The sequence below is a fragment of the Pseudomonas sp. yb_9 genome, from assembly GCF_043103635.1.
GTDB classification, from domain to species: domain Bacteria; phylum Pseudomonadota; class Gammaproteobacteria; order Pseudomonadales; family Pseudomonadaceae; genus Aquipseudomonas; species Aquipseudomonas monteilii.
The window spans coordinates 1-57,671 of the sequence record NZ_JBICKA010000071.1 but is presented as its reverse complement, the minus strand read 5'-3'; the positions used below and the strand labels follow the sequence as shown (position 1 = coordinate 57,671).

Below are 57,671 nucleotides of genomic sequence, written 5' to 3'. Positions count from 1 at the left end.
GGCGGCGATGCCCAGCACCGCCAGGGCGATGATCTTCAACGGCGCCAGGAAGCGGCCCACGGTATCGAGCAACTTGCCTGGGTACATGGACACGGCCAGCACCACGAGGAAGTACACCAGGCTGTAGATGAACAGCGCCAGCGGGCTTTCGCCGGTCAGCGGCGCAACACCCACTTCGAACGATACGGTCGCTGTGCGCGGGGTGGCGAACAGCGGGCCGACCGACAGGTAGCACACGGCCGCCAGCAGGCCACCGAAGAATTTGCCAATCGGGCTGCTCAGGGCATCCATGCCGCCGCCGACCTTGGCCAGGGCGACCACGGTGATGACCGGCAGGCCCACGGCGGTCACCAGGAAGCCCAGGGCCGCCATCCATACGTGCGGGCCAGACTGCAGACCGACGATAGGCGGGAAGATGATATTGCCTGCACCTACGAAAAGCGCAAACGTCATAAAGCCAAGCGCCAGGATATCCTGGCCTTTGAGAACTTTCATTTAAGGTAGTACCACACTGCTGAAATCGGGATTCGAGAGGGGATTTCCCTATGGGTGAGGGAAATGCTGCCCGGCTTTATAGGCCAGACCCGTTTAGCGTGTCGTTCCCTTTTGGGGAGCGGGCACAGAGTGAACGCGTAGACTAACCGTTTTACCCAACAAACGCACTGTTACAGTGCTGCTTGTCCGATGTGCGTACATGTTTGTCGTCTGGATATCTGTGTCGGGCGATAATTTATTGCCAATTAGTGCGAATGTCTGGTGGAAAAACCTGATGAGGGCTATCGAATTTTCCACCTTTACAAAAATGCCCAACGCTAAAACGACAAAGGCCACCCGAAGGTGGCCTCTGTGCGCGTGGGGGGTGTAGCAGTATTACTTCTTGGCTTCCCAGCCAGTCAGCTCGGCCAGGGCCTTGCCGATGTCAGCCAGGGAACGCACGGTCTTCACACCCGCGTCCTGCAGGGCGGCGAACTTCTCGTCCGCAGTGCCCTTGCCGCCGGAGATGATGGCGCCGGCGTGGCCCATGCGCTTGCCCGCAGGTGCGGTAACACCGGCGATGTAGGAAACAACAGGCTTGGTCACGTGGGCCTTGATGTAGGCCGCAGCTTCTTCTTCAGCCGAACCGCCGATCTCACCGATCATGACGATCGCTTCGGTCTTCGGGTCTTCCTGGAACAGCTTCAGGATGTCGATGAAGTTGGAGCCCGGGATCGGGTCACCGCCGATGCCGACGCAGGTCGACTGGCCGAAGCCGGCGTCGGTGGTCTGCTTCACAGCTTCGTAGGTCAGGGTGCCGGAGCGCGAAACGATACCGACCTTGCCTGGCAGGTGGATGTGACCTGGCATGATGCCGATCTTGCACTCGCCCGGGGTGATGACACCTGGGCAGTTAGGGCCGATCAGGGTAACGCCCAGCTCGTCGCACTTGACCTTGGCATCCAGCATGTCCAGGGTAGGAATGCCTTCGGTGATGCACACGATCAGCTTGATGCCACCGAAGGCCGCTTCCAGGATCGAGTCTTTGCAGAACGGAGCCGGTACGTAGATAACCGAAGCGTCAGCGCCGGTAGCTTCCACGGCTTCCTTGACGGTGTTGAACACCGGCAGGCCCAGGTGGGTGGTGCCACCCTTGCCTGGGGTTACGCCGCCGACCATCTTGGTGCCGTAGGCGATGGCTTGTTCGGAGTGGAAAGTACCCTGCGAGCCGGTGAAGCCCTGGCAGATGACTTTGGTGTCTTTATTGATCAGGACGCTCATTACTTGCCCTCCGCAGCTTTGACAACTTGTTGAGCAGCGTCGGTCAGGCTGGTTGCCGCAATGATGTTCAAACCGCTTTCTGCCAGTACTTTAGCGCCCAGTTCGGCGTTGTTACCTTCAAGGCGAACAACAACCGGAACTTTAACGCCGACTTCTTTCACTGCACCGATGATGCCTTCGGCAATCATGTCGCAGCGAACGATGCCGCCGAAGATGTTGACCAGAACGGCCGCGACATTGCTGTCGGACAGAATGATCTTGAACGCTTCGGTAACGCGCTCTTTGGTAGCACCGCCGCCAACGTCGAGGAAGTTGGCTGGTTTGCCGCCGTGCAGGTTGACGATGTCCATGGTACCCATGGCCAGGCCGGCACCGTTGACCATGCAGCCGATGTTGCCTTCGAGGGCAACGTAGTTCAGTTCGAACTTGGCAGCGTGGGCTTCACGGGCGTCGTCCTGCGACGGGTCGTGGAAGGTTTTCAGCTTAGGCTGACGGTACATGGCGTTGGCGTCGATGTTGATCTTGGCATCGAGGCAGTGCAGGTCGCCGTCGGCCTTGATCACCAGCGGGTTCACTTCCAGCAGCGCCAGGTCGTGATCCTTGAACAGCTTGGCCAGGCCCACGAAGATCTTGGCGAACTGTTGAACTTGCTTGCCTTCCAGACCCAGCTGGAATGCCAGCTCGCGACCCTGGAACGGCTGAGCGCCGACCAGTGGGTCGATGGTGGCCTTGAGGATTTTCTCAGGCGTTTCGTGAGCGACTTTCTCGATGTCCACGCCACCTTCGGTGGAAGCCATGAACACGATACGGCGGCTCGAACGATCGACTACAGCGCCCAGGTACAGCTCTTTGGCGATGTCAGTGCAGGATTCGACCAGAATCTTGGAGACGGGTTGACCGTTGGCATCAGTCTGGTAGGTAACCAGATTCTTGCCCAACCACTGTGCAGCGAACGCCTTGGCGTCTTCCTTGCTGCGAACCAGCTTGACGCCGCCCGCTTTACCGCGACCACCCGCGTGAACTTGGGCTTTTACCACCCACTCGTTCCCGCCGATCTTGTCGCAGGCTTCTGCAGCTTGCTCAGGGGTATCGACTGCGAAACCCTTGGAAACTGGCAGGCCGTATTCAGCGAACAGCTGCTTACCCTGATACTCGTGAAGATTCATGCTTTTTACCGTCTTCGTTAGGTACTGCGCTTCGGCGCTGCGCCATTACTGGCGCCGCACCACCTGTGACCGTTGACCCCGGGTTTTCCCGTGTGATCCGGTCCGGCGGACGTTCCGCGGTGAGTCATGCACGCAAGACTCACGACGGGCTGCCCGCCGTGGTTTCTTATAATTAACGCTTCTTACGGTTGGCCACGTGAATGGCGCCGCCATTCACTGCCAGCGCTGCTTCATGCAACGCTTCGGACAGGGTTGGATGGCTGAAGACCATCATGCCCAGATCCTCGGCACTGGTGCCGAATTCCATTGCGATTGCACCCTGCTGCACCAGTTCGGCAGCCGATGGGCCAATCACGTGTACACCCAGGACGCGGTCGGTCTTGGCATCGGCGATGACCTTGACGAAACCACCGGTGTCGTTGGCTGCCATCGCACGGCCGCTGGCCGCGAACGGGAAGGTGCCCACGTTAACCTCAACGCCTTCGGCCTTCAAGGCCTGTTCGGTCTTGCCGACCCACGCAATTTCCGGGTGGGTGTAGATAACCGAAGGGATCAGGTCGTAGTTCATCTGGGCCTTGTGGCCTTTGATGCGCTCGACAACCATGATGCCCTCTTCCGAAGCCTTGTGGGCCAGCATCATGCCGCGTACCACGTCACCGATGGCGTAGACGCCCGGCACGCTGGTAGCGCAGTAGTCGTCGACGAAGATGTAGCCACGCTCGTCGATGGTCACGCCGCTGTCGGCCGCCAGCAGGTCGGTGGTTACAGGGCGACGGCCGACCGCAACGATCAGCTTGTCGAAGGTGATCTTCTGCTCGCCTTCGGCGTTGGTGTAGGTCACTTCAACTTCGTTGCCGTTGACTTTCGAGCCGGTGACGCGAGCGCCCAGCTTGATGTCCAGGCCTTGCTTGGTCAGGGTCTTCTGGGCTTCTTTCGACACGGCGGTGTCGGCAGCCATCAGGAAGGTGTCCAGGGCTTCCAGAACGGTGACTTCAGCACCCAGGCGAGCCCAGACCGAGCCCAGCTCCAGGCCGATCACGCCGGCACCGATAACGCCCAGGCGCTTCGGTACGGCCTGGAATTCCAGGGCGCCGGTGGAGTCGACGATGACGTTCTGGTCGACTGGAGCCGGCGGAATGTCGATCGGGCGCGAGCCGGAAGCCAGGATCACGTTCTCGGCTTCGATGACTTCGGTGGTGCCGTCAGCCTTGGTGACTTCGACTTTCTTGCCAGCCAGCAGCTTGCCGTGGCCCTGGATCGAAGTAACGCCGTTGGCCTTGAACAGCGTGGCAACGCCACCGGTCAGGTTCTTGACGATGCCAGCCTTGCGGCCAACCATCGCGGCGACGTCCATCTTCACTTCGCCCGTGGAGATACCGTGGACATTGAAGCTCTCTTTGGCTTCCTTGTATTTCCAGGAGCTGTCCAGCAGCGCCTTGGAAGGAATGCAACCTACGTTCAGGCAGGTACCGCCCAGGGCCAGCTTGCCCTCGGCGTCGGTGTACTTCTCGATACAGGCAGTCTTCAGACCAAGTTGGGCAGCCTTGATGGCAGCCACATAGCCGCCAGGACCTGCACCAATCACCACTACGTCGAATTTCTGGGTCATAAAAGATTCCTTATCAGCTACAAGCTACAAGCCGCGAACCGCGCGGCATGGCTTCTTGCGAAGCCAGGGCCGGCACGGTACGCAGCCAGAGGGTTAGATGTCCAGCAGCAGGCGAGACGGATCTTCCAGCAGGTTCTTGATGGTGACCAGGAAGGTTACCGCTTCCTTGCCGTCGATCAGGCGGTGATCGTACGACAGCGCCAGGTACATCATCGGGCGAATCACGACCTGGCCATTGATGGCCATCGGACGCTGGATGATGTTGTGCATGCCGAGGATGGCGGCCTGCGGCGGGTTGACGATCGGGGTCGACATCATCGAACCGAAGGTACCACCGTTGGTGATGGTGAAGGTGCCGCCGGTCATCTCTTCGATGGCCAGCTTGCCGTCACGGGCCTTCTTGCCGAAGGTGGCGATGCCGTTCTCGATTTCAGCCAGGCTCATCGACTCGGCGTTACGCAGTACCGGTACTACCAGGCCACGGTCGCTGGACACGGCAACACCGACGTCGGCGTAGCCGTGGTAGACGATGTCGTTGCCGTCGATCGAGGCGTTGACAGCCGGGAAGCGCTTCAGGGCTTCGGTGGCGGCCTTGACGAAGAACGACATGAAGCCCAGGCGTACGCCGTTGTGGGTCTTCTCGAACAGGTCCTTGTACTTCGAACGCAGGGCCATGACTTCGGTCATGTCCACTTCGTTGAAGGTGGTCAGCATGGCCATGCTCGACTGGGCTTCGACCAGACGCTCGGCGATCTTGGCACGCAGGCGGGTCATCGGCACGCGCTTCTCGGTGCGGTCGCCAGCAGCGACGACAACCGGGGCAGCAGCAGCGGCAGCAGGCTTGGCAGCCGGGGCAGCGGCAGGCGCCGACTTCTTGTTGGCGACGGCAGCTACGACGTCTTCCTTGGTGATGCGGCCACCTTTGCCAGTGCCTGCAACGGCAGCCAGGTCGATGCCGTTTTCTTCAGCCAGCTTGCGCGCGGCCGGGGCAGCGATCGGGTCGTCTTCGCCAGCATCGGCAGCAGCGGCAGCCGGAGCAGCAGCGGCCGGGGCAGCAGCAGGTGCAGCGGCGGCAGCGCCGCCTTCAACGATCGAACCCAGTACTTCGTCGGACAGGACGGTGTCGCCCTCGCCCTTGACGATGGCGCCCAGCACGCCGTCGGCGGTGGCCAGTACTTCCAGGACGACCTTGTCGGTCTCGATGTCGACGATCAGCTCGTCACGCTTGACGGCTTCGCCCGGCTGCTTGTGCCAGGTGGCAACGGTGCCATCGGCAACCGATTCCGGGAAGGTTGGGGCTTTGATCTCGATAGCCATTATCAGTGTTTCCTTAAATTCGGTTTCAGGTGCGCGAAGGCGTTAGACAGTGAAGGCGTCTTGCAGCAGTTTTTCCTGCTGTTCGGCGTGCTTCGAAGCGTAACCACAGGCTGGCGCGGCAGAAGCGTCGCGGCCGGCGTATTCCAGGACCAGCGCCTTGTTGTGGCGGCCCAGGATACGGCGCATGTGGTGCTGGCTGCTGTACCAGGCGCCCTGGTTCATCGGCTCTTCCTGACACCAGACCGCATGCTTGAGGTTGGTGTACGGCGCCAGGATTTCGACCAGGTCGTCCTCCGGGAACGGATACAGCTGCTCGATACGCACGATGGCGATGTCTTCGCGGCCTTCGGCACGGCGTTTTTCCAGCAGGTCGTAGTAAACCTTGCCACCGCACAGGACCAGACGTTCGACCTTGGCCGGATCAAGGGTGTCGATTTCCGGGATCACGGTTTGGAACGAGCCTTCGGCCAGGTCTTCCAGGGTCGAGATGGCCAGCTTGTGGCGCAGCAGCGACTTTGGCGTCAGCACGATCAGCGGCTTGCGCAGCGGACGGATGACCTGACGACGCAGCAGGTGGTAGATCTGAGCCGGGGTGGTCGGTACGCACACCTGGATGTTGTGCTCGGCGCACAGCTGCAGGTAACGCTCCAGACGCGCGGAGGAGTGCTCCGGGCCCTGCCCTTCATAACCGTGTGGCAGCAGCATGGTCAGGCCACACAGACGGCCCCACTTGTGCTCGCCGCTGGTGATGAACTGGTCGATCACCACTTGCGCACCGTTGGCGAAGTCGCCGAACTGGGCTTCCCAGATCACCAGCGCGTTCGGCGTGGTGGTCGAGTAGCCGTATTCGAAGGCCAGTACCGCTTCTTCCGACAGGAAGGAGTCGTACAGCTCGAACATTGGCTGGCCCGGGAACAGGTTCTTCAGCGGTACGTAGGTGCTGGCGTCCTTCTGGTTGTGCAGCACCGCGTGACGGTGCGAGAAGGTGCCACGGCCGATGTCCTGGCCGGTCATGCGGATCGGGTGACCTTCGAACTGCAGGGTGGCGTAAGCCATGGTCTCTGCATAACCCCAGTTGATCGGCAAGCCACCGGCCTGCATCTTCTGGCGGTCTTCGTAGATCTTTGACACCTGGCGCTGAACGACGAAGCCTTCCGGAATTTCCAGCAGCTTGGCCGACAGGTCTTGCAGGGTCTTGAGGTCGAAACGGGTGTCGTGACGTGCGGTCCAGGCATGGCCCAGGTACGGGCGCCAGTCAACGAACAGCTCGCGGTTCGGCTCCTTGACCAGGCTCTTCACAACGTGCAGGCCGTTGTCCAGCGCGTTGCGGTACTCGTCGATCTTGGCCTGGGCGCGCTCGGCATCAATGCGGCCGGCCTGGATCAGTGCCTCGGCGTACAGCTCACGGGTAGTACGCTGCTTGCTGATTTGCTGATACATCAGCGGCTGGGTACCGTTTGGCTCGTCGGCCTCGTTGTGGCCGCGACGACGGTAGCAGACCAGGTCGATCACCACGTCACGCTTGAACTGCATGCGGTAGTCGATCGCCAGCTGGGTGACGAACAGCACCGCTTCAGGGTCATCGCCGTTCACGTGCAGGATCGGCGCCTGGATCATCTTGGCAACGTCGGTGGCGTACTCGGTAGAGCGCGCGTCCAGCGGGTTGCTGATGGTGAAACCCACCTGGTTGTTGATCACGATGTGCACGGTGCCACCGGTCTTGAAACCGCGGGTCTGCGACATCTGGAAGGTTTCCATGACCACGCCCTGGCCGGCGAACGCTGCGTCGCCGTGGATCGAGATCGGCAGTACCTTGTCACCAACGGTGTCGTTGCGGCGGTCCTGACGGGCGCGCACCGAACCTTCGACCACTGGCGATACGATTTCCAGGTGGGACGGGTTGAACGCCATGGCCAGGTGCACTTCGCCACCGGCGGTCATCACGTTCGACGAGAAGCCCTGGTGATACTTCACGTCACCGGAGCCCAGCTCGTTCATCTTCTTGCCTTCGAACTCGTCGAACAGCTCGCGCGGGTTCTTGCCGAAGGTGTTCACCAAGACGTTCAGACGGCCACGGTGGGCCATGCCGATCACGACTTCCTTGGTGCCGTAGGAGCCGGAGCGCTGGATCATCTCGTCCAGCATCGGGATCAGGCTTTCGCCGCCCTCAAGGCCGAAACGCTTGGTGCCTGGGTACTTGGTGCCCAGGTATTTTTCAAGGCCTTCACCGGCAGTCACGCGCTCGAGCAGGTGAGCCTGCACGTCAGCGGAAAACTCCGGACGGCCGCGCACGCTTTCCAGGCGCTGCTGGAACCAGCTGCGCTGCTCGGAATCGACGATGTGGGTGAACTCGGCGCCAATGGTGCGACAATATGTCTTCTGGAGCGCCTCGAAGATCTCGCGTAGGCTCGCCTCCTCTTTGCCGATGAACAGGTCGCCGGCACGGAAGGTCGTATCAAGATCGGCATTGGTCAAGCCGTAGTGATTGATCGACAGGTCTACGGGCGCAGGACGCTGCCACAACCCCAACGGGTCGAGCTTGGCAGCCTGATGGCCGCGCATACGATAGGCCTGGATCAGTCGCAGAACTTCAACCTGCTTCTTCTCGTGTTCACTGCTCACGCTCCCGGCGGATACCGGTTGGGCGCGGCGCTGGTTCTTTGCCAGCAGTACGAAATGGTCGCGGATTGTCGAGTGCGATACATCGGTAGCGGTGCTGCCGTCGGCGGGCAACTTCTGGAAGTAGGTGCGCCACTCTTCTGGCACAGCGTTAGGGTCGTGCAGGTAGAGCTCGTAGAGCTCTTCCACATATGCAGCGTTACCACCTGAAAGGTGGGCGCTTTCCCACATGCGCTGCATCACGCTTTCTTGCATGCTTGGTCACCCTCGATTAGGGGACTGATCGGCGAGAGCCACAGCAAACCTGGAAAAGTCCGAATACAGCGACTGAACCACGCCACTAGGATCCTGCTGATTTTCCGGGTACCAGCCCGGAAAGCCCCTGCTGGTCTCATATCTTCATAGGTAATGAACGCAGGCTTTGTGGGCCCTTGTTCGGGTTTTACCTCAGTGCGGGCTCACCACCCGCACCTCGGCTTACTGCAGGTACAACACGTTGTATCAGGTGCCGCTTTGCAGCAGCATGTTACGTACGTGACCGATTGCCTTGGTCGGGTTCAGACCTTTCGGGCAAACGTTTACGCAGTTCATGATCCCGCGGCAGCGGAATACGCTGAACGGGTCATCCAGGGACGCCAGGCGCTCCTGAGTCTTGGTGTCGCGGCTGTCAGCCAGGAAGCGGTAGGCTTGCAGCAGTGCAGCCGGGCCCAGGAACTTGTCCGGGTTCCACCAGAACGACGGGCAGGACGTCGAGCAGCACGCGCACAGGATGCACTCGTACAGGCCGTCCAGCTTGTCACGGTCTTCCGGCGACTGCAGGCGCTCGATGGCCGGTGCCGGGGTATCGTTCTGCAGGAACGGCTTCACCTTCTCGTACTGCTTGTAGAAGATGCTCATGTCGACCACCAGGTCACGAATGACCGGCAGGCCTGGCAGTGGGCGCAGAACCAGCTTGTTGCCCTTGACCACACCCGACAGCGGGGTGATGCAGGCCAGGCCGTTCTTGCCGTTCATGTTCATGCCGTCAGAACCGCACACGCCTTCACGGCAGGAGCGACGGTACGAGAAACCTTCGTCCTTTTCCTTGATCAGCGCCAATACATCGAGAACCATCAGGTCCTTGCCGCCGGTATCGACGTCGAACGACTCCATCTTGGGCGCCGAGTCGGTGTCCGGGTTGTAACGATAAACTTCGACTTTCAACATAGCAGCCACCCTTAGTAAGTCCGGACTTTTGGTTCGAAGGCTGGAACAGTCTTCGGCGCAAAGTTGACGCCGCGCTTGGCAACGCGCTTCTCACCCGGGTAGTACAGGGTGTGGCACAGCCAGTTTTCGTCGTCACGGTCTTCGAAGTCTTCACGGGCGTGAGCGCCGCGGGACTCTTTACGGGCTTCGGCCGCGATGGCAGTCGCTTCGGCGACTTCCAGCAGGTTCTGCAGCTCCAGCGCTTCGATACGCGCGGTGTTGAAGGCCTGGGACTTGTCGTTGATCTTGACGTTGGCGATACGCTCGCGCAGGCCAGCCAGCTGCTCGATACCCTTCAGCATGTATTCGCCAGTACGGAATACACCGAAGTAGTTCTGCATGCAGCTCTGCAGCTCGCGCTTCAGGCTCGCAACGTCTTCACCCGTGGTACGCCCGTTGAGGTTGTTCAGGCGGCTCAGGGCAACATCGATGTCGGTGTCGCTGGCGTCGAGATGCTCGATGCCGTCGCTCAGCGCCTTCTCCAGGTGCAGGCCGGCAGCACGGCCGAATACCACCAGGTCGAGCAGCGAGTTGCCGCCCAGGCGGTTGGCACCGTGAACCGACACGCACGCCACTTCACCTACGGCGAACAGGCCCGGGATGATGTGATCCTGGCCTTCGGCGTCCATGGTGATGGCCTGGCCATGAATGTTGGTGGCAACGCCGCCCATCATGTAGTGGCAGGTCGGCACGACCGGAACCGGCGCGACCACTGGGTCGACGTGGGCGAAGGTCTTGGACAGTTCGCAGATACCTGGCAGGCGGCTGTGCAGCACTTCCTCGCCCAGGTGGTCCAGCTTCAGCAGTACGTGGTCCTTGTTCGGGCCCACGCCGTTGCCGGCGATGATTTCCTTGACCATGGAACGGGCAACCACGTCGCGGCCGGCCAGGTCTTTCGCGTTCGGCGCGTAACGCTCCATGAAGCGCTCGCCGTGGGCGTTGATCAGGTAGCCACCTTCACCACGGCAACCCTCGGTTACCAGTACACCGGCGCCGGCGATACCGGTCGGGTGGAACTGCCACATCTCGATGTCCTGCACCGGTACGCCTGCACGCAGGGCCATGCCGATACCGTCACCGGTGTTGATCAGGGCGTTGGTGGTGGAAGCGTAGATACGACCGGCACCGCCAGTGGCCAGAACAGTGGCCTTGGACTTGATGTACATGGTTTCGCCGGTTTCGATGCAGATTGCGATCACACCGACGAACGCACCTTCCTGGTTCTTCACCAGGTCAACCGCGTAGTACTCGTTGAGGAAGGTAGTGCCTGCCTTCAGGTTGCCCTGGTACAGGGTGTGCAGCAGCGCGTGACCGGTACGGTCGGAAGCGGCACAGGTACGGGCGGCCTGGCCACCTTTACCGAAGTCCTTGGACTGGCCACCGAACGGACGCTGGTAGATACGACCGGTTTCGGTACGCGAGAACGGCAGGCCCATGTGGTCCAGCTCGAAGACCGCAGCCGGGCCTTCCTGACACATGTACTCGATAGCGTCCTGGTCACCGATGTAGTCGGAACCCTTGACGGTATCGTACATGTGCCAGCGCCAGTCGTCGTTCGGGTCGGCCGAAGCGATGGCGCAGGTGATGCCGCCCTGGGCGGATACAGTGTGCGAACGGGTCGGGAAGACCTTGGTGACTACGGCAGTCTTGTGGCCGCCTTGAGCCAGTTGCAGCGCGGCGCGCATGCCGGCGCCGCCGCCACCGATGATGATGGCGTCGAAGGAAATGGTTGGAATGCTAGCCATGGATCAGATACCCCAGAGAATCTGCACACCCCAGACGAAGTAAGCGAACATCGCAACGCCGCATACCGCCTGGAACAGGAAACGAATAGCAGTTGCCGACTTGCCGAACGACATAGGCGTCAGGTAGTCGGTTGCAATGGTCCACATGCCGACCCAGGCGTGAGCGCCCAGGGCAACGAGGGCCAGCAGACTGAAGATCCGCATCGCGTTGTTGGAGAACAGACCATGCCACTGGGTGTAGTCGATGCCTGGGTGGGCGACCACGTAGCCGATCAGGAAGAGGAAGTAAGCCGCGAGAACGACCGCAGAAACGCGCTGCGCCATCCAGTCATAGAGGCCCGAACGCGACAGGTTCGTGACATTGGTTACCATACCCAAACTCCCACCAGAACGATCAGCACCACGGAGATGACGATCACGATTTTCGAGCCCAGCTTGCCGCCTTCCAGCGTCTCACCGATACCCATGTCCATGATCAGGTGACGAACACCTGCCACAAGGTGATAAAGCAGGGCAGACAGCAGGCCCCAGGTCACGAATTTGGCCAGCGGGCTGGTCAGACACGCCTTCACCTCACCGAAGCCTTCCTCGGAACCCAGCGACTTGCCCAGTGCATAAAGCATGATGGCAAGGCCGAGGAACAGGATGACGCCGGAGATACGGTGCAGGATGGACGTGTATGCAGTGACGGGGAGCTTGATGGTCCTTAGGTCTAGGTTTACAGGTCGTTGGCTTTTCACGGCTTTTTTCACACTGAAGAGCCCCTAGCGAATCAGGGCAAAGTTGTTGGTAAGTGTACTGGTCAGGTACCCACCACCCAGGGAACGGCGACCCCCAGTAGTTCGGGCTTGCAAGCCCCTGGCGGTCGGGTGCCGAGTATAGACAGTTAGGCTGCTTATGACAACGTGACGGGGTAGCCCAAATAGCGCATTGCCTTTAGCGAACAAAAGGCGTAAATGGGCGAGAATTTCGGGAAAAATCAGGCTTGAATGCTTGATTCAACAAGCCTTTAGGCAAATTGACATCTGAATTTATCCCTCTATAGTGGTGCGGGCCCTGCGTGGGGGGTCTGTCTGATGATTTCTAGCATTAATAGGAGGCCACATGGCTGACAAAAAAGCGCAGTTGGTCATCGAGGGCGCTGCCCCCGTCGAGCTGCCCATTTTAACCGGCACCGTTGGTCCTGATGTAATCGACGTCCGCGGGTTGGGGGCCACTGGTCACTTCACCTTCGACCCTGGTTTCATGGCGACTGCCTCGTGCGAGTCGAAGATCACCTACATTGACGGCGACAAAGGGATCCTGCTGCACCGCGGCTACCCGATCGAACAACTCGCCGAACAATCCGACTACCTCGAAACCTGCTACCTGCTGCTCAACGGCGAACTGCCGAATGCCGAGCAGAAGGCCCAGTTCGTCAGCACCGTCAAGAACCACACCATGGTTCACGAGCAGCTGAAGTCCTTCTTCAACGGTTTCCGTCGCGACGCTCACCCGATGGCGGTGATGTGCGGCGTGGTCGGCGCCCTGTCGGCGTTCTATCACGACTCCCTGGACATCAATAACCCGCAACACCGCGAAATTTCCGCGGTGCGCCTGGTCGCCAAGATGCCGACCCTGGCCGCGATGGTTTACAAGTACTCCATGGGCCAGCCGATGATGTACCCGCGCAACGACCTGTCGTACGCGGAAAACTTCCTGCACATGATGTTCAACACCCCGTGCGAGATCAAACCGATCAGCCCGGTGCTGGCCAAGGCAATGGACCGGATCTTCATCCTCCATGCCGACCACGAGCAGAATGCCTCCACCTCCACCGTTCGTCTGGCCGGCTCGTCGGGTGCCAACCCGTTCGCCTGTATCGCCGCCGGTATCGCCGCACTGTGGGGCCCGGCCCACGGCGGTGCGAACGAAGCCGTACTGACCATGCTCGATGAAATCGGCGATGTTTCGAACATCGACAAGTTCATCGCCAAGGCCAAGGACAAGAACGACCCGTTCAAGCTGATGGGCTTCGGTCACCGCGTGTACAAGAACCGCGACCCGCGCGCCACCGTGATGAAGCAGACCTGCGACGAAGTCCTGCGCGAGCTGGGCATCAAGAACGACCCGCAGCTGGAGCTGGCCATGCGCCTGGAAGAGATCGCCCTCACCGATCCTTACTTCATCGAGCGCTCGCTGTACCCGAACGTCGACTTCTACTCGGGGATCATCCTCAAGGCGATCGGCATTCCGACCAGCATGTTCACCGTGATCTTCGCCCTGGCACGTACCGTGGGCTGGATCTCGCACTGGAAAGAAATGCTCTCCAGCCCGTACAAGATCGGCCGCCCTCGCCAGCTGTACACCGGCGAGCAGAAGCGCGACATCGTTGCACTGCAGGACCGCAAGTAAGCTTTACTGGCCGAACGCAAAAAGGCTGCCCTTGGGCTAATGCCAGTCAGTTAAGACTGATGCTTTGAGCTTTAGCCCGTAGGCCGCAAAATCCGATGCTTGGAAACGAGCATCGGATTTTTTATGCGTCTAGCAAAAGCACTGTCCCTCACTCACGAAATGGCATCAAGGCCAAATGCCCTTGAAGGGTTAGGGGCTTTGCTTGATCCGGACATCGTGAAGCAGGCTTTTGAAACAGCGGGTGTCTCGACCATTCGCAAACGCCGCCTTCCGCTTGAAAGCCTGGTGTGGTGCATCATCGGAATGGCGTTGTTTCGTCGAATGTCAGCCTGGGATGTCGTGAATCACATGGACATCATGTTGCCCGACAAGCGGCCACTCGTGGCGCCCAGCGCCGTTGTGCAAGGACGGCAGCGGTTGGGTAGCGAGGCGGTGCGCGAAGTTTTCACACCTACTCAGCAACGATGGCACGAAAAGACCCTGCACCCGCAATGGCTAGGATTGACGCTACTTGGCGTGGATGGCGTCGTTTGGAACACGCCTGACACGGCGGAAAACCGCGCGTACTACGGTGGCGCGACCAACCAGCATGGAGACGGCGGTTTTCCTCAGGTACGGATGGTCTGTCAGATGGAGCTGACTAGCCACCTGCTGATAAGCAGCACTTTCGAGAGCTACCACAGCAGTGAAATGAAGCTGGCAGAACAGCTAATCGCCACCACGCCGAACCATTCGCTAACCCTGTTCGACAAAGGTTTCTACTCGCTGGGCTTGCTGCATCACTGGCAATCTCAAGGCGAGCAGCGCCACTGGTTGGTCCCCTTGAAAAAGGGCATTCAGTATGAGGTCGAACGCAAGCTTGGGCGTAACGATGCCTTAGTCGTTTTGCGCACGTCGCCTCAGGCTCGCAAGCAGTGGCCAGGCTTACCGCTTGACGCTCAGGCGCGGCTGCTGAGCAAAACGATCAAAGGAAAGGTTGTGAGTGTCTTGACCTCGATGACCGATCCGCTGCGCTTCCCGGGTGATGAGATCGTCGATCTTTACAGCCAGCGCTGGGAAATCGAACTGGGCTACCGGGAGATCGAGCAAGGACTGCTAGGCGGCGAATACACGCTGAGAAGCAAAACGCCGGAGATGATTGCGCAAGAGTTGTGGGGCGTATTGCTGGGTTACAACCTGTTGCGCTATCAGATGGTACAGATGTCGAGGCAGTGCCCAGGGGTGTATCCATGTGAAATGAGCTTTACCGCCTGCAGTTGGGCAATCTTGGGGTTACTGCATGGCACATCACTGAATCATCCCGGTAACCTGCCAGGTTTTCTGGCGGATTTGCAGGCATCGGCTGCGCAGTACGTTCTGCCCCACCGGCGCCCTGATAGATGGTTCCCGCGAGTAGTAAAGCAGAGGCCGGCAAAATACCCGACCCGAAAATGAAAAATGCCAGTCAGCTTAACTGACTGGCATTAGCCCTTGGGCAGCCTTTTTTATGGTCTTTTTCCTGCGCTGGCCTCAGTTCTTCTCAGCCCGCTCCCGCAGCCCTTTCAGGGTATTGAACGGCGCATCCACCACGAACTTGTTGGCCACCATCGCCGGCACGCTCCCCCCCGGCTCGGTGTGCACCTGGTAGGTCACTTCGGTGCTGTCCCCCTTGGGCACCAGCTTCCAGAAGCCTTCGACCTTGGCCACCCGCACAAAGCCCTTCTCTTCCGGAACATAGGTCGGCTCTTCGACCAGATTACGGGTCAAGCTGCCATCAGCCCCCTTGACCGTGGTGATGTGCAACACCGAATCACGCGGCGTCACCGGCCACGGCGTGTTGAACTGGGTGTAGGTCCAGCTCTGGTCACCTTCATGCTTGAGCAGCTTTTGCGACTTGCACTCGTGAATCCATGCACAAGCGCCGACCACGTCTTCCTGCAACGCTTGCACCTTGGCCAGCGGCGCCTTGATCACTGTCACGCCTTGATAGGCCTTGTACTTGGAACCGGCTACTTCACTGAGGGAAACCTTGATCCCCTCCTCGTCCTTGGCCACTTGCCAGTTCTCGGCCCAGGCCACCGGCGACAGCAAAACACCCATGCCACACAGCAGTGCAATACGCTTGAACGATCTCATCATGTTTATCCTTGTTGTCGAAGATCCAGCCTCTCACGCCGCCGTCATCTGCTCCCACCAACCCAGAATCCTGATTGCCTCGTCACGGTCGCTGCCGCACACCTCGACATCCGCCTTGAAGCCACCACACACCGCCGGCCGCTCGGGCTTGCCAAACAGGTCGCAGAGGTTGGCAGCCGTCAGGTGCAGGCAGCGCTCGCCCGCCGGCTTGCCATTGGGCATGCGCGGCATCGCAGAAGTGATGGACGGGGCGATGCAGCAGGCACCACAGCCCTCACGGCAATTCATGGCTATTCACCAAAGTCAGGACTCCCTGGAACAAAACGGGACGAGCGTCCCTGGATAGTAACCGCTCAAACAGGCGTTTGAAATTACTGGCACGATGAAATGTGCAGTGACCCGGCAGTCAGTTTTACTGCTACTGCCGGTACTCGAAATCGATGGCCGCCCCGTCAACGTCATGACGGCTGTCGTTGCGCAATTGCAACTGCATTTCGTTGTTGATCAGCCGGCCATTGAGCTGGAACGGGCTGTCGTTGGTTTCTGGTTTCTCGGTGAACATGGGCGGCAGCAAGGGTTTGCGTCGCTGAATCGGCGACGGGGTGCCAACGTTCGGCTCAAGTGAGTTGACCATATCGACCGGCAGGCTGAGGTCAAGCTTTGCCTTGGGCAGTGGCTTGGCCACCGCCTTGCTGACCGGCTTTTGCGCCTTGGCCTTGCTGTTGGCGGCTTTTTTTACCGCCTGCTTCTGCGCAGGCTTGGCTGTCGCCTTTTTCTGCACTGGCTTGCCCTGGGTTACCGGCGCCTGGCTGGCCGGCTGCGCAGCCATGGCTGGCACACAGCAGAACGGTGCAAGGCACAAGATCAGGGCAAAACGGCGTAGAACATTCATGGCAAATGGACAGACTGGCAGGAAAGGTGCCTATGCTCCCTGTTCCACAGGCAGCTGGCAAGCCTTACAAAAGTGTGAGCGCAGGCTCCCGGCACAACTGCTGAGCCAGCAAGCCGAGGGTAATCACGGCACGCTCGGCCTCCTTGTTCCACGGAATACCGCAATTAAGGCGGATGCAGTGGTTGAACTGCTCTGTATTACTGAATATCAGCCCTGGCGCAATGCTGATGCCCTGCTCCAGCGCCCGCACATGCAGCTCCTGGGTGTTGACCCGCCCGGGCAGGCTCACCCACAGAATGAAACCGCCCGTGGGCCGGGTCATCTGGGTGCCTTCGGGGAAGTGCTGCTGCACTGCCAACTGGTAGGCGCTGAGGTTCTTGCGATACTCCTGGCGGATGTAGCGCAGGTGCCGGTCGTAGCCACCATTCTCCAGATAGGCCGCCACCCCCATCTGCGTGACGCTGCACGCGGAGTGGGTAGTGAAGGTTTGCAGACGCTGGATCTCGTCCTGGTAGCGCCCGGCAATCATCCAGCCAACACGTACGCCGGGGGACAGCGTCTTGGAGAAGCTGGAGCAATAGATTACCCGGTCCAGCCGGTCGAACGCCTTCAGCGCCTTGGTCTTGCCCTGCTCGAACATCAGCTCGCCATAGATATCGTCTTCGATGATCTGGATATCGAAGTCCGATGCCAGGCGCAGCAGTTGTTTCTGCCGCTCTTCCGGGACGGTGCCACCCAACGGGTTGCTCAGCCGCGCGGTGAGCACCAGGGCCTTGATCGACCACTGGTTAGCCGCCAGCTGCAAAGCTTCAAGGCTGATGCCTGTGGACGGGTCGCTGGGGATCTCGATCACCTTCAGGCCCAGCAGGTCCGCCAGTTGCAGCAAGCCGTAATACGTCGGCGACTCGGCGGCGATCAAGTCACCCGGACGCGTCAGCACACGCAATGACATTTGCAGCGCATCGACGCATCCGTGGGTCACGATCACTTCACGCGGGTCGACCAGTACACCGGCATCGCGCATGCGAATGGCAATCTGCCGGCGCAACGGCTCGAAACCCGGGCTGAACATGTAACTGAACGCGCGCGGGCTGTGAAAGCGGGTGACCTTGGCAATTTGCTGGTGCAGGGCACGCACCGGCAGGTAGTCAACATGCGGCACCGCAGCGCCGAACGGAAACACACCATCACGGCGCGCTTCGGTGAGCACTTGCTGGATGATGCTGGCACGGGTCACCAGACCAGGGCGCTCCACCCGCGCGATGTCGGGGGTTTGCGCAGTCAGGGCCGGCGTCTGGTGCACATAGTAGCCAGACTGCGGCCGCGCACGGATCAGCCCTTGATCTTCTAGGTTGGCATAGGCCTGCAGCACCGTGGCATGGCTGACATTGAGCTGGGCGCTCATCTTGCGCACGGAGGGTACCCGCTCGCCTGGCTGGTAGACACCACGGCGGATGTCATCGGCCAGTTGCTGGGCGATACGCTGGTACAGCAGCAGGTTGGTCATGGCGGCAGGCTCGTTGTTCTTGTGCGGCTCGATGACGATAAAGGATACCGTAACAGTTGCAAAGTGTACTGGGACAGAATGCAACATAGTCGACAATACAACAGCGTGATAACTATCGAAACGATTAAACCGACAAAAAGAAGGGCCGCATGGCGGCCCCTCTATGGGTCGAACTCAGCGCACAGGCGCGAGCCTGCCCTTGTCGTCGGAGAACACGATCTCCACCCGACGGTTCTGCGCCCTGCCCCGCTCAGAGGCGTTGGCCTCGATCGGGTACTGGTCCCCATAGCCCTCGACCTGCAAACGCTTTTCGTCGATGCCCAGGTCCACCAGCATGTCAGCCACGGCCTGCGCCCGGTCGCGAGACAGTTTCAGGTTGTCCTCTGCCGCGCCGGTGCTGTCGGTATAGCCTTCGATACGTACTACCCGACGCGGGTTAAGCTGAAGGAACTGCACCAGCTTGAGCACAGTGCGGCTGGCCGAGTTCTTCAGGTCGGCACGGCCGGTATCGAACAGCACGTCGCCCAAGGTCATCACCAGACCACGGTCGGTCTGCTCCGAGGCCAGTGCCGCAATTTGCGACTCGACCCATTTGCCCTGTTGCTGCACGCTGGCCAGTTTGGCCTCGCGCAAGGCCAGCTGCAGGCGCTGGCGCTCAAGGTCGAGCTTGGTCTGGCGCTCCTGGTTCAGCGCCAGCTTGGCATGCTCACGGGCAATTTCGCTGTAGCGCTGGCTGAGGTAAGCGTAATGGCGCACATCGGAACCGGTGCCGATGTAGCTGGACAAACGCTCGGCACGGGCCAGCGACTCGCCCGCTCGGATCACATCACGCGGCGCACTGCGCAGCACATCGGAATCATCCTTGACCTTCGCGAAGGCGGCACTGGCCTCATCCAGCGCTGCAGAACTGCGCTGGCTGGCACAGCCTTGCAAGCCTGCGGCCAGCGCCAGCACTACCAGCGCGGCCAACGGCGTACGGCGGATCATGGCTGCACCTCCAGTTGCTTGCGCAGGCGCTTGACCCGCGACTGCAGCAGCTGCAACTGCTCTTCGCTCTTCTGGTTCAGCACCTGGGCCTCGGCCAGGCGTGCATCCAGCTCGGCCTGCTCGGCACGCATGCGCGCATCGCGGTAGTCTTCGGTCAGCATGTTGGCCTTGGCCCGGGCCAGCTTGTCTTCAGCCAGCTTCAGTGTTTCGACCTGCTCGATGGCACCTACGGCCTTGGCCTGCTCCAGGGCCTGTTCGGAAATGCGCATCTGCTCGTCAGGGGCCGGATCATTGGCGCAGCCAGCCAGGCCAAGCATGGCCAAGGCAAGGATTAGTGGTTGGGTTCTCACGCAATCTTCCTAGTGTTTGGGGGCGTCCGCCGGCACCTGCAACTGCGCTTTCCAGCGCTCGACATTTCGTTGCAGGACCGCCTCGGACGCACCGGAGATCGGCAATTCTGTCAGTTTTTTCGCCAATTGCCCACGCAACCAGCTGTCATTGCAGGCCGAGTTGTGCGAAAGGGCCAGATACAGGCCTGGCCGGTCCACCGGCAGGCCACGGGCGATCAGGTCATTGCTCATACCCAGGCTCTGGGCCATGGCCATGCCTGAATAGCGGCCAGCCAGCACATAGTCCACTTGGCCGAGCACCAGTTTCTGGAAGGCCTGGGTAAGGTTCTGCGCCGGCACCAGCTTGAGCTGGGCCTTGGCGAAGGCGGTGAAAGCCGGGGTTAGCCGTGCGCGCTCGGACAAGCTGCCCTGATACCTGGCCAGGTCCGCCGGACCATCGAAGGTCAGCTGGGCATCATGACGCGTCCACACCAGGTACTCGTTGAGCTGCAACGGCGGGTGGATGTAGTCCAGCGCGGTCAATTGCTCCACCTGCATGGGGGTGTCGAGCAACAAATCCATGCGCCCACTGCGCACTTCCTCCAGTGCCTGGTCGCGGCGACCTGCGCTCAGTACTTCGACTTTTACACCCAGCTCGCCAGCCACCTGACGCAACAGGTCGACGTTGGCGCCAATCAGGTGTTTAGGGTCTTGCGGGTCTTGCCACGAATAGGGCGGTGCATCAGGGCTGCCGGTTGCCACCAGGCGCTCGCACTTGCCTGCCGCCATGACCAGCGGTGAGAACAGCGCCGCCATGCATGCCAGCGCCCTGCCCGTTTCACGCAACGTCATCCCTCACTCCTCAGCCCATAAAAAAACCCGACCCTCGAAACGAGGGCCGGGTTCTTTATAAGTGAAGCAGGCGGATCAGACCAGCTTTTCCAGCTCCGGTACCGCTTCGAACAGGTCAGCCACCAGGCCGTAGTCGGCTACCTGGAAGATCGGCGCTTCTTCGTCCTTGTTGATCGCAACGATCACTTTGGAGTCTTTCATGCCGGCCAGGTGCTGGATCGCGCCAGAGATACCGACGGCGATGTACAGCTGTGGCGCAACGATCTTGCCGGTCTGGCCGACCTGCATGTCGTTCGGCACGAAGCCGGCGTCGACTGCAGCGCGCGAGGCACCGACGGCAGCACCGAGCTTGTCGGCCAGGCTGTACAGGTGCTTGAAGTTGTCACCGTTGCCCATGCCACGGCCGCCGGACACGACGATCTTGGCAGCGGTCAGCTCTGGGCGGTCGGACTTGGCCAGCTCTTCGCCAACGAAGGCCGAAATGCCAGCGTTGTGCGCAGCACCAACAGCTTCAACAGCGGCCGAGCCACCTTCGGCGGCGACAGGGTCGAAGCCGGTGGTACGCACGGTGATGACCTTGACCGAAGCGCTCGACTGCACGGTGGCAATGGCGTTACCGGCGTAGATCGGGCGCTTGAAGGTGTCGGCAGACTCGACCGAGATGATCTCGGAAATCTGGTCCACGTCCAGCAGCGCGGCAACGCGCGGCAGGATGTTCTTGCCGTTGGTGGTGGCCGGAGCCAGCACGTGGCTGTAGCCGCTCGCCAGCTCTTTGATCAGCGGCGCGACGTTCTCTGGCAGCACATGGGCGTAGGCAGCGTTATCGGCAACCAGCACCTTGGCCACACCCGCGATCTTGGCAGCAGATTCAGCAACGCCACCGACGTTCTGGCCAGCGACCAGCACGTGCACATCGCCACCGATCTTGGCGGCAGCAGCAACAGTGTTCAAGGTAGCCGGGGCTACGGCACCGTTTTCGTATTCAGCGACAACCAGGATAGTCATTTAGATTACCTTCGCTTCGTTCTTCAGCTTCTCGACCAGTTCGGCCACCGATTTGACCTTGATGCCAGCGCTGCGGGCAGCCGGGGCTTCAACCTTCAGGGTCTTGTTGGTGGAGGCGAGGGAAACGCCCAGCGCGTCCGGAGTAACAGTCTCCAGCGGCTTCTTCTTGGCCTTCATGATGTTCGGCAGCGACGCGTAGCGCGGCTCGTTCAGGCGCAGGTCGGTGGTGACGATGGCTGGCAGGTTCAGCGCAACGGTTTGCAGGCCGCCATCGATTTCACGGGTGACATTCAGCTTGTCGCCAGCCACTTCAACCTTGGAGGCGAAGGTGCCTTGGGCAAAGCCGGTCAGCGCAGCCAGCATCTGGCCAGTCTGGTTGTTGTCGCTGTCGATGGCCTGCTTGCCGAGGATGACCAGCTGTGGCTGCTCCTTGTCGACAACGGCTTTCAGCGCCTTGGCCACGGCCAGGGAGTTCAGTTCGTCAGCGGCTTCTACCAGGATGGCGCGGTCTGCACCCAGGGCCAGGGCGGTACGCAGTTGCTCCTGGGCAGTGGTCGGGCCGACGGAAACGACGACGATCTCGGTCGCAACGCCCTTTTCCTTCAAGCGGACAGCCTCTTCCACGGCGATTTCGCAGAAGGGGTTCATGGACATCTTGACGTTAGCAAGGTCGACGCCGGAGTTGTCCGCCTTGACGCGAACCTTGACGTTGTAGTCGACCACTCGTTTGACAGCTACAAGAACCTTCATGGATTCCTCGTTACTCTCCGGTGAATAGATAGTCGCCTGGGACTGAGCCCTGCGATGCGCGTGGGTACAAGGGCACCTCTAAAAACGTATCGGGAGGCAATAACTTCACAGTGACCGAACAGTCTTGTTCGGACCATTGCGACGAATACTCACGGGTCATTTTCTGTCGTGGCGTGTAAACTCCACTACAAACCGGCCAAAGGCCGCAAAACCCTGCTCCACACCTGGTCTTTAGAGGTGTACCTGCGCCCGGCTGCAAGCCTACGGCGAACGTAAAACCGCTCGTATCTTGACCGTAACACCCCATCCGGTCAATACGGCAAATCGGTCACCCTCCAGCCGCGCTCCTGTGATTTTACTGGCCTGCGGCAAATTCAAACAAACGTTTGTATTGGACCCGCCAAGTGGTGTAGATATAATGCGCGGCCAAGACAAAACGGTGTAGTCCGTCATTTGCGCAGCTACAGTTCCGCTCCCGTGATGAGCCACTGCGCGCAAGCCCCCATAAGACAAAGCAACAGCACGAGCCTTGATGAGTAGGAGAGAACCAGTGGAACGCGAATACATGGAATTCGACGTGGTCATCGTCGGCGCCGGCCCGGCGGGCCTGTCCGCCGCCTGCCGCCTGAAGCAGAAGGCCGCCGAAGCCGGTAGCGAAATCAGCGTCTGCGTGGTGGAAAAAGGCTCTGAAGTGGGCGCCCACATCCTCTCCGGCGCAGTGTTCGAGCCCCGCGCCCTGAACGAGCTGTTCCCCGACTGGAAGGAACTCGGCGCGCCGCTGAACACCGAAGTGAAGCGTGACGACATCTACGTACTCAAGGATGCCGGCAGCGCCACCAAGGTGCCTGACCTGTTCGTGCCCAAGACCATGCACAACGAAGGCAACTACATCATCTCGCTGGGCAACCTGTGCCGCTGGCTGGCCCAGCAGGCCGAGAACCTGGGCGTGGAAGTCTACCCGGGCTTCGCCGCCCAGGAAGCGCTGTTCGATGAAAACGGCGTGGTGCGCGGCATCGTCACCGGTGACATGGGTGTGGACCGTGAAGGCAACCCGAAAGACGGCATGTACACCCCTGGCATGGAGCTGCGTGGCAAGTACACCCTGTTCGCCGAAGGTTGCCGTGGCCACATCGGCAAGCAGCTGATCAAGCGCTTCAACCTGGACAGCGAGTCCGATGTGCAGCACTACGGCATCGGCCTGAAGGAAATCTGGGAAATCGACCCGGCCAGGCACGAGCAGGGCCTGGTGGTGCACACCGCTGGCTGGCCGCTGGACGTGATGGCCAAGGACAACACCGGTGGTTCGTTCCTTTATCACCTGGAAAACAATCAGGTGGTGGTCGGCCTGATCGTCGACCTGTCCTACGCCAACCCTTACCTATCGCCATTCGATGAGTTCCAGCGCCTGAAGCACCATCCGGTGATCAGCCAGTACCTCGAGGGCGGCAAACGCATCAGCTACGGCGCCCGCGCCCTGGCCAAGGGCGGCATCAACTCGCTGCCGAAAATGGTCTTCAATGGTGGCGCGCTGATCGGTTGTGACCTGGGCACCATGAACGTGGCCAAGATCAAAGGCAGCCACACGGCGATGAAGTCCGGCATGCTCGCCGCTGAGGCGGTGGCCGACGCACTGCTCGCCGGCAGCGAGGGCGGTGACCAGCTGAACGGCTACGTCAGCGCCTTCAAGGAGAGCTGGCTGTACGAAGAACTGTTCGCCAGCCGTAACTTCGGCCCGGCCATGCACAAGTTCGGCCCGCTGCTGGGCGCCGCGTTCAACTATGTGGACCAGAACTGGTTCGGCGGCAAGCTGCCGTTCACCCTGCACGACACCAAGCCGGACTACGCCTGCCTCAAGCTCGCGGCCGACTCGAAAAAGATCGACTACCCGAAACCGGACGGCAAGCTCAGCTTCGACAAGCTCAGCTCGGTATTCCTCTCCAGCACCAACCACGAAGAGGAACAACCCTGCCACCTGAAGCTGACCGACCCGAACGTGCCGATCGCCAGCAACCTGCCGCTGTACGACGAGCCGGCACAACGCTACTGCCCGGCAGGCGTGTACGAAGTAGTCACCCAGGAAGACGGCAACAAGCGCTTCCAGATCAACGCGCAGAACTGCGTGCACTGCAAGACCTGCGACATCAAGGACCCGGCCCAGAACATCACCTGGGTTACCCCTGAGGGCGCGGGTGGGCCGAACTACCCGAACATGTAAGGCCCCTGCCCTGCCGTAACAAAAAGCCCCCGGCGCTCACGAGCCGGGGGCTTTTTGTTGTGAATTGCGTCTGGGCTGCGAGGTGTTCGCCGTGAGAGGCTCAGCGCTTATCAGATCGAGCGCCGCCTACGCGGCGCATCGCGAGCTACGCTCGCTCCTACGTTTGTTTCGGGCCAATTATTCTTGGGGAATTTGCGCGCGTGCGCCTTGGTATATGTCTCGCTATCGCGTCGTACAAACAAGACGGTCGCGCGCACCTGTCACAGGCGTTACTGGCCGAAAAGAAACGTAGGAGCGAGCGTAGCTCGCGATGCGCCGCGCGGGCGGCGCTCGGTTTATGCCCTGCTGCACAACCCAAGACATGCACCGGCTCATTTGTCACCACACATGATCGGCATCGGCTCCGCCGCGAACGCCAATGGCTCCCGATGCCCGAAATACAAGGCTGTCAGCAGCCCCGCCGTGCCCATGACCAGACAAAAACCGACACACACCCACGGGCTCCACGGCATCAGCGCAATCAGCGCCAGCGGCGTGGTACTGGCCCACAGCGCGTAGGCCACGTTGTAGGTGAAGGAAATGCCCGACACGCGAATCTCGGCCGGGAACAGTCCAACCATCACCGACGGCACCACACCGACCACGCCGCAGGACAGCCCCGCCAGCGCATAAGCCAGCCAGGTCATCTCCCACTGCCCCACCAGGCTGGCGTACAGCGCACCGATACCCAGCGGCAGCAACAGGCTGTAGAGCATCAGCGCACGCCAGGCACCCACGCGGTCAACCAGCAGCCCGGCCAGCACACAGCCGATGTTGAGGAAAACAATACCCACGCTGCTCAGGGCGAAGGTGTGCCCGGCGCTCATGCCAAAGCGTTGCTGCATTACCGTGGGGGTGATCACCACCAGCACCACCACGGCCGAGGTCAGCACACAGGTCAGCAATGCCGCCGGAATCAACGCCCGGCGGTGCTCGCCCAGCACCCGCCGCAGCGGGAATTTCACCGGCTGTTCCTGGCGCGCACGCAGGGCAAGGAACACCGGTGTTTCGCTGAGCCAGCGGCGCAGCCACACGCCAATCACACCAAACACGCCACCCAGCAGGAACGGGTAGCGCCAGGCGTAATCGAGGATTTCCTGCGACGTGAACACTTGCGCCAGCAACGTCGCGGTCAGTGCCCCCAGCAGGTAGCCGAAGGTCAGCCCGGCCTGCAAGAAGCCCAAGGCATACCCACGCCGCCCGGCAGGCGCGTGCTCAGCGACGAAGGTCCAGGCACTTGGCACCTCGCCCCCCACGGCCGCGCCCTGGAGGATGCGCAGCGCCAGCAGGATCAACGGCGCGGCATAGCCGATGTCGGCGTAGGTCGGCATTACCCCGATCAGCAGGCATGGCAGTGCCATCATCAGGATGCTCAGGCTGAACACCCGCTTGCGCCCCAGGTGGTCGGCGAAGTGCGCCATCAGGATGCCGCCCAGCGGCCGCGCCAGGTAGCCGGTGACGAAGATCCCGAAGCTTTGCAGCAGGCGCAGCCACTCTGGCATCTCGGGCGGGAAGAACAGCTGGCTGAGGGTCAGCGCAAAAAATACGAAAATGATGAAGTCGTAGATTTCCAGCGCGCCACCCAGTGCCGCCAGTCCCAGGGTCCGATGGTCGCCGCGGCTGAACCGGGGCGGGCGAGCGGTATCGATGGCAGTCATGGCAGGGTCCGCAAATCGGCAAAGGGCAAGAGGATAGCAAATAGCTGCCCCGTTGCCCCGCCTGCTGCGCCGCTAGCGGTTGAACACCGTGTGCGCGAAGTTGGCCCGCGGCCGTGGCCTGGCCGTAGCCGTCGGCATGGCGCCCGGCAGCGGCAACTTGCCGACCAGCATCGGTCCGTCGATGATCGCCATGAATGACTCCAGCGCCTCGTTGTCGGGCACCTGCGGCAGGCTCAGGCTGACCGCCTGGCGCTCGGCCTGCGGTACCGCAGGCACTTTCAACTGGCTGGAATGGTAAAGCAGGGCGTGCTGGATCTGGGTACTGACGCGACAAAAACGCTCCAGGTCTACCCCGGCATGGCTGGCCAGTTCGATATTGCCCAGCAGCAAGTGAAAAGGCTGCAAGGCGCACTGCACCAAACGCTGCAGCTCCTCGAAGCTGTCAACGGGGGCGATCCGGTAGTAGCCCAGGCCATTGAGCAGCCGCTCCAGCTGCAACCGCTGGCAGGGGTGGGTATCGGCAATGAGAATGCGCAGGGTCTTGTTTGCCATGGTCGGGCCTGGGCAGCTGGGTAATGGGTACATTCCATGACCTTACTGCGCCCGTTAAGGCTCATGCCAAGGCCATGCCTGGCAGCGGTCTACTTTGATAGAAGTCGGGAACGCCGCATAAATCAAGTGATTGACTGACGGAATTTGCATTTGCCTTTAGCCCGGTACTCCGGTATGCCACTTGCGCTCACCCCATCAAGCCGTGCAGGTAACCGCGCGCCTAAACCCAGACGCTCGCACTTCGTTTAAAGGAGGCTCATGCCCCAAGGCATCGCCTCTTACATTCGCGGAGAACCCAGATGTTTCGCCCGGCCCTAGCCTTTTTCGCCCTGACCCTGTCCAGCGTCGCATGGTCCGCCGAGCCCTGTTCGGTAGACATTCACAGTACCGACCAGATGACCTACGACCTGAAAACGATCACCGTACCGCAGACCTGCCAACGCTTTACCGTTAACTTGCTGCACACCGGCACACTGCCCAGGAATATCATGGGCCACAACTGGGTGCTGGCCAAAAAGGACGACATCAAAGGCGTGACCACCGATGGCGCAGCGGCAGGTGAGGCCGATAACTACCTCCAGCCGGGCGACAAGCGCGTGCTCGCCCATACCCGACTGATCGGTGGTGGCGAAAAAGATTCGGTCACTTTCGACACCGGCATGCTGCAGGCAGGCCAGGCGTACGCGTTCTTCTGCTCCTACCCTTTCCACTCCACCATGATGAAGGGCACCCTCACATTCGGTACCTCGTCAGGCAGCTGACGCTATCGAAAAGTGGGCCGACAAGCCGAACGTGCGCTCAGGCCTCGGCCCACTCACGCATACGCAGCCGGCAATGCTTCATGGCGTTGACGATGTGCTTCTCCACCATGGCCTTGGACAGGCCCAGACGCGTGGCAATCTCCGCATGTGACAGGCCTTCGAGCTTGCGCAGCAAGAAGCACGCCCGGCAGGTTTCGCTCAGCTGCGCCACTGCACGCTGCAGCAACTCCAGGCGTTCTTCCTGGCGACAGGCGCCGTGCACGGGGGCGACGAAGAACCGCTCATCGGTTTCCAGAACCTCCAGAGGCTCGGCGCGACGAAGCTGGTTGCGCCGATGTCCATCGGTGACCAGGTTAAGGGCGGTGCGGTAAAGGAAAGCGCGGGGATGGGAGATCTGCGTGTCGTCACACCGCTCGAGTACCCGCAGATACGCCTCCTGCGCGATATCTTCAGCAGCATGGTGGCTACCCAGACGCGAACGAAGGAACCCGACCAGTTCACGGTAGTAATGCTCGAGCAGTACACCCGAAGACGGCATCGAAGCGCTTTCCCTGTTGTCCGATGATGATAGAAGACCGCTGCAGGCCAAGTAATGGCACCGCTGGCGCATAAAATATAATAATTCTCATCAAGCTTAAAGACGTTGTTACATTTCCACGCCCGCAACGCGCGTTCCCCGCTAAATCCGCGCTGATCGCTTTCGTTTAATCGGCAGCCTCCCTAGCTGATCCTTGGTGACAGCGGCCCTCTCATGGTCGGAAATCCTGCATGATCCCTCAACGCCTTACCCGTCGTGCCGTAACGCTCGCGCTGTGCCTTATTCCGGTGGCCGCATTCGCCACCTGGCAACTGTTGCCCGGAGAGGCCGAGCAGCGGCCGTTCGTCAGCGTCAGCCGTGGCAACATCGAATCCAGTGTCACCGCGCTGGGCACCCTGCAGCCCCGTCAGTACGTCGACGTGGGCGCGCAGGCCTCCGGGCAGATCCGCACGTTGCACGTAGAAGTCGGTGACACCGTCAAGCAGGGGCAACTGCTGGTGGAGATCGACCCTGCCACGCAACAGGCCCAGCTGGATGCCGAGCGCTATGCCATCCAGACCCTGAAAGCGCAGGTCAAGGAGCAGCGTGCCGAGCATCTCCTGGCCGAACAACAGTTGCGTCGCCAGCAGCGGATGGCCAGCGACGGCGCCACGCGCGAAGAGGATGTGCAGACGGCCCAGGCCAAGGTGCTGACAACCCAGGCGCGCATCGACATGTATGAGGCGCAGATTCTCCAGGCGCAGGCCACGTTGCGCAGCGCGCAGGCTCAGCTCGGCTACACCCGCATCTACGCCCCGATCGGCGGTACCGTGGTCGCTGTCGATGCCCGAGAAGGGCAAACCCTGAACGCGCAACAGCGCACCCCGCTGATCCTGCGGATCGCCAAGCTGTCGCCGATGACGGTATGGGCCGAGGTCTCTGAAGCCGACATCGGCCAGGTCAAGACCGGCATGCAAGCCTACTTCACCACCCTGGGCAGCGGCGGCAGGCGCTGGACCAGCACCGTCAGGCAGATTCTGCCGATCCCGCCCAAACCGCTGGATCAGCTCAGCCAGGGCGGCGGCAGCCCGGTTGCCGCCGGTACGGCAAGCGGCAGCGGGACCGGCCGCGTGGTGCTCTACACCGTGCTGCTGGATGTCGACAACGATGACAACGCGCTGATGGCCGACATGACTGCCCAAGTGTTCTTCGTCGCCGGATCTGCCAAGGATGTGTTGACCGTGCCCATCGCGGCGCTTCAGGGACGCGGCCAGGGCGAGGGGCTGCAGACTGCCCATGTTCTGACCGGCAAAGGCGACGTACAGACGCGCCAGGTACGTACCGGGCTCAGCGACCGCCTGCGCGTGCAGATACTCGATGGGCTTGCCGAAGGTGACAAACTGCTGATCGGCCCTGTCGGCGGTGAGGGTTGACATGAGCACTCCGCTGATAGAGCTGGTCGGCATCCGCAAATCCTACGGGGGCGGCGACAGCCCCAAGGTCGATGTGTTGCGCGGCATCGACCTGAAAGTCCATGCCGGCGAATTCATCGCCATCGTCGGCACCTCAGGCTCTGGCAAGTCGACCCTGATGAACATCCTGGGTTGCCTCGACCGCCCAAGCGCCGGGCAGTATCGCTTCGCCGGCCAGGATGTTGCCGGCCTGAGCAATGACGAACTGGCCTGGTTGCGCCGCGAAGCGTTCGGGTTCGTGTTTCAGGGTTATCACCTGATCCCCTCCGCCTCGGCGCAGGAGAACGTGGAGATGCCGGCGATCTACGCCGGAACCACGGCGGCCCCGCGCGCCGAAAGGGCCAAGGCCCTGCTGCAACGCCTGGGCCTGGGCGAGCGCACCGGCAATCGCCCGCGCCAGCTTTCAGGCGGCCAGCAACAACGGGTGTCCATCGCCCGGGCATTGATGAACGGCGGCCACATCATCCTGGCGGACGAGCCCACCGGTGCGCTGGACAGCCACAGTGGCACCGAGGTCATGCGCCTGCTGGATGAACTGGCCGAGCAAGGCCATGTGGTGATCCTGATCACCCACGACCGCGATGTGGCCGCTCGGGCGCAGCGCATCATCGAGATCCGCGACGGCGAAGTGATCAGTGACAGCGGCGCCGACCAGGCGCCGCCACCGCGTCGCCCAGGTGCGCTGCAAGCCGTCGATCTGGCCGGGCGCCTGGTGCGTGCCGACAGCCAGGGCAGCCCATGGCTGGGCGAAACCTGGGACGCCCTGCAAGCCGCCTGGCGGGTCATGTGGAGCAACCGCACACGCACCGCGCTGACCCTGTTGGGAATCATCATCGGCGTCGCGTCGGTGGTCGTCATGCTGGCGGTGGGTGAAGGCAGCAAGCGCCAGGTCATGGCCCAGATGGGCGCGTTCGGCTCGAACATCATCTTCATGAACGGTGCCCCTCCAACACCGCGCGCTCCGCCCGGCAACGTTCGCCTCAGCGACGTGCAGGCGCTGGCCGAGCTACCGCAAGTGAAGTCCATCATGCCGGCCATGACAGTGGAGGCGCAGGTGCGCTTTGGCAATCGTGACCTGGAGTCGACCATCGGTGGCTATTCGCCTGTGTTCCCGACGCTGATGAGCTGGCCCGTCAGCGAAGGCAGCTTCTTTACCGACAACGACCTGGCCACGGCTGCGACCGTGGCGGTGATCGGCTCGGAGGTGCGCAAGAAGCTGTTCGTCGACGGCCAGGACCCGATCGGCCAGTACATCCTCATCGAGAACGTGCCGTTTCAGGTGATCGGCGTGCTCGCCAGCAAAGGCTCCAGTGGCGCCAACCAGCGAAACGACCTGCGCATCGCCGTGCCGTACTCAGCGGTTTCCATACGTCTTTCCGGCACGCAACACCCGGAATACGTGATCATCGGTGCCGCCGACAGCACCCAGGTGCATGACACCGAACGCGCAATACGCCAACTGATGCTGAGCCTGCACGGTGGCATTGAAGACTTCGAGATCGACAACAGCGCGGCGATGATCCAGGCCGAGGCGGCGACACGCAACGGGTTGTCCCTGATGCTTGGCGCCATTGCCGCCATTTCGCTGCTGGTCGGCGGGATCGGCGTCATGAACGTGATGCTCATGACCGTCCGCGAACGCACCCGCGAAATCGGCATCCGCATTGCCACCGGCGCCCGACAGCGCGACATCCTGCGCCAGTTCCTGACTGAAGCCGTGGTGCTTTCGCTGACCGGCGGCCTGATCGGCGTCTGCCTGGCGTTGCTGATCGGCGTGGTTCTCAGCCTGGCCAAGGTGGCCGTGGCGTTTTCTGCCCTGGCGATAGTGGGTGCCTTCGCCTGCTCGGTAGCCACGGGCGTCATCTTCGGTTTCATGCCCGCGCGCAAAGCCGCCGCCCTCGACCCTGTCGCCGCCCTGACCAGTGAATGACCATGACCAGAACCCCGTTTTTACTGCTACCGCTGCTGACCATCCTGAGTGCTTGCAGCCACACCCCCGCGCCACTGGACAGCGGTATCGCTGCACCTGCCAGCTGGCAAAGTCCGGCTGGCGGCACGGCGGCCTCCGCGCAGTGGTGGACAACGTTCAATAGCGCTCAACTGAGCCAACTGATCGAGCAGGCTCGCCAGGGCAGCCATGACCTGCGCGCCGCCATGGCCAGGGTCAGGCAGGCACAGGCCGACCTGCGTATTGCCGGCGCCCCCCTGCTACCGCGCCTCGACGCCAGCGCCGACGCCTATCACCAGCGCTTGCTACGAGGCCAAGGGTACAGCGAGCAGGACACGTCGAACCGCGAGCGGACCTACCGCTACTTCAACACGGCCCTGACGACCCGCTACGAGCTGGACTTCTGGGGTAAAAATGCCGCTGCGCGTGACAGTGCCCGCCTTGGCCTGCAAGCCACTGCACGTGACCGAGACACGCTCGAACTGAGCCTGACGAGCAGCGTTGCCGATACTTACCTGAGCGCCCTCGCCGCTCGTGAGCAGGCACGCATCGCCGCGCTTAACCTGGAAAACGCCGAGAAGGTCCTGAGCCTTGTGCGCACACGATTCCAGGCCGGGTCGTCGACTGCCCTGGAACTGGCACAGCAAGAGAGCCTTGTGGCCAACCAGCGACAACAGTTACCGCTCTACCAACAAGAGGCCCGCGATGCGCAGATCACCCTGGCAACCCTGCTTGGCGCGCCGGTGCAGGCGCTGGAACTGGCCGATCAGCCTTTCGATCAACTGAGCGGCCCGAGCATTGCCGCCGGCATTCCCAGCCAACTGCTGACGCGCCGCCCGGATATCGCTGGCGCAGAGGCGCGCCTGGCGGCGGCTCAGGCGGATGTCAGCGTTGCGCGGGCAGCACTGTTCCCCACGGTGAGCTTGACGGCCAGCCTGGCCACTGGCGACAGAAAAGCCATCGACCTGCTGCGCAATCCGGCGCTCAACCTCGGTGCCGGTCTGACGGCGCCCATTTTCAATAATGGCGCCTTGCGCGCCGAGCGTGATCGCGCCATCGCTCGCCAGGACGAGCTGCTCGAGGCCTATCGCAACGTGCTGATCACCAGTTTCGGCGAAGTCGAGAAGGCCTTGAACAGCGTCGACGGCCTGGACCGCCAGACACACTGGCAGCATGAAGCGCTCACCCAAGCGCAACGCGCGTTCGATCTGGCCGAGAACCGCTACCGGGCCGGGGCCGAAGACCTGCTCAGCGTGCTGGAAGCGCAACGCAGCCTGTTTACAGCACAGGCCGAACGGGTACGGCTGCGCAAGGCGCGTTTGCAGGCCAGTGTTGCGCTTTACAAGGCGTTGGGCGGCGGCTGGACAGCGTCGGACACACTGATGACAGCGAGGTAGGCAAGCCCCCCGACGGGAGCCCTACCTGCTGCAACACCGGCCCAAAATCGTCACCACTACAAACCGTCACGTCGCGGGCCGGGTGCCAGATGGCGGGCATACCAAGGCCGCTGAGGCACCCTGCCGGCCAGGCGATCGCCGTCTTCTTCAGGGCTGAAAATGACTTGCAAGGCCAGCTTCATGGTCTCGATGTCCAGTTTCCCGGTGCCGCCGCCATTGCCCAGCCCCCAGGCACCGCAACCTTCACGCGTAGGCCCCAGCCAAGGCTCGGCCACACGCACCCAGCGCCCTGGCGCAAACCACGGAATGCCATCGATCATCTTCGGCTTCACTTCCCCCGGGTGCGCCTGCTGGTGGGCCAGGTACCAATCGTTCAGGCGGTCGTCGATCCAGCCATGAAAGGCCCAGAACACCGGGTTGACGTGGGAGGAAAACGGATCGCCTAGGAAGTCGTTCTCGGCGCGGAACCAGCGTTCGGAAAAATCGTAGTTGCGACGCCCGTAAGGCATCGGGTAATCCGAGTTCGGGTCACGCCCCAGGGATGCCCAACGCATGTGCAGCCAATCATGGATGCCCAATTCGATGCGTGAACCCAACTCTCCCAGACACAGGGTGCTGAGGTATTGCGGATCATGCAGCTGGGCTTCCCACAGCTGGAAGTTGGCGTGCAGCCCCTGGCTGCTCTTGACGTAGTACAGCCACTGGCTGAAGGCTTCATCGCCGGCCGCCTGCCAGTTGGGCGGGACGCTGTAGCCGTCGCGGTTGTCGAGGTAATCGAAAAACGCCTGAACGCCCTGCCCGATCGATGGGCGTGCCGCAGGCAGGCTTGCCCAGGAACGCAGGTCCTGGACCTCGCGCACGCCATGCAGCATGTGCCGATGCATGAACAGAAAATCCTCGCCGGAGCCGTTGCGATGGCGATCATGCCCGCGTGCGTTGCGCTCCTTGCCCAACGGGCCGACCTGCCAACCCAGCGCACGCACCATCTGCCGCCGGGATTCATCGATGCGGTGCCAGCGATCGCGGCTGGCGTGCCAGAGCTGGTGATAGTAGCGACGCTGCGGTGAAATCAGGTCCTCGTGCAGCGCCGCCACGTACGGCAGCCGCTCACGTGCCAGCACGAACGGTCGGCGGACGGCGACAAAGCTCGCCTGCGCCCCGGAATGCCCTGCCTGCGCCCCTGCCAGGCGCACGTGCCCACTCAGGGTCGCGCTGCCTCCCCCCTCGCTCCAGTCGCCCCATATCTCATCCAGCACGGCATCGCAGTCATAGGCCTCGCCAGAACCCGCCATCATCTTCAGTTGCACCTTCGGCAGCCGGTCGGCAGCCAACGGGCCGTATACCTGCAAACCCTGACCGCCATAGGGCGCAGTACCCAGGTAGCCGCGCAAGGCACGGGCACCCTGCCCTACGTCGAGCAGCAGCTGCTGCGGTCGGGCCAGCCCGGCCAGCGCCGGGTGATCGCTCGTCATGCGCCAGTCCCAGATCCCGACCAGCCGTTCACCCAACAGCGCATTGGGCAGGTCATCGACCGGCACCGCAGGCTCGTCACTGCTCAGCTCCGCTTCCTCGGCCCGCTGCCACGCCTGCCGTGCGTAATACCCGGCAGGCAGTGCTACACCGGCGGCCACCAGGCCCGCCAGGATCTTACGACGTGACACTTTCATCCACTGTACTCATGACGTGACTCCTGCTGCGAAAACGAATGGTTGAGGAAGCGATTTAGAGGGTTGCTAAATTCTCTTGGGCTCGGCTCGTTTCACCCAGCAAGTTCGAACGGCATGGGGCCGTCGTGCAGGCGGTCGAGTACGCAATGAAGAAACAGGCTTTTTTTTCGCGCAGATGGCCATGGGCTTTGGCCCTTCTGCTCTTGCTCCTAGCGGCCGCAGGCGCCTGGTGGTATTGGGTCTACCTTGCCAAACACCCCTACGGCCGGGAAATCGAACAGCGGGCCAACGCCCTGCAGGCGCGCATCCCGGCCCTGGATGCGCACCTTGACGTGCCGCTGAGCTATGGCACCGATGGCGAGGAAGCAAACCGTGATGGCCCGACCCAGTTCGACCTGGTGAAAGCCGCCAAAGGCCGTCTGAGCGGCGCCTCGATCGCAATCTGGTCATGGCCGGAGTTCTGGAGTGGGCCCAATTGGCCGCACCGCCCCACACCCGGGTTCGAGGCGGCGATGGCCAACGAACTGGAAGTTCGCTATCGGATCATCACCAGCATCGCCAAGGACTACCCTGCGCAGGCCGGCATCGCCTACACCCCTGCCGACTTCCGCCGGCTGGTCAGTGAAGGCAAGTTCGCCATCATCATCAGCCTGCTCAACGCCGCCCCCCTTGGCGACGACATCGACAAGCTGGACCACTGGGCCGCACGCGGCATGCGGGTGTTCGGGCCAGGCTACGTTGGCAACAACAGCTGGGTCGACTCGGCGCGCCCACTGCCCTTCCTGGGCGATTCGGTCGACCCGCTGGGCGGTCTTTCCGACATCGGTCGTCGCGCCATCACCCGGCTCAACGACCTTGGCGTGGTCATCGACGTCTCGCAGATGTCCAGCCAGGCCCTGACCCAGGTCACCCAGCTGAGCCGCGCACCGGTCATGGCCTCGCACACGGGGGTGCAAGGCATGATGGACATTCGCCGCAACCTCAGCGACGCGGACCTGGCACACATCAAGGCCACCGACGGGCTGGTCAACATCGTGGCCTACTCCCACTACCTCAAGCCGTTCTCGCGCCCGACCATCGAAAAGATGAACGCGTTACGCGCCAAGTATGGCCTGCCGGACGTACAGAACCAGACCCAGATGGGCACCACCACCGACCCGGTGTTCTCGATCTGGTCGGAGAAAAAGTTCGGTGAATACCTCACGCCGTTCTACGACATCCTCGGCGCCGAGCCCGAAGCGACCCTGGCCGACTACGTCGACTCGATCGACTACGCGGTGAAGAAGATCGGTATCGACCATGTCGGCATCAGTTCCGACTTCAACGACGGCGGCGGTGTGGTTGGCTGGGAAAATGTCAGCCAGAGCCGCAACGTCACTGCCGAACTGATGCAGCGCGGCTATTCCGACGAAGACATCGCCAAGCTCTGGGGCGCCAACTTCCTGCGTGTGTGGGAAGCCGCCCAGAAGGCCGCCAGGCCGGCCCCTCCTCCCGTTGCCCACTACCCGTAAGGAAACCCATGAAACGGCTGACCTCACTGATTGCCCTCGGTTGTCTCTCGCTGTCGCTCGAAGCCCTCGCTGCCGACCCGGCTGCACCGGGCAAGGTTTTCAAAGACTGCAAGGATTGCCCGGAAATGGTCGTGCTGCCTGCCGGCAGCTACGTGATGGGCACCCCCGATGACGAACTGGGCAAACAGGACGATGAAGGTCCGTTGCACACCGTGACCTTCGCCAAGGCCTTCGCCATGAGTCGCTTCCATGTGACTGCCGGGCAATGGCAGGCCTATGCCAAGGAGACCCACACGGTGCTGCCCGACGGCGACGACCGCCCGGGGCGGCTGTGCAAGAACGGCAAGCCCAGCTACCCGCAAGGCCCGACGCAGCCTGCGGTCTGCATGACCTGGGATGAGGCGCGCGGCTACATCGCCTGGCTCGCCAAGAAGACCGGCAAGCCCTACCGCATGGTCAGCGAGGCCGAACGCGAGTACGCCGGCCGCGCCGGCTCCACCGGCCCCTTCCCGTTCCCCTTCGACCAGGAAGGGGACTATCAGATCAGCAAGCATGCCAACACCTACGGGCCGCGTGATGGCTTCACCTACACGGCACCGGTCGGCAGCTTCCCTGCCAATGCATTCGGCATGTACGACATGCATGGCAACGTCTACGAGTGGGTCGAGGACTGCTGGCATACCGATTATGTTGGCGCGCCCACCGACGGCAGCGCCTGGACCACCGGTGGTACCTGCACACACCGGCAGATTCGCGGCAACGACTACCTGGAACCGCCCATCTTCTCCCGCTCGGGCAACCGCAACGAGCGCGAACCCGACGTGCGCGGCGACTGGCTGGGCTTTCGGGTAGCCCGCGCCCTTCAGGACGGTGAACCCAACTGACAATCCACAGGGAGAGTGACCATGCCCACCTTGAGCAGACGCCGTTTCGTCGCCGCCGCTACCTTGACCGGCCTTGCCCCCGCCATGCCCGTCTGGGCGGCGGGCGCAGCGAGCGATCCACCGGCGGACGACGCCATCATCCGCCTGGATTACAACGAGAGCCCGTATGGCCCCTGCCCTTCGGCACTCGAAGCAATGCACCAGGGCGCTCGCCAGAGTGGGCACTACTTTCCGGAACACGAATACCGCCTGGCTGAGCTGTTCGCCCGGCAAAACCAGGTACCCGAAGACCATGTGGCGGTCTTCTGCGGCTCCCGCTCGCCGTTGCAATACGCCTTGGCTCGCCACGCCGACAAGCGCACCGTGGTCACCGCCGCGCCGACCTATGACTCGGTGGCCAATGGCGCCAGGGCTGTCGGCGCAACCGTGCATGAGGTGCAGCTCGATGCTCGTCACGCCCATGACGTACGCGGCATGCTCGCCGCCACCCGGCAACCCGGGGTGCTGTACCTGTGCAACCCGAACAATCCCACGGGCACGCTGACCCCACGCGCCGACATCGAGCACCTGATCACCCACAAGCCGGCAGGCAGCCTGGCGATCATCGATGAGGCCTATATCCACTTTACCGACGCGCCATCCTGCCTGGACCTGGCGGTCAGCCATGACAACGTCATGGTCCTGAGAACGTTCTCCAAGCTCTATGGCATGGCCGGTGCCCGCCTGGGGCTGGTGGTCGGGAAACCGGCATTGCTCGCCGACCTGCAACGCCTGAACGGCTACAACTTCGTGCCACTTGCCGCTGCCATGGGCGGCATCGCCAGCCTGCAACAAGAAGACCTGGTCAGCGAACGAAAACACATCAATCGAGGCATTCTGCGAAACACGATCGACGCCCTGCAAAAGGCCGGCTACCGCTGCACCGACGCCCAGGCCAACTGCTTCATGGTGGCCCTCGGCCGCCCCGCCAAACCTGTGATCGAGGCGCTCGCGCAACGCAACATCCGGGTCGGGCGGGTATTCGAGGCGTGGCCGCAATGGATGCGTGTCAGTGTCGGCACACCGGCGCAGATGCAGACCTTCCTGAAGGCGTTTCTTGACGTCATGCACGGCTGAAGGCAGCCGCCTAAATCCACCCTCCGCGGCTTCGTTTAACACCTACCCAACAGCAGCGCACGCAAGGCGCTGCTCCCCCCGCCAGCGTCGGCTGATCTACTCAGGAGCACATCATGTCCCAGCCCACCCGCGGCGCCGTGCAGGACCTCTTCGCCCTGCTCAAGCCGTTTAAATACACCGTCGCGCTTTCCGTCATCCTGGGCATGGTCGGCGGCGTCAGCATCACCTTTCTGCTGGCCACCATCAACCGGGCCCTGCACGACGATTCCGGCCTGACCCAAGGCGTGGTCTGGGGCTTCGCCGGGCTTTGCCTGGTGGCCCTCGCCAGCTCGGTGTTTTCCGACATCGGTAGCAACCGAGTGGGCCAGCACATCATTGCCGCCTTGCGCAAAACGCTGGGCGAGAAGGTGCTGTCGGCCCCCATCGAACAAATCGAGCGCTATCGCAGCCATCGGCTGATCCCGGTGTTGACGCACGACGTAGACACCATCAGCGATTTCGCCTTCGCCTTCGCGCCCCTGGCGATCGCCCTGACCGTCACCCTGGGCTGCCTGGGCTACCTGGCCATGCTGTCCTTGCCCATGTTCCTGCTGATCCTGACCGCTATCGCCCTCGGCACCGTCGTCCAGTACATCGCACGGGCCCGGGGCATGCAGGGGTTCGTCGCGGCGCGTGATGCCGAGGATGAGCTGCAACGACACTACAATGCGATCGCCGGTGGCGCCAAGGAGCTGCGCATCCACCGCACTCGCCGTCAACGCATGTTCAGCCGCAACATCCAGGGCACGGCCGACCTGATTCGCGATACCCAGATCCGCTCCATCAATACCTTCGTCATCGCCAAGACCTTCGGCTCGATGCTGTTCTTCGTGGTCATCGGCCTGGCACTCGCCTTGCAATCGTTATGGCCCAACAGCGACAAAGCGGTCATGAGCGGCTTCGTCCTGGTGCTGCTGTACATGAAAGGCCCACTGGAATACCTGATAGGCACGCTGCCAATCATCAGCCGCGCCCAGATCGCCTTCCGCCGGGTTGCCGAGCTGTCCGAACGGTTCTCCTCGCCAGAGCCGCACCTGCTGCTCGAAGACAAGGCCAGCCAGCTGCCCGCCTTGCGCACCCTCGAGCTGCGTGATGTGCGCTTCGCCTTCCCCCCGGTCGACGGCAACGCACCGTTTACCCTGGGGCCGGTAAATCTGCAGATCCGCCAGGGCGATATCGTCTTCATCGTTGGCGAGAACGGCTGTGGCAAGACCACCCTGATCAAGCTGCTGTTAGGCCTGTACCCGCCGCAACAAGGCGAGATTCGCATCAACGACCAGCCCATCACCGCGCGGGATCGCGACGATTATCGCCAGCTCTTCACCACCATCTTTTCCGATTACTACCTGTTCGACGACCCCTTCCTGGGCGCCAAGCAGGTGCCAGAGAGCGCCGAGGTCTATCTCAAGCGGCTGGAAATCGCACACAAGGTCAGCATCCGCGACGGCAGCTTCACCACCACCGACCTCTCGACCGGGCAACGCAAGCGGCTGGCGCTGATCAATGCCTGGCTCGAAGAGCGCCCGGTGCTGGTGTTCGATGAGTGGGCTGCAGACCAGGACCCGACCTTCCGGCGCATCTTCTACACCGAGCTGCTGCCCGAGCTGAAGCGCCTGGGCAAGACCATCATCGTCATCAGCCACGATGACCGCTATTTCGATGTCGCCGACCAGCTGGTGCGCATGGCGGCCGGCAAGGTGGTCGTCGAGGCGTGCGTCGCCTGATGCAATAAAAGCGAAACATTTGCATTCCGGTTTGTCATCAGCCGTGCGTCATACCCCTAGTCACCCTAAAAAAAGATCTGCCCAGCCTATCCACTCAACCTCTACAACGAGCACCGAAATGCCCACCCACCTTCGATTGAATCACTTGACCCGGGCGCTTGGCCTTCGACGCGCATTCAACGCCCAACTGCCAGCACTGGCCCTGAGCCTGGCCCTGCCCTTGGCCGTCCAGGCGCAAGATCAGCAACTGACCTTGAATATCCCGGCACAGCCCTTGAGCGCGGCGCTGAAGGCATTTGCGGAGCAGACCGACGTGCAGGTGTTGTATGAGCCCGATGCCGTACAGAACCTGCGCTCAGGTGCGTTGAGCGGCCGCTACAATCTGGATGAGTCGGTACGCGTGCTGCTCAGGGAAAGTGGCTTGCGCTATCAGTTGCGCGACAACACCTTGACCTTGCAGGCGGCCTACGAAGGTGGCAGCGCGATGCTGCTCGATGCCACGAGTATCCAGTCGAGAACCCTGGGTGCCACGACCGAGGGAACAGGGTCTTACATCACCGGTTCCACCAATACCGCAACGAAGCTGGCCCTGTCGCCTCGCGAAACCCCACAGTCGGTCAGTGTGGTGACGCGTCGCCAGATGGACGACCAGAACATGCAGTCACTCGACGATGTCGCGCGCGCTGCCACCGGTATCAATACCGTGAAGGACTTCGGTACCGAGCGTTCGCGTTACTTCTCGCGGGGCTTCCAGGTCAACGACCTGCAGTACGACGGTGTGCCAAGCAGCATCTCGGAAAGTTTTTCCATGGACGTCACTTCGGTGAACAACATGGCGATCTATGATCGGGTCGAGATCGTTCGCGGCGCGAACGGCCTGATGCAAGGCGCCGGCTCGCCCTCGGCAGCGATCAACCTGGTGCGCAAGCGCCCGGGCGATACCTACCAGATGAAGGCCGAGATCGGCGCAGGGTCGTGGGACAACTACCGCGGCCAGATCGACGTTGGTGGCCCGCTCAATGCCGAAGGCACCCTTCGCGGGCGCACGGTCATGCTCTACAGTGCCGGCAACAGTTTCGTGGACAGGGCCAACAAGGACAACCAGCTGTTCTATGCGATCGGCGAAGCCGACCTGAGCGACTGGACAACCGTCAGCCTGGGTACCGTGTTGCAGAAGGACAACAATGGCGGATATGACTGGGGCGGCTTGCCAACTCAGAAAAGCGGCAGCTTTTACCCCTTCTCCCGATCGACTTCCTTCGCGCCGGGCTGGGCACACCTGAACAAGATCAACCGCACCGTGTTCGGCGACGTTCGCCACGAATTCAACGAGGACTGGAAGCTGACCGTGAACGGCAGCATGACCTGGTCCAATGCTGACTTCCTGGCCTTGTACGGCACCAACGTGGGCAACGACCAGCTCCAACTGCGTACCAACGATACCAAGTACGACGACGAGCAGATCAGCCTCGATGCGGCGCTCAATGGTGCGTTCGACCTGTTCGGTCGCAAGCACGAGCTGGTCTTCGGTGCCACGGCACGCAAGGATCGCTTCATCAACGAATCGCGTTACAACAACAACCCCACGACCGTCGACATTCTCGATTTCGACCCTCACCTGGTCGCCACCCCTACGTACAGTGGCGAGCGCGAGCAGTACCGGGCGGTGCGCAAGGACAAGGGGGTTTATGCCGCGACGCGCCTGAACGCTACCGACGACCTGCACGTGATTTTGGGCAGCCGCCTGAGCTCGGTGAAGTACGAGTCACCGGACGAGATGGAACCGTTCGAGGAAAAGAACAAGATCATCCCGTATGGCGGCATCGTCTACGATGTCACCGACAACACCTCGGTCTATGCCAGCTACACCGAAATCTACCAACTGCAGGCCAACTATGGCCTGGATAACAAGTTGCTCAGCCCGATCACCGGCACCAACTACGAAGTCGGGATCAAGAACGAGTTTCTGGGTGGCCGCGTCAACACCGCCATTGCGCTCTTCCAGGTAGACCAGAGCCACATGCCTCAGGTGATCAGCGGGGCACAGCGCGTCTGCGGACCAACCCGTGCCTCCAGTTGCTATGAGGAAGGCGGCAAGGTACGCAACCGTGGTTTCGACATCGAGGTCGGGGGTGAGGTCCTGCCGCAGTGGAACGTGATGGCGGGGTACACCTACAGCCATCCCGAGTATGTCGCCGGCGCCAAGAAAGGTACTGACTACTCGACCGAAACGGCCCCACAACGACTGTTCAAGGTCGCGACAAACTATCAGTTGCCTGGCCGCTTCCAGGACTGGAGAGTCGGTGGCAACGTCTACCACCAGAGCAAGATCTACCTGGGCGATGTGAAGCAGAGCGCCTACAACCTTGTCGATCTCAACACGCAGTACAAGATCAACAACAACTTGAGCGTGCAACTCAACCTGAACAACGTGTTCGACAAGAAGTACTATTCGTCTGTCTTCAACAGCAACCTGGGCAACTACTTCGGAGCGCCGCGTAACTTCGGCCTTACCCTGCGCTACGAAAACTGAGCCGCTGGGCTGACCTTAGCCCGCAATGCAAAAAATCCGATGCCCGGAAACGGGCATCGGATTTTTTTGCGTCCCGGCCAGCGTTATCGGCTGCCGGTACCTTCGGCCTGCAACCAACGGCGCACGCCGACGGCAAGCTGGTCGTAGACCTCCGTGACTTCCGGCACGATGGACAGTGTTCGCAGCAGATCGTGAGTCAGGCCCTCTGCCACGATACATTCAACGTTCACCCCGGCCTGCTCAAGCCGCGCCGCGTAGGCCTTGCCTTCATCCAGCAGCGGGTCCAGGCCTGCCAACAGAATGATCGCAGGTGCAAGCCCCGCAAGCTCATCCGCCAGCAACGGTGAGAAACGCCAATCCCGGCGGTCTTCGTCGGACTGCGCGTACTGCGCGTAGAACCAGTCGAGTGTCTCGTCTTCCAGCAAATACCCTTCACCGAACACGGTGTGCGACGAACGCTTGCAGCTTGCATCCGTTATCGGGTAGCACAGCAGCTGGCCAACAGGCGTTATCGCCGCCTGCGGGCCCTGCCTTGCCGCTTCGATCGCCAGCGCAGCGGCCAAGGTGGCCCCTGCGCTGTCGCCGGCGAACACGACCCGGGCCGGGTCGAGCCCCAGGCGCCGCCCCTGGGTCGCCAGCCACTGCACGGCGTCTGCGCAGTCCTCGTGGGCCGTCGGGAACCGGTGTTCCGGGGCAAGCCGGTAACCGACCGAAAGCACCGCGCAACGGGTACGCCCGGCAAGCTCTCGGCATACGCCGTCGTGCGAGTCCAGGCTGCCTACCACGTAGCCCCCACCGTGGAAATACAGCACCACCGGCAAGTTCTCGCCCGCGTCAACCGAGGGTCGGTAAAGCCGTAACGCAAGCGAACTGCCATCGCGCACGACAGCCGACAGGTCTTCGACCCGCAGATCCCAAGGCACGGGCCAGCGCAGTCGTTGCGAAGACGACTCGAAGGTTGCCCGTGCCTGGGCCGGAGAAAGCGTGTGCAGCGGTTTGATATCAAGGTTCAAGCCAGCCAGGTCGAGGAAGGCTTCCAACGCGTTATTCAACATGAAACTCCCTAAATGCTCGGCGCTGCTGTCCTCGGCCGTCAGGCCGGGACAGTCACGTCCACACAATGTTCGATCAGTGCCACCAGCTCGCGCTGGAACTGTTCCATCAGCCGCTCTATCGTCTCGGCTCTGTAGCGGCGTTTGCTGTAGATGCAGCGGAACGAGAGCACCCCGTCATAGACCTGCCCTACCGTCTGCAGCTGGTTCACCAGGTTGGCATCGGCGTGGTAGCAATCGCCCGGATCATCGGCAGCTGGCTCCAGCAACGCATGCTCGTCGAAGTGCTGATCGAACTGCCCGAAGTAGTTGAAGGTGACCTCGGCCTGGGCCCCTTCAAGCAGTTGCCGACGCATCTCACCCGAACCGAACTGGCGCAAGACCGCGTAGCCGATACCCTTTTCGGGGATGGCTGCCAGCTGCCGCTGCGTGCTGCGAATGGCTTGCGCTGCCGGGTCGTCCAGGCGTGATGTGAGGCGGACCGGGAACAGGCTGTTGAACCAGCCGAGGGTACGCGAGACATCGACGCCCTCGAACAGGTCCTCGCGGCCATGGCCTTCCAGTTGCACCATCACCGCCTCTTGGCCGGTCCAGCGGCCCAGTGCACGCCCGAGCGCCGTCAACAAGATGTCATTGACCTGCGTGCCATAGGCAGCCGGCGCCTGCTTCAGGAGCTGCGTCGTTTGTTGCGGCGTCAGCCGGAAATGGCTCACCGCCTGTTGGCTGGAGTGATTGCGACCGCGCGGGTTGTCGCAGGGCAGCTTCCCGGCGCAAGGACGAACCTGATCAAGCCACCAGTCGCCCTGCTGCGCTTCAATGGATGTTGCCTCGGCCTGCAGGCGCTCGACCCATGACCGGTAGCTGCTGGTCCGTGCAGGCAGCACAGGGTCTGTTCCAAGGCAGCACGCCGCATAGGCAGTCTGCAGGTCCTCGAGGAGAATGCGCCATGACACACCGTCCATGACCAAGTGGTGAAGGATCAACAGCAACCGCGCCTGCCCATCCGGCAGCTGGATATGCAGGGTGCGCCAGAGTGGGCCTTGCGCCAGATCGAGGCTGCGTTGCGCCTGGTTGGCCAGTGCCGTCATCGCCTCCATGCTCTCGACACGGTGCAGGTTCAGCCTGGGCGTCGTGCTACCGGAAGGCTCGCCATAGCACTGCATCCACTGCCCGTGCGGCTGGGAGAAACGCAGCCGCAGCGCGTCGTGATGCAGTTCGATATGCTGCAGCGCCTGCTCAAGGGCGACGAGGTCCAGGGCCGCCCGGGGCCTGAGCATCAATGCCTGGTTGAAATGGGCCGGATCGGGCAGCTGCTGCTCGAACATCCACTGCTGGATAGGCAGCAGGTTGAACAGGCGCTGGTCGACCTCTGTCGACAGCTGCGCCTCAACCACCGCAGGCGCGGCCTCCCAATGGGCAACGATCGCCTCGATCGTCTGATAACGCATCAAGTCGCGCAGCTTGAGGTCCAGGTCAAGCTGCGGATGGTTTCTGACACGAGAGACGACTTGCAGGCTGAGGATGGAGTCCCCTCCCCGCTCGAAGAAATTATCGGTAATGCTCAAATCGTCGACCTGCAGAACCTGCTCCCAGATATCCACCAGGATCGATTCCCGCTGGTTTCTCGCTGGCTGGAACTGCGTCGAAACGAACTCGGGTTCGGGCAATCGCAGGCGGTCGATCTTTCCATTGGGCGTGACAGGGAATTGCGCCAACTCGATCAGGTAGGCAGGCACCATGTAATCGGGTAAGTGGTCGGCCAGGCGCGCCTTCAGTTCGCCAGCGATACCCGCCTGCTCGCTGACAACGTAGCCTACAAGCTGTTTGCCTACCGGGCTTTCCCTGACCACCACCAGGGCATTGCGGATGCCAGGCTGCGCCCGCAGGCACGCTTCGATTTCACCAAGCTCGACCCGGAAGCCACGCAGCTTGACCTGATGGTCGGCACGCCCCACGTAGTCGACCAATCCATCCAGGCGCTGTCGGACGACGTCGCCACTGCGGTACATGCGCCCGCCCTCGCCAGCCGGATCCGGCACGAATCGTTCCGCCGTCAGGCCCGCACGGCCATGGTAACCACGGGCGATGCCATCACCGCCGATCATCAGTTCACCGGCAAAGCCTATACCAGACGGATTGAGGTCATTGTCGAGGATGTGCAGCGTACGGCAGCCGACCGCATGGCCGATGGGTGCATAGGCAGCCTCGCAGCGTGCGCCGCCGCCCGCCTTCCAGAGCAACGGCGTGACCACGGTCTCGGTCGGGCCATAGCCATTGGTGAACAGCCGTGGCCTGAGTGCAGCCTTGACCTGCTCGAAGGTCTGCTCGGGCACGGCATCGCCGCCAAAGCAGTAGATATCCACTGGCGGTGGCTCGTGCCCCGCGTCATGCACTGCTTCTGCCAGCTGTTTCAGGTAGGCGGGAGGGAAGCAGGCGATCGTGATTTCATGCTGCCAAAGTGCCTGAAGCGTCTGTTCGGCGGTCCACAACTCGCCATCGCGAATAACCAGAGCGCCCCCGCTCGCAAGTACGCTGAGCCAGCGCTCCTGGGCCCCGTCGAAGGCGAAGGACATGAAGTGCAGTTCTCGCGTTGCAGGCCCCATTTCATAGAGCTGCATGATCGCCTGGCAATGCCGGCTCAGAGGGCCTTGAGACACCGCCACGGCCTTGGGCCTGCCGGTCGATCCCGATGTATAGATCAGATAGGCCAGGCAACGCTCGTCCACGGCAATGTCGACGAACGCCGGGCCTGCATCGGCAGGCTGCGCATCAGGCGCGAGAACGGGCAGGTGGCCATGCTCCGGCAGAGCGTCGCGGCACTCTGGCCGAGTGATCATCAACGACATGCCTGAATCCTGGATCATCCAGGCCAGGCGCTCCATCGGATACTCCAGGTCCAATGGCACATAGGCAGCGCCTGTGCGCATTACGGCGAGCAGCGCGACCACCAGCTCCGCCGAGCGTTGCAATGCCACCCCAACCACCGTTTCAGGTCCGGCACCGCTTGCCTGCAAGGCAAGTGCCAGGCGCCCCGAACGGCGGTCCAGCTCCGCATAACTGATGCGCTCATCACCGCAGACCAGGGCGATGGCATCGGGGCGATCGTGGGCGTGCTCGATGATCAGCTCTGCCATCCGTTCCGGGCGGTAGCTTGCCAGCGCTTGCGTGGCAGTGTCGGCGACAGGGGCGCGCTGCGCAGCGGGCACAATGTCCAGGTTGCCAAGGCGTACCTGCGCATCCTGCAGCAGGGTTTCAAGCACCGACTCCATGGTCTGGCGAATACCGTCGACCGCCTGTTCGCTGAACGCATTGCGCAGGTAAAGGTACTCGATCATCAGCGTATCGTTGAGGTGAATCGCAAGGTCCATGGGGAAGTTGGTGACCCCCACGTCATTGGAATCACCAAACTCCAGACCTGCCTCGGGCGCCTCACGCAAACCTTCGTCGATGGGGTAGTTCTCGAAGACGATGATGCTGTCGAAGAGTTTCTGCCCCGGCACGGCCGACCAGCGTTGAACCTCGTTCAACGGCGTATGCGACCAGTTGCGCAGCTCGACGTTGTAGGCCTGCAAGGCCTGCAGCCAGTCCGCCAGGCGCATCAGAGGGTCCAGCGTCTGCGACACAGGCAAGGTATTGATGAACAGGCCCAAGGTGGTGTCGGCATCCTGCAGCGACTCTGGGCGCCCGGCCACGGTCGCGCCGAACGTGACGTTGCGCTTGCCCGTGTAGCGCTGCAGCAGCAGAAGCCAGGCGCCCTGGATCAGGGTGTTAGGGGTAATACGCAACGTTCGGCAGTACTGCTGAAGACGTTTGGTCCATGCGGCGTCACGCCGGGTATACAGCGCGTGGTGGCCCGGTTCATCCGAAGTGTGCCGTGGGTACACGGCTTGACTGAGCGACGTCACCTCGCTGTGCGCCAGGCTGGCGCGCCAGAACGCTTCCTGACGAGATTTGTCCTGCGCCTGCAACCAGGCAATGAAATCGCCGTAGCGGCCGCTGGAGCCAGTGACCGGTTGGCCGGCGTAATGCTGCATCAGTTCGGCAAACAGCCTGGACTTGCTCCAGCCATCCATCAACAGGTGATGGCTCGTCCATATCATCTGGTAACTCGACGACGTCAGTCGAACCAGCACCATGCGGTGCAACGGCGCCTGCGTCAGGTCAAAACCTGCCACCAGCTCCTCACGCGCGACCTCACCGGCCAACCTGTCCGGCGCTGCATCCGCCCGGGCGTCGATTTCGCGCATCGGCATGTGCGCCTGGGCGTGCACGATCTGTACCGGCTCATCCAGCCCGACCCAGTGGAAACTGGTGCGCAATACCTCGTGCCGTGCGATGACCGCTGCCCATGCGCCGACGAACGCCTCAATATCGAGCCCGCTGATAGGCAGGCTGACCTGGTTGATGTAGAGATCATTGCCACTGTCTTCGATCGAATGGAACAGCATGCCCTTCTGTGCAGGCGACAGCGGGTACATGTCGGCGATCTCGGCGATCGGAACCGGCAGCTCGTCCAGTTGCGTCTGGCTGAGCGAACACAGCGGGAAGTCGGACGGGGTGGCCCCTGCGACGCCTGGCAGGGTGCAGTGCTCGATCAGCGCCACAAGCTCCAGATGGAACGCTTCAGCCAGGCCTTGAATGGTGGAATCGCTGAAACGCCGTGAGCTGAAGCGCCAGTCGATGCGCAACCCCTCCGGCCATACCCGAGCATCGACCGACAGACCGTTGCCGCACGACGATTCACGCCCTTCCCCGTTCTGCAATGGCTCGAACAGCACGTTGGCCAGCGCCTTCCGGTAGCTGAAGGAGCACTGCGGCACCGGCAATGCGGCCAAGGTTTCCCTGCTGGCTTCGTCTCCCAGATAGCGTAACGCGGCGAACGACAGGCGCTTGTCTGCAGCCGTACGCAACTGTTGCTTGAGCCCCTTGATCGCGCCATCCAGCGTGGTCTTGTCAATGTCGAGAACGACAGGGAACGGATAATCCAGGCAGCCAACCGTGCGGCTCAGATCGATACCCGAGCATGTCTGGCGACGGGTATCAGCCTGCACGCCAAGCAAGACCCTGTCCTGGCCTGTCCAGCGGGCCAAGACACGCGTCAGCGCGACCAGCAGCAGGTCGCCGGGCTCGGCGCGGTAGGCTGCGGCGGCCTGCTCTGTCAGGCGTCGGGTCAGGTCGAGGTCCAGCCAGGTACCCAACGTTGCACTGTCGGCGGGCGCCCCTGCTTCTCGTGGGCTGCCAACCAGCTCGTCACTGATCCCGGCCAGTGCCTTCTGCCAATGGCTCAATACGCTCGGAGCATCCTCGAGCGAGTCATGCACGGAATACGCCCAGCGCTGAACCGAGGTGGACTTGGCGGGAAGCGCCACAGGTTGCCCTGCGTCGAGCTGCTCGCAGGCCAGGCGCAGATCCTGCAGGACGATGTCCCGGGATGCCTCGTCCATCGCCAGCGCATGGTTTACCAGCAGCAGCCGTTGGCTGCCATCTGCCAGCGTCGCCAGGACTGCCCGGACCAGGATGCCTCTATGGACATCGAGGCTGGCACCCGCCTGCCTGGCCAACGCGTCCAACTGTGCCGGGTCCTGCACGGCTGCATGCCACAGCACGGGCTCCTTCTGCCAAAGCGCCTGGTGTTCGCAAAGCGGCGCGCCGTGCGCCTCCTGCGCGGCATTGAACGCCAACCGCAACCCGTCGTGGTGCGCCAATACGGCCTGCAAGGCCTTTTCCGTCGTGTCGGGGTCAAGCGCACGGGTAGGTCTGAGCGTCATCACCACGCTGCCAGGCGCATCACCATTGCCCTGCAGTTCGAAAAAGCGTGCCTGGGCGGGCAGCAAGGGCACCTTGCCGATGATCGGCCCCTGGTCGAACGTCGACGTGCCGCCGTCATCCTGCTCTGCCACGGACGCCAGCCCCTGGATGGTCTGGTGCTGGAACAACTGCTTGGGCGTGAAACGTATACCTTCCCGACGGGCCCGACTGACGACCTGGATCGACACGATCGAGTCGCCTCCAAGCTCGAAGAAGTTGTCGGTGATGCCCACTCTTTCAAGCTTCAGCACATCGGCCCAGATGCTCACGAGCTTCGCTTGCAGCGCGCTCTGCGGTGGCACGTAGGCTTTCTGCTGCTGGCTCACATCCGGCTTGGGCAGCGCTTTGCGGTCCAGCTTGCCATTGGGGGTAAGCGGCAAGGCCTGCAGCACCACCAGGTAGCTCGGCACCATGTAGTCGGGCAATGCCGCCTTGAGATGTTGCAGGATTTCCTCATGACTGGCCGCCCCTTCATCAAGCACCAGGTACGCAGCCAGCTGCTTGGCATGGCGCCCATCGATGTCGATCACTACCGCCTCGCGAACACCCGCATGCTCAAGCAGACTGGATTCGATCTCGCCCAGCTCGATGCGCAAGCCGCGGATCTTCACCTGATGATCGATACGCCCCGCGTACTCGATCACGCCCCCTGTTCGATAACGCGCCAGGTCGCCGGTGCGGTACAGCCGCCCCCCGCCCTGCTGGCTGGCATCATGAGGGTCCGGGACGAACCGTTCGGCGGTGAGGCTCGGCCTGCGATGGTAGCCTCGCGCCAAGCCGACGCCGCCCAGGTAGAGCTCGCCGTTTGCGCCATGAGGAAGCGCAAGCAGATCGCGGCTGAGAATGTGCGTCTTGAGGTTGTCGATGGGCGTGCCGATCGGGACGCTGCCCGGACACGATGGCCGGCAGGTCCAGTGGGTTACGTCGATCGCAGCTTCGGTAGGGCCATAAAGGTTGTACAGGCTGGCGTGTGGCAATCGGGCCAAGATCTGCTCCGACAGATCGGCAGGCAACGTCTCGCCACTGCAGACGACACGTCGCAAGGTATCGCAGCGCTCGACATGCTCGCAGGTCATGAACGCCTGCAACATCGATGGCACGAAATGCAACGTCGTCACACCGTGTCGCTGAATGGTGCTCACCAAGCGCTCAGGGTCGCGGTGGTCACCCGGTTGCGCAAGCGCCAGCCTGGCGCCGGTCAACAGGGGCCAGAAGAACTCCCACACCGAGACGTCGAAGCTGAAGGGGGTCTTTTGCAGGACCGTATCAGCGGCGCCCAGACCATAGGCCTTCTGCATCCAGATAAGGCGGTTGACCAATGCCTGGTGCGCGTTGGCTGCACCTTTCGGTCGCCCTGTCGAGCCCGAAGTGTAAATCACGTAGGCAAGGTGTTCGGGGTGGGTGAGGTGCACGGGATCGTTGGCGCTGAAAGCCGTCAGCCAACTGTCGTCGTCATCCAGCACAATGCTGCGCACACTGGAAGGGATCGGCAGGTGTTCGAGCAATGCACGCTGCGTCAGCAGTAACCCGATCCCGCTGTCGTCCATCATGTAAGCAAGCCGATCCCTCGGATACTCAGGGTCGAAGGGAACGTAGGCGCCGCCGGCCTTGAGGATAGCCAGCAGGCCCACGACCATTTCCAGCGAGCGTTCGACCGCGATGCCGACCAGCACGTCGGGCCCTACCCCCTGCTCGCGCAATGCGTGAGCGAGGCGGTTGGCGCGCTGATTGAGCTGTCGATAGGTGAGCTGCTGTTCGCCGAACAGAACGGCCAAGGCATCAGGTGTTTCGCCTGCCTGCGCCTCGATCAACTGATGCACGCTCCGATCAGCGGGATAAGATGCCTGGGTGTGGTTCCAGTGTTCGAGAATTTCCTGCTGTTCATCGGCCGCGAGTAGGGGCAGCTCGCCGATCCGTTGCCGAGGATGGTTAACGATCGATTGCAGCAGGTTGATCCAGTGCCGCGCCATGCGTTGCACGGTTGGCTCATCGAACAGCGCCGTGGCGTAATTGAGCTCTGCCGAGATACCTTCGTCGTGCTCGACGGTGTTCAGGGTCAAGTCGAACTGCGCCGTCTTGCGTTGCCAGGCAATGTGCTCGACCAGCAGGCCAGGCAGGCTACGCTGCGTACCTGCGGCGACTTTCTGGTGGTTGTACATGACCTGGAACAGCGGGCTGTGGCTCAGGCTGCGCTCAGGGTGCAGCGCCTCGACCAGTTGTTCGAAAGGCAGGTCCTGGTGGGCTTGGGCATCCTGCGTCATCTGGCGCGTCTGGGCCAGCAGGTCGCTGAAGTGCACAAGCGAACCGAACTCGGCCTTGAGCACCTGGGTGTTGACGAAAAAGCCGATCAGCCGCTCGGTTTCGACACGGTTGCGGTTCGCGACCGGGATGCCGATGCGGATGTCATCCTGCCCACAGTATCGATGCAGTAAGGTCTGGAAGCTGGCCAGCAGCAGCGTGAAGAGTGTCGCACCCTGCTGCTGCGCCAGTTGCTTGAGGGCATCGGCCAGACGGCGTTCGACCTCAAGGTGCACGCTGGCGCCCTCGAAACACTGGTTCGCTGGGCGCGGGCGGTCGCTGGGCAGCTCGAGAACCGGGTGCTCGGTCCCCAGGTGCTGCTTCCAGAACGCCAACTGTCGCTCCTGCTCCCCCGCTTCCATCCAGTGCCTTTGCCAGATGGCATAGTCGGCGTACTGAATCGGCATCTCAGGAAGCGCGAGGGGCTGGCCCATGCAGTGATGCCCGTAGTGCTGGATCAGCTCTTCGACCATCAGGTGCATCGACGAGCCGTCAGTGGCGATATGGTGCAGCGTAATGATCAGCACATGATCATCTTCTGCTACCCGTAGCAGCCTGACTCGGACAGGCCGTTCGTGCTCAAGATCGAAAGGCGCGGGGGCCTCGGCCTCTACAAGCGCCTGCAGGCGCTGTTCGAGATCGATTGCCGGTTCGCGGTCGACCTGCTCGATATCGAGCGTGAACACGCTTTGTGGATGAATGATCTGCACCACCTGATCGTCGTTCAGACCAAACGTGGTTCGCAGGGTCTGATGGCGTGCCTGCAGTGCCTCGAAGCTCGCGCGCAACGCCTCGCTATCCAGTTCGCCCTTGAGCCTCAAGGCGACTGGCAGGTTGTAGGCAGATCCCTGGGGGTCCATCTGCCAAAGGAACCACTGGCGCTGCTGGGCGAACGAAACCGGGATGACGTCGAACAGTGTTTGAACGCATGGCACTGGTAAGTTGGCCGGAGAAATGTTCTCGGCGTGCATCTTCTGCAGATACAGCTTGCGCTTGGCCAACGGCAGCGTGACAAAACGCTTGGCGATATTCAGCGCGGCATCATTACTCATTCATTCACCTCGAACTCTTCAAAAAGCATATCCAGACGCTGCAGTTTTTCGTCGAAAGCCGACGCGTCGCCGATGGATTCGATGTATCTGGCGAAATCGCCCAGGACCGGGTGCTGGAACAGCACGGCCGGTTCCACGGTCAATCCCAGGGAAAGTTGCAAGCGCGAGAGCACCGACAGCGCCAGCAGCGAATGCCCGCCCAGGTCGAAGAAGTTGTCATTGAGACCGACCTTCTCGACATTCAGCAGCTGTGCCCAGACGGCAGCGACCTGCTGCTCGACCGCGCTCTGCGGCGCGACATGGCCTTGCTGCGATACGCCAAGGTCGGGCTGGGGCAAGGCTTTGCGGTCCAGCTTGCCGTTGGGCGTCAGCGGCAGCGCATCGAGCCAGGTCAGGTACGCGGGGACCATGTAATCCGGCAAGGCCGCGCGCAGCTGTTCGCGCAGGTGCCGACGCAAGGCGCTGCGCTGCTCCTCCGTCGCGACCACTTCGCCGTTCGAGACCAAGTAGCCGGCCAGTTGCTTGCCGCCAGGCCCATCGATGTCGATGACCACCGCCTCGCGCACCGCAGGATCATCAATCAGCCTTGCCTCGATCTCGCCCAGTTCGATGCGATAGCTCCGCACCTTTACCTGGTGGTCGATGCGGCCCACGTACTCGAGCAGGCCATCGCTGCGATAGCTGGCCAGGTCACCCGTACGGTAGAGCCTGCCACCGCCCTGCCCGCTACGATCGTAGGGGTCCGGGACGAAGCGCTCGGCGGTCAACGCGGCGCGGCGCTGATACCCCCGGGCCAGGCCATCGCCACCGATCATCAGTTCCCCGGCCATGCCGGCCGCGGCTGTCGAGAGATCGTGCGCCATGACCTGCAAGGTGGTGTTGGCAATCGGCTTGCCCAGCAACGGCAAGGGGTGTTCGTTGTCCAGGCAGTACGCCGCCGACCAGATCGTCGTTTCGGTTGGCCCGTAAAGGTTCCAGATGCGACCGCACAACGGCAGGAGCTGCTCGGCCAGGTCGACAGGCAGTGCCTCACCGCCACTGATAACCTTACAGCCACGCAAGGTCTGCGCCGGCAGCGCCTGCAACAGCATGCGCCAGGTCGACGGTGTGGCCTGGATGGTGGTGATGGCGTGGCGCTCGATCACCGCCTGCAGCGCCGACGGGTCCTTGTTCTGGCGCTCGCCGAGCAGTACCACCGAAGCCCCGGCCAACAGCGGCAGGTATAGCTCCAGGCCGGCGATGTCGAACGACAGCGAAGTCAGCGCCAGGACCCGGTCGCTGGCGTCGATCCCAGGCTCGACAGCCATGCTGGCGAGGAAGTTGACCAGTGCCTGGTGGCGTACCTCGACCCCCTTGGGCCGACCGGTGGAACCGGAGGTGTAGATGCAATAGGCGAGATGCTCGGGGTGCTGCACGATGCCGAGATTCTCGCCATCGAAGGCCTCGACCTGATGCCAGTCGCTGTCCAGGCACCAGGCCTGCGCGCCGTGCGTGGGCAGTTGCGGCAGCAGATGACTGAGGGTCAGCAACAAGTGCGCCCCACTCTGCTCCATCATGTACGCCAGGCGCTCGCGGGGGTATTCCGGGTCCAGTGGCACATAGGCGCCGCCGGCCTTGAGAATCGCCAGCAGGCCCACGACCATTTCCACCGACCGTTCGACGGCAATCGCGACCAGCACATCTGGCCCGACGCCCAACGTGCGCAACTTGCTCGCCAGCCGGTTGGCTCGCTGGTTGAGCTCATGGTAGCTCAAGGTCTGTTCGGCAAACCGCAATGCCGGGGCCTCAGGGGTACGCACAACCTGCATTTCGAACAATTCGGGCAGGCAGTGCGCCTGCGGGTACTGCATCTGGGTACGGTTCCAGTCGTGGACGATGCGCTGTTGTTCCTGGTCATCGAGCATCCGCAGTTCACCGACAGGGGTATCGGCGTGTTGCACCAACGCGTGCAGCAGATTGGCAAAGTGCCGGGCGATCTGCTCCACGCCGGTGTCGCCGAGGTGGCTGCGGTCGTAGTGGTAATGGATCGTCAGCGCATTGCCCGACTCGATCATCAGCGTCAACGGATAGTGGGTCCGCTCACGATTCTGCGTGCCCGAAAACACCAGGCCTGCGCTGGAACCCTGCTGCAGGACTTCGCCGACCGGGTAGTTCTCGAACACCAGCAGCGTGTCGAACAACTGCTCACCGGCCGAGCCTGCCCAACGCTGAATGTCATAGAGCGGCGTGTGCTCATGTTCGCGCATGCTCAGGTTCTGCGCCTGCAGACGTTCGACCCACTCCCCCACCCGCAGGTCAGGCTGCAGCCTGCCAGCCACCGGCAAGGTGTTGATGAACAGGCCCAGCTGCTGCTCGACACCGCGCAGGTCTGCCGGCCGTCCGGCAACCGTGGCACCAAATGCCACGCCTTCCTGGCCGGTATAGCGGTGCAACAGCAGTAGCCAGGCAGCCTGCAGCAAGGTATTGACCGTCACCCGCCGTTGCCTGGCAAACGCGCTCAACGCCTGGAAGCACGCCGGGTCGAGCGTCTGATGATGTTCGCCATGGCCAGTGTCGGCGCGGCTGCGATCCTGACGCAGCGCCTGAGCCAGGCGCGTGGGCTCGGTGAGGTGCAGCAATTGCTGGCGCCAGAACGTCTCGCTCTGCCCCGCGTCCTGGCGCTGCAGCCACTCGATATAGTCGCGGTAGCGGCCTGCCGGGTGCTCCAGGGCAACGCCTGCGTAGTGTTGCAACACCTCGCCCAGCAGCTGCGCATTGCTCCAGCCATCCATCAGGATATGGTGGCTGGTAAAAATCAGGTGATGCCGGCCGCTGCCTGTACGGATGGCCGTCAGTCGCAGCAACGGTGCGGCCTGCAAGTCGAAGCCACGCCGACGATCCGCCTCGGCCCAGGCATCCAGACGCCCCTCGAAGTCATCCTGGTCCTGGTCGTCCCAGTCCAGCACGTCGAACGGCAGCTCGACGTGCTTGCGAATCACCTGCACCGGGCGTTCCAGATGGGCGACGAATGCGGCGCGCAATACGTCGTGTCGATCCAGCATTGCCTGCCAGGCACGCTTGAAACGCTCGATATCCAGCCCCGAGACGTTGACTCGCATCTGATTGACGTACTCACCCTGGCCCTGCTCGAAGACCGTGTGAAACAGCATGCCCTGCTGCATGGGCGAGAGCGGATAGATGTCATCGATGGCAGCCGCCGGGATCGGCAACGCATCCAGCTGGGCCTGGTCCAGCGCTGCCAGCGGCACATCGGACGGTGTCAGGCCGACCGCGCCCTGGCTGACGCAATGGTCGATCAACGCCTGGAGTTCGGTCATGTAGTCATCGGCCAGGGCCTGGACCGTGGCGCGGTCGAACATGGCCTGGCTGAAGGTCCAGGCCAGGCTCAACTCGCCGGCATAGACCTGCCCGTTGATCGACAGCAGGTTTTCCAGCAGGGCCTCGGCAGACTGGCTGGCGCCGCTGCTTTCGCTGGCTGGCTGCAGGAATCGCTCGGTGCCCGGGCCCGCGCCTTCGGCAAAGGTACTGTCAAGCTGCCCCAGGTAATTGAAGGTGATGGGGGGCACTGGCAGGCCAGCCAGCACATCGTGTGCGTGCGAATCCCCCAGGTAGCGCAGCGCGCCATAGCCGATGCCCTTGTCGGGGATGGCGCGAAGTTGCTCCTTGATCTGCTTGATGGAGGCGCCGAGGTCCGACGCAGCGGTCAGCTTCACGGGGAAGAGGCTGGTCAGCCAGCCGACCGTCCGCGTCAGGTCGACCGCATCGAACAGGTCTTCACGGCCGTGCCCTTCCAGTTGCACCAGCACGTCTCTGCGTTGGGTCCAACGGGCAACCACCCGGGCCAGTGCGGTCAGCAGCAAGTCGTTGACCTGGGTGCGGTATGCCGTCGGCGCCTGTTGCAACAACCGCGAGGTCTGCTGCCGGTCCAGGCGTGCATGCACCGTCGCGCCGTGGCGGCCATGCAACGAACCATCCGCCCTGTCCAGAGGCAGTTGCGGGTCAACCCCTTGCAACTGCGACTGCCAATAGCCGAGCTCTGCCTGCAGCGCTTCGCTTTGCGCGTAGGCCTGCAGCCGTTCGGCCCAGGCTTTGGTCGAGGTGGTCTTGGCAGGCAACACGGCAGGCTGACCTGCCATGTGACGGTCATAGGCGCTTTGCAGGTCTTCCAGGAGAATGCGCCAGGACACGCCATCCACCGCCAGGTGATGAATCACCAGCAGCAGGCGCTGGCTACCATCGGGCAGGGTCGCCAATACACCGCGCAACAGCGGCCCCCGCTGCAGGTTCAAGCTGCGCTGCGCGCGCTCGCACAGGGCGTGTAGCGCGTCCGGATCGGTCAGGGTCTCGGCCCACAGCAACCCGGCCTCGACGTCGCCCGGCGCACAATGAGCGGCGTGCCAAGCGCCCGCGTCCTGGGGTGGCGTGAAGCGCAGGCGCAACGCATCATGATGCTCAAGCAGCGTGTGCAAGGCCTTCTCCAGCGCGGCGCTATTGATGACCTTGGTCGAGGTCAGCAGAACCGCCTGGTTCCAGTGATGTGGCTCGGCGATCGACTGTTCGAGGAACGCCTGCTGGATCGGCAGCAAGCGTGTCTCGCCGATCACCGGCGCCTGGTCGATCTGCGGGCCGTTGCCTTCCATGCGCGTGGCGACCGAGGCCAGGTCTTGTACGGTCTGATGCTGGAACAGCGCCTTGGGCGTGAAGCGGATACCGGCCTGCCTTGCCCGGCTGACGACCTGGATCGAGATGATCGAGTCCCCTCCCAGTTCGAAGAAGTTGTCCGTCACACCGACCTGATCGAGCTTCAGCACCTCGGCCCAGATCGTCGCGATCTGTTGCTCCAGCGCGTTGCGCGGGGCCACGTAGCTGTCTTGCAGCACACTGGCATCGGGCTTGGGCAGGGCTTTGCGGTCCAGCTTGCCGTTGGCCGTCACCGGCAGGCGCTCGAGGAACAGCAAGTGGGTCGGGACCATGTAGTCGGCCAGGCCGAGCCTGAGGTGCTCGCGCAGTTCGCCGCGCAGCGCACTCTGTTGCTGTGGGTCGCTCGGCAGGTCGCCGGCCATGACCAGGTACGCGGCCAGTTGCTTGCCACCCGGCCCGTCGATGTCCAGCACCACCGCCTCGCGCACGCTCGGCTGCTC

Annotated in this window: 38 protein-coding genes (1 of these 38 running past the window's edge); 12 read left to right on the top strand and 26 right to left on the bottom strand. The window is 62.2% G+C overall.

What is annotated here, in order from left to right:
* The 10 genes from brnQ to sdhC form a co-directional block, all read right to left on the bottom strand.
* Positions 1–495: the 5' portion of a branched-chain amino acid transport system II carrier protein gene (brnQ, locus tag ACF8MI_RS19295; protein WP_060500832.1), read on the bottom strand. The gene continues 819 nt to the left of window position 1, outside the view; 495 of the gene's 1,314 nt are visible here — the first part of the coding sequence; it begins with the start codon at positions 493–495; its stop codon lies beyond the left edge, outside the window.
* Between the two features lie 375 nt (positions 496–870).
* Complete coding sequence (gene sucD, locus ACF8MI_RS19290; RefSeq protein WP_003254203.1) at positions 871–1,755, bottom strand: succinate--CoA ligase subunit alpha; 885 nt, start codon at positions 1,753–1,755, stop codon at positions 871–873.
* The gene (gene sucC / locus ACF8MI_RS19285) at positions 1,755–2,921 is read right to left on the bottom strand and encodes an ADP-forming succinate--CoA ligase subunit beta (RefSeq protein WP_003254205.1); all 1,167 of its coding nucleotides are present in this window, start codon (positions 2,919–2,921) and stop codon (positions 1,755–1,757) included. Before sucC ends, sucD begins: the two co-directional genes overlap by 1 nt.
* Before the next feature lie 172 nt (positions 2,922–3,093).
* Positions 3,094–4,530 carry a dihydrolipoyl dehydrogenase gene (gene lpdA / locus ACF8MI_RS19280; protein ID WP_003254207.1) on the bottom strand — a complete coding sequence of 479 codons (1,437 nt, stop codon included), beginning with the start codon at positions 4,528–4,530 and terminating at the stop codon, positions 3,094–3,096.
* A gap of 93 nt (positions 4,531–4,623) precedes the next feature.
* Positions 4,624–5,847, bottom strand: a complete 1,224-nt coding sequence (gene odhB / locus ACF8MI_RS19275; RefSeq protein WP_159266517.1) for a 2-oxoglutarate dehydrogenase complex dihydrolipoyllysine-residue succinyltransferase — start codon at positions 5,845–5,847, stop codon at positions 4,624–4,626.
* A gap of 42 nt (positions 5,848–5,889) precedes the next feature.
* Positions 5,890–8,721 (bottom strand): 2-oxoglutarate dehydrogenase E1 component, encoded by a 2,832-nt coding sequence (locus tag ACF8MI_RS19270; protein WP_164524849.1) that lies wholly within the window; start codon positions 8,719–8,721, stop codon positions 5,890–5,892.
* Positions 8,722–8,967: 246 nt separating this feature from the next.
* Positions 8,968–9,672 carry a succinate dehydrogenase iron-sulfur subunit gene (locus tag ACF8MI_RS19265; RefSeq protein WP_012315348.1) on the bottom strand — a complete coding sequence of 235 codons (705 nt, stop codon included), beginning with the start codon at positions 9,670–9,672 and terminating at the stop codon, positions 8,968–8,970.
* An 11-nt stretch (positions 9,673–9,683) separates the two neighbouring features.
* Entirely contained in the window at positions 9,684–11,456 is a 1,773-nt protein-coding gene (gene sdhA / locus ACF8MI_RS19260; protein ID WP_060500822.1) for a succinate dehydrogenase flavoprotein subunit, read from the bottom strand.
* Between the two features lie 3 nt (positions 11,457–11,459).
* Positions 11,460–11,828: a succinate dehydrogenase, hydrophobic membrane anchor protein gene (gene sdhD / locus ACF8MI_RS19255; protein WP_003254214.1), complete on the bottom strand. Its 369-nt coding sequence runs from the start codon at positions 11,826–11,828 to the stop codon at positions 11,460–11,462.
* Positions 11,822–12,208, bottom strand: coding sequence for a succinate dehydrogenase, cytochrome b556 subunit (sdhC, locus tag ACF8MI_RS19250; RefSeq protein ID WP_012315350.1), 387 nt, complete (start codon positions 12,206–12,208; stop codon positions 11,822–11,824). Before sdhC ends, sdhD begins: the two co-directional genes overlap by 7 nt.
* A gap of 352 nt (positions 12,209–12,560) precedes the next feature.
* On the opposite strand from sdhC, the gene gltA reads away from it, so the two are divergent.
* Together gltA and ACF8MI_RS19240 are read left to right on the top strand one after the other, a co-directional pair.
* Positions 12,561–13,850 carry a citrate synthase gene (gltA, locus tag ACF8MI_RS19245; RefSeq protein ID WP_016711651.1) on the top strand — a complete coding sequence of 430 codons (1,290 nt, stop codon included), beginning with the start codon at positions 12,561–12,563 and terminating at the stop codon, positions 13,848–13,850.
* A gap of 123 nt (positions 13,851–13,973) precedes the next feature.
* On the top strand, positions 13,974–15,284 hold the full coding sequence (locus ACF8MI_RS19240) for an IS4 family transposase (protein ID WP_200929479.1): 1,311 nt from the start codon (positions 13,974–13,976) through the stop codon (positions 15,282–15,284).
* Between the two features lie 75 nt (positions 15,285–15,359).
* On the opposite strand, the gene ACF8MI_RS19235 is transcribed toward ACF8MI_RS19240, so the two are convergent.
* The 9 genes from ACF8MI_RS19235 to ACF8MI_RS19195 all read right to left on the bottom strand — a co-directional run bounded on the left by ACF8MI_RS19235 (position 15,360) and on the right by ACF8MI_RS19195 (position 22,287).
* On the bottom strand, positions 15,360–15,965 hold the full coding sequence (locus ACF8MI_RS19235; RefSeq protein WP_025753288.1) for an START domain-containing protein: 606 nt from the start codon (positions 15,963–15,965) through the stop codon (positions 15,360–15,362).
* A gap of 33 nt (positions 15,966–15,998) precedes the next feature.
* On the bottom strand, positions 15,999–16,253 hold the full coding sequence (locus ACF8MI_RS19230; protein ID WP_009684718.1) for a YkgJ family cysteine cluster protein: 255 nt from the start codon (positions 16,251–16,253) through the stop codon (positions 15,999–16,001).
* A 130-nt stretch (positions 16,254–16,383) separates the two neighbouring features.
* On the bottom strand, positions 16,384–16,857 hold the full coding sequence (locus ACF8MI_RS19225; protein WP_060500817.1) for a hypothetical protein: 474 nt from the start codon (positions 16,855–16,857) through the stop codon (positions 16,384–16,386).
* Between the two features lie 64 nt (positions 16,858–16,921).
* The gene (locus ACF8MI_RS19220) at positions 16,922–18,364 is read right to left on the bottom strand and encodes a PLP-dependent aminotransferase family protein (protein ID WP_012273358.1); all 1,443 of its coding nucleotides are present in this window, start codon (positions 18,362–18,364) and stop codon (positions 16,922–16,924) included.
* A gap of 174 nt (positions 18,365–18,538) precedes the next feature.
* Positions 18,539–19,351, bottom strand: coding sequence for an OmpA family protein (locus ACF8MI_RS19215; RefSeq protein ID WP_060500815.1), 813 nt, complete (start codon positions 19,349–19,351; stop codon positions 18,539–18,541).
* Positions 19,348–19,701 (bottom strand): DUF4398 domain-containing protein, encoded by a 354-nt coding sequence (locus tag ACF8MI_RS19210; protein ID WP_392517721.1) that lies wholly within the window; start codon positions 19,699–19,701, stop codon positions 19,348–19,350. The genes ACF8MI_RS19215 and ACF8MI_RS19210 overlap by 4 nt, the downstream gene beginning before the upstream one ends.
* Before the next feature lie 9 nt (positions 19,702–19,710).
* Positions 19,711–20,532 (bottom strand): ABC transporter substrate-binding protein, encoded by an 822-nt coding sequence (locus tag ACF8MI_RS19205; RefSeq protein WP_060500811.1) that lies wholly within the window; start codon positions 20,530–20,532, stop codon positions 19,711–19,713.
* A 75-nt stretch (positions 20,533–20,607) separates the two neighbouring features.
* A complete protein-coding gene (locus ACF8MI_RS19200; RefSeq protein ID WP_060500809.1) occupies positions 20,608–21,537 on the bottom strand; it encodes an electron transfer flavoprotein subunit alpha/FixB family protein in 930 nt (309 codons plus the stop codon).
* Complete coding sequence (locus tag ACF8MI_RS19195) at positions 21,538–22,287, bottom strand: electron transfer flavoprotein subunit beta/FixA family protein (RefSeq protein ID WP_014590265.1); 750 nt, start codon at positions 22,285–22,287, stop codon at positions 21,538–21,540.
* 532 nt (positions 22,288–22,819) lie between these two features.
* On the opposite strand from ACF8MI_RS19195, the gene ACF8MI_RS19190 reads away from it, so the two are divergent.
* Positions 22,820–24,502, top strand: coding sequence for an electron transfer flavoprotein-ubiquinone oxidoreductase (locus ACF8MI_RS19190; protein ID WP_156867565.1), 1,683 nt, complete (start codon positions 22,820–22,822; stop codon positions 24,500–24,502).
* 371 nt (positions 24,503–24,873) lie between these two features.
* Here the strand turns inward: ACF8MI_RS19190 and ACF8MI_RS19185 are convergent, their stop codons facing one another.
* The gene (locus tag ACF8MI_RS19185; RefSeq protein ID WP_200928655.1) at positions 24,874–26,199 is read right to left on the bottom strand and encodes an MFS transporter; all 1,326 of its coding nucleotides are present in this window, start codon (positions 26,197–26,199) and stop codon (positions 24,874–24,876) included.
* Positions 26,200–26,271: 72 nt separating this feature from the next.
* On the bottom strand, positions 26,272–26,751 hold the full coding sequence (locus tag ACF8MI_RS19180) for a histidine kinase (RefSeq protein ID WP_104834274.1): 480 nt from the start codon (positions 26,749–26,751) through the stop codon (positions 26,272–26,274).
* 299 nt (positions 26,752–27,050) lie between these two features.
* Here ACF8MI_RS19180 and azu point away from each other — a divergent pair, with 299 nt between their 5' ends.
* Positions 27,051–27,512, top strand: coding sequence for an azurin (gene azu, locus ACF8MI_RS19175; protein WP_016711661.1), 462 nt, complete (start codon positions 27,051–27,053; stop codon positions 27,510–27,512).
* A 37-nt stretch (positions 27,513–27,549) separates the two neighbouring features.
* On the opposite strand, the gene ACF8MI_RS19170 is transcribed toward azu, so the two are convergent.
* Positions 27,550–28,050 (bottom strand): sigma-70 family RNA polymerase sigma factor, encoded by a 501-nt coding sequence (locus ACF8MI_RS19170; RefSeq protein ID WP_060500798.1) that lies wholly within the window; start codon positions 28,048–28,050, stop codon positions 27,550–27,552.
* A 230-nt stretch (positions 28,051–28,280) separates the two neighbouring features.
* On the opposite strand from ACF8MI_RS19170, the gene ACF8MI_RS19165 reads away from it, so the two are divergent.
* From ACF8MI_RS19165 to ACF8MI_RS19155, 3 genes are read left to right on the top strand one after another with little or no spacing between them, the layout of a single operon-like run.
* A complete protein-coding gene (locus ACF8MI_RS19165; protein ID WP_060500796.1) occupies positions 28,281–29,462 on the top strand; it encodes an efflux RND transporter periplasmic adaptor subunit in 1,182 nt (393 codons plus the stop codon).
* 1 nt (position 29,463) lies between these two features.
* On the top strand, positions 29,464–31,431 hold the full coding sequence (locus ACF8MI_RS19160) for a MacB family efflux pump subunit (RefSeq protein ID WP_104834273.1): 1,968 nt from the start codon (positions 29,464–29,466) through the stop codon (positions 31,429–31,431).
* Positions 31,428–32,846, top strand: coding sequence for an efflux transporter outer membrane subunit (locus ACF8MI_RS19155; RefSeq protein WP_060500793.1), 1,419 nt, complete (start codon positions 31,428–31,430; stop codon positions 32,844–32,846). Before ACF8MI_RS19160 ends, ACF8MI_RS19155 begins: the two co-directional genes overlap by 4 nt.
* A 56-nt stretch (positions 32,847–32,902) precedes the next feature.
* Here ACF8MI_RS19155 and ACF8MI_RS19150 read toward each other — a convergent pair whose 3' ends face one another.
* Positions 32,903–34,513: a PvdJ/PvdD/PvdP-like protein gene (locus ACF8MI_RS19150; RefSeq protein WP_104834272.1), complete on the bottom strand. Its 1,611-nt coding sequence runs from the start codon at positions 34,511–34,513 to the stop codon at positions 32,903–32,905.
* 146 nt (positions 34,514–34,659) lie between these two features.
* Between ACF8MI_RS19150 and ACF8MI_RS19145 the strand changes: the two genes are divergently transcribed.
* The 5 genes from ACF8MI_RS19145 to ACF8MI_RS19125 all read left to right on the top strand — a co-directional run bounded on the left by ACF8MI_RS19145 (position 34,660) and on the right by ACF8MI_RS19125 (position 42,320).
* Positions 34,660–36,024, top strand: coding sequence for a dipeptidase (locus tag ACF8MI_RS19145; RefSeq protein WP_186723319.1), 1,365 nt, complete (start codon positions 34,660–34,662; stop codon positions 36,022–36,024).
* An 8-nt stretch (positions 36,025–36,032) separates the two neighbouring features.
* Positions 36,033–36,908: a formylglycine-generating enzyme family protein gene (locus ACF8MI_RS19140; RefSeq protein ID WP_105946482.1), complete on the top strand. Its 876-nt coding sequence runs from the start codon at positions 36,033–36,035 to the stop codon at positions 36,906–36,908.
* Between the two features lie 21 nt (positions 36,909–36,929).
* Complete coding sequence (locus ACF8MI_RS19135) at positions 36,930–38,024, top strand: aminotransferase class I/II-fold pyridoxal phosphate-dependent enzyme (protein ID WP_060501531.1); 1,095 nt, start codon at positions 36,930–36,932, stop codon at positions 38,022–38,024.
* 113 nt (positions 38,025–38,137) lie between these two features.
* Positions 38,138–39,787 carry a cyclic peptide export ABC transporter gene (locus ACF8MI_RS19130; RefSeq protein ID WP_200928656.1) on the top strand — a complete coding sequence of 550 codons (1,650 nt, stop codon included), beginning with the start codon at positions 38,138–38,140 and terminating at the stop codon, positions 39,785–39,787.
* A 118-nt stretch (positions 39,788–39,905) separates the two neighbouring features.
* Positions 39,906–42,320 (top strand): TonB-dependent receptor, encoded by a 2,415-nt coding sequence (locus ACF8MI_RS19125; protein ID WP_156867558.1) that lies wholly within the window; start codon positions 39,906–39,908, stop codon positions 42,318–42,320.
* A gap of 83 nt (positions 42,321–42,403) precedes the next feature.
* On the opposite strand, the gene ACF8MI_RS19120 is transcribed toward ACF8MI_RS19125, so the two are convergent.
* The 3 genes from ACF8MI_RS19120 to ACF8MI_RS19110 all read right to left on the bottom strand — a co-directional run.
* Complete coding sequence (locus ACF8MI_RS19120; RefSeq protein ID WP_104834268.1) at positions 42,404–43,375, bottom strand: alpha/beta hydrolase; 972 nt, start codon at positions 43,373–43,375, stop codon at positions 42,404–42,406.
* A 38-nt stretch (positions 43,376–43,413) separates the two neighbouring features.
* The gene (locus tag ACF8MI_RS19115) at positions 43,414–52,530 is read right to left on the bottom strand and encodes an amino acid adenylation domain-containing protein (protein WP_392517720.1); all 9,117 of its coding nucleotides are present in this window, start codon (positions 52,528–52,530) and stop codon (positions 43,414–43,416) included.
* Positions 52,527–57,671: amino acid adenylation domain-containing protein (locus tag ACF8MI_RS19110; RefSeq protein WP_392517719.1), on the bottom strand; the 5,145-nt coding region annotated here is incomplete at its 5' end. The genes ACF8MI_RS19115 and ACF8MI_RS19110, both read right to left, overlap by 4 nt.

What these genes read in the sequence shown, in the direction of transcription:
- ACF8MI_RS19185 (WP_200928655.1), bottom strand. Translation starts at nt 26,199, where the DNA reads ATGACTGCCATCGATACCGCTCGCCCGCCCCGGTTCAGCCGCGGCGAC.
- ACF8MI_RS19190 (WP_156867565.1), top strand. Translation starts at nt 22,820, where the DNA reads ATGAGTAGGAGAGAACCAGTGGAACGCGAATACATGGAATTCGACGTG.
- ACF8MI_RS19125 (WP_156867558.1), top strand. Translation starts at nt 39,906, where the DNA reads ATGCCCACCCACCTTCGATTGAATCACTTGACCCGGGCGCTTGGCCTT.
- ACF8MI_RS19135 (WP_060501531.1), top strand. Translation starts at nt 36,930, where the DNA reads ATGCCCACCTTGAGCAGACGCCGTTTCGTCGCCGCCGCTACCTTGACC.
- ACF8MI_RS19200 (WP_060500809.1), bottom strand. Translation starts at nt 21,537, where the DNA reads ATGACTATCCTGGTTGTCGCTGAATACGAAAACGGTGCCGTAGCCCCG.
- ACF8MI_RS19265 (WP_012315348.1), bottom strand. Translation starts at nt 9,672, where the DNA reads ATGTTGAAAGTCGAAGTTTATCGTTACAACCCGGACACCGACTCGGCG.
- gltA (WP_016711651.1), top strand. Translation starts at nt 12,561, where the DNA reads ATGGCTGACAAAAAAGCGCAGTTGGTCATCGAGGGCGCTGCCCCCGTC.
- sucD (WP_003254203.1), bottom strand. Translation starts at nt 1,755, where the DNA reads ATGAGCGTCCTGATCAATAAAGACACCAAAGTCATCTGCCAGGGCTTC.
- ACF8MI_RS19145 (WP_186723319.1), top strand. Translation starts at nt 34,660, where the DNA reads ATGAAGAAACAGGCTTTTTTTTCGCGCAGATGGCCATGGGCTTTGGCC.
- ACF8MI_RS19205 (WP_060500811.1), bottom strand. Translation starts at nt 20,532, where the DNA reads ATGACGTTGCGTGAAACGGGCAGGGCGCTGGCATGCATGGCGGCGCTG.
- sdhA (WP_060500822.1), bottom strand. Translation starts at nt 11,456, where the DNA reads ATGGCTAGCATTCCAACCATTTCCTTCGACGCCATCATCATCGGTGGC.
- ACF8MI_RS19180 (WP_104834274.1), bottom strand. Translation starts at nt 26,751, where the DNA reads ATGGCAAACAAGACCCTGCGCATTCTCATTGCCGATACCCACCCCTGC.
- ACF8MI_RS19165 (WP_060500796.1), top strand. Translation starts at nt 28,281, where the DNA reads ATGATCCCTCAACGCCTTACCCGTCGTGCCGTAACGCTCGCGCTGTGC.
- ACF8MI_RS19155 (WP_060500793.1), top strand. Translation starts at nt 31,428, where the DNA reads ATGACCATGACCAGAACCCCGTTTTTACTGCTACCGCTGCTGACCATC.
- ACF8MI_RS19115 (WP_392517720.1), bottom strand. Translation starts at nt 52,530, where the DNA reads ATGAGTAATGATGCCGCGCTGAATATCGCCAAGCGTTTTGTCACGCTG.
- ACF8MI_RS19120 (WP_104834268.1), bottom strand. Translation starts at nt 43,375, where the DNA reads ATGTTGAATAACGCGTTGGAAGCCTTCCTCGACCTGGCTGGCTTGAAC.
- azu (WP_016711661.1), top strand. Translation starts at nt 27,051, where the DNA reads ATGTTTCGCCCGGCCCTAGCCTTTTTCGCCCTGACCCTGTCCAGCGTC.
- ACF8MI_RS19140 (WP_105946482.1), top strand. Translation starts at nt 36,033, where the DNA reads ATGAAACGGCTGACCTCACTGATTGCCCTCGGTTGTCTCTCGCTGTCG.
- sucC (WP_003254205.1), bottom strand. Translation starts at nt 2,921, where the DNA reads ATGAATCTTCACGAGTATCAGGGTAAGCAGCTGTTCGCTGAATACGGC.
- ACF8MI_RS19220 (WP_012273358.1), bottom strand. Translation starts at nt 18,364, where the DNA reads ATGACCAACCTGCTGCTGTACCAGCGTATCGCCCAGCAACTGGCCGAT.
- lpdA (WP_003254207.1), bottom strand. Translation starts at nt 4,530, where the DNA reads ATGACCCAGAAATTCGACGTAGTGGTGATTGGTGCAGGTCCTGGCGGC.
- ACF8MI_RS19160 (WP_104834273.1), top strand. Translation starts at nt 29,464, where the DNA reads ATGAGCACTCCGCTGATAGAGCTGGTCGGCATCCGCAAATCCTACGGG.
- odhB (WP_159266517.1), bottom strand. Translation starts at nt 5,847, where the DNA reads ATGGCTATCGAGATCAAAGCCCCAACCTTCCCGGAATCGGTTGCCGAT.
- ACF8MI_RS19170 (WP_060500798.1), bottom strand. Translation starts at nt 28,050, where the DNA reads ATGCCGTCTTCGGGTGTACTGCTCGAGCATTACTACCGTGAACTGGTC.
- sdhD (WP_003254214.1), bottom strand. Translation starts at nt 11,828, where the DNA reads ATGGTAACCAATGTCACGAACCTGTCGCGTTCGGGCCTCTATGACTGG.
- ACF8MI_RS19215 (WP_060500815.1), bottom strand. Translation starts at nt 19,351, where the DNA reads ATGATCCGCCGTACGCCGTTGGCCGCGCTGGTAGTGCTGGCGCTGGCC.
- ACF8MI_RS19225 (WP_060500817.1), bottom strand. Translation starts at nt 16,857, where the DNA reads ATGAATGTTCTACGCCGTTTTGCCCTGATCTTGTGCCTTGCACCGTTC.
- ACF8MI_RS19195 (WP_014590265.1), bottom strand. Translation starts at nt 22,287, where the DNA reads ATGAAGGTTCTTGTAGCTGTCAAACGAGTGGTCGACTACAACGTCAAG.
- ACF8MI_RS19130 (WP_200928656.1), top strand. Translation starts at nt 38,138, where the DNA reads ATGTCCCAGCCCACCCGCGGCGCCGTGCAGGACCTCTTCGCCCTGCTC.
- ACF8MI_RS19235 (WP_025753288.1), bottom strand. Translation starts at nt 15,965, where the DNA reads ATGAGATCGTTCAAGCGTATTGCACTGCTGTGTGGCATGGGTGTTTTG.
- ACF8MI_RS19230 (WP_009684718.1), bottom strand. Translation starts at nt 16,253, where the DNA reads ATGAATTGCCGTGAGGGCTGTGGTGCCTGCTGCATCGCCCCGTCCATC.
- ACF8MI_RS19270 (WP_164524849.1), bottom strand. Translation starts at nt 8,721, where the DNA reads ATGCAAGAAAGCGTGATGCAGCGCATGTGGGAAAGCGCCCACCTTTCA.
- ACF8MI_RS19150 (WP_104834272.1), bottom strand. Translation starts at nt 34,513, where the DNA reads ATGAAAGTGTCACGTCGTAAGATCCTGGCGGGCCTGGTGGCCGCCGGT.
- ACF8MI_RS19240 (WP_200929479.1), top strand. Translation starts at nt 13,974, where the DNA reads ATGCGTCTAGCAAAAGCACTGTCCCTCACTCACGAAATGGCATCAAGG.